At 45.9% G+C, this 57,671-nt stretch carries 49 protein-coding genes (2 of these 49 cut by a window edge); 22 read left to right on the forward strand and 27 right to left on the reverse strand.

Features of this window, described 5'->3' with window-relative positions:
• From BT112_RS09555 to BT112_RS09610, 12 genes are all read right to left on the reverse strand, one after another.
• On the reverse strand, nucleotides 1-996 hold the 5' portion of the coding sequence (locus BT112_RS09555; RefSeq protein WP_072317149.1) for a cytochrome-c peroxidase. 39 nt of this gene lie to the left of the window's left edge; the window shows 996 of its 1,035 coding nt (coding positions 1-996); its start codon is at nucleotides 994-996; the stop codon falls past the left edge of the window.
• The gene (locus BT112_RS09560) at nucleotides 986-1,792 is read right to left on the reverse strand and encodes an MbnP family protein (protein ID WP_072317150.1); all 807 of its coding nucleotides are present in this window, start codon (nucleotides 1,790-1,792) and stop codon (nucleotides 986-988) included. The genes BT112_RS09555 and BT112_RS09560 overlap by 11 nt, the downstream gene beginning before the upstream one ends.
• A 20-nt stretch (nucleotides 1,793-1,812) precedes the next feature.
• Nucleotides 1,813-2,853, reverse strand: coding sequence for a cytochrome-c peroxidase (locus BT112_RS09565; RefSeq protein WP_072317151.1), 1,041 nt, complete (start codon nucleotides 2,851-2,853; stop codon nucleotides 1,813-1,815).
• A 32-nt stretch (nucleotides 2,854-2,885) separates the two neighbouring features.
• Entirely contained in the window at nucleotides 2,886-3,689 is an 804-nt protein-coding gene (locus tag BT112_RS09570) for an MbnP family protein (RefSeq protein WP_072317152.1), read from the reverse strand.
• An 85-nt stretch (nucleotides 3,690-3,774) separates the two neighbouring features.
• Nucleotides 3,775-4,119 carry a hypothetical protein gene (locus tag BT112_RS09575; protein WP_217652357.1) on the reverse strand — a complete coding sequence of 115 codons (345 nt, stop codon included), beginning with the start codon at nucleotides 4,117-4,119 and terminating at the stop codon, nucleotides 3,775-3,777.
• Between the two features lie 222 nt (nucleotides 4,120-4,341).
• Complete coding sequence (locus BT112_RS09580; RefSeq protein ID WP_072317154.1) at nucleotides 4,342-4,776, reverse strand: hypothetical protein; 435 nt, start codon at nucleotides 4,774-4,776, stop codon at nucleotides 4,342-4,344.
• Nucleotides 4,777-4,885: 109 nt separating this feature from the next.
• Nucleotides 4,886-5,095 carry a hypothetical protein gene (locus tag BT112_RS21620; protein ID WP_139276090.1) on the reverse strand — a complete coding sequence of 70 codons (210 nt, stop codon included), beginning with the start codon at nucleotides 5,093-5,095 and terminating at the stop codon, nucleotides 4,886-4,888.
• A 205-nt stretch (nucleotides 5,096-5,300) separates the two neighbouring features.
• Nucleotides 5,301-5,843 carry a TrmH family RNA methyltransferase gene (locus tag BT112_RS09590; protein WP_245777014.1) on the reverse strand — a complete coding sequence of 181 codons (543 nt, stop codon included), beginning with the start codon at nucleotides 5,841-5,843 and terminating at the stop codon, nucleotides 5,301-5,303.
• Nucleotides 5,833-6,474 carry a DUF4159 domain-containing protein gene (locus BT112_RS09595; protein WP_072317249.1) on the reverse strand — a complete coding sequence of 214 codons (642 nt, stop codon included), beginning with the start codon at nucleotides 6,472-6,474 and terminating at the stop codon, nucleotides 5,833-5,835. The genes BT112_RS09590 and BT112_RS09595 overlap by 11 nt, the downstream gene beginning before the upstream one ends.
• A gap of 23 nt (nucleotides 6,475-6,497) precedes the next feature.
• Nucleotides 6,498-7,211: a 16S rRNA (uracil(1498)-N(3))-methyltransferase gene (locus BT112_RS09600; RefSeq protein WP_072317157.1), complete on the reverse strand. Its 714-nt coding sequence runs from the start codon at nucleotides 7,209-7,211 to the stop codon at nucleotides 6,498-6,500.
• Nucleotides 7,212-7,278: 67 nt separating this feature from the next.
• Nucleotides 7,279-7,800 carry a hypothetical protein gene (locus tag BT112_RS09605; RefSeq protein WP_072317158.1) on the reverse strand — a complete coding sequence of 174 codons (522 nt, stop codon included), beginning with the start codon at nucleotides 7,798-7,800 and terminating at the stop codon, nucleotides 7,279-7,281.
• Between the two features lie 10 nt (nucleotides 7,801-7,810).
• The gene (locus tag BT112_RS09610) at nucleotides 7,811-8,191 is read right to left on the reverse strand and encodes a DUF983 domain-containing protein (RefSeq protein ID WP_072317159.1); all 381 of its coding nucleotides are present in this window, start codon (nucleotides 8,189-8,191) and stop codon (nucleotides 7,811-7,813) included.
• A 171-nt stretch (nucleotides 8,192-8,362) separates the two neighbouring features.
• On the opposite strand from BT112_RS09610, the gene BT112_RS09615 reads away from it, so the two are divergent.
• Entirely contained in the window at nucleotides 8,363-9,238 is an 876-nt protein-coding gene (locus BT112_RS09615) for a helix-turn-helix domain-containing protein (RefSeq protein WP_072317160.1), read from the forward strand.
• Nucleotides 9,239-9,318: 80 nt separating this feature from the next.
• Here the strand turns inward: BT112_RS09615 and BT112_RS21625 are convergent, their stop codons facing one another.
• Both BT112_RS21625 and tsaD read right to left on the reverse strand, forming a co-directional pair.
• Nucleotides 9,319-9,507 (reverse strand): hypothetical protein, encoded by a 189-nt coding sequence (locus tag BT112_RS21625; protein WP_139276092.1) that lies wholly within the window; start codon nucleotides 9,505-9,507, stop codon nucleotides 9,319-9,321.
• 215 nt (nucleotides 9,508-9,722) lie between these two features.
• Nucleotides 9,723-10,745 (reverse strand): tRNA (adenosine(37)-N6)-threonylcarbamoyltransferase complex transferase subunit TsaD, encoded by a 1,023-nt coding sequence (gene tsaD, locus BT112_RS09620; protein WP_072317250.1) that lies wholly within the window; start codon nucleotides 10,743-10,745, stop codon nucleotides 9,723-9,725.
• A 143-nt stretch (nucleotides 10,746-10,888) separates the two neighbouring features.
• Here tsaD and BT112_RS09625 point away from each other — a divergent pair, with 143 nt between their 5' ends.
• Complete coding sequence (locus BT112_RS09625; RefSeq protein WP_245777015.1) at nucleotides 10,889-15,361, forward strand: translocation/assembly module TamB domain-containing protein; 4,473 nt, start codon at nucleotides 10,889-10,891, stop codon at nucleotides 15,359-15,361.
• A 163-nt stretch (nucleotides 15,362-15,524) separates the two neighbouring features.
• Here BT112_RS09625 and BT112_RS09630 read toward each other — a convergent pair whose 3' ends face one another.
• Nucleotides 15,525-17,357, reverse strand: a complete 1,833-nt coding sequence (locus BT112_RS09630; protein ID WP_072317161.1) for a sodium:solute symporter family protein — start codon at nucleotides 17,355-17,357, stop codon at nucleotides 15,525-15,527.
• Between the two features lie 62 nt (nucleotides 17,358-17,419).
• Entirely contained in the window at nucleotides 17,420-18,142 is a 723-nt protein-coding gene (locus tag BT112_RS09635) for a LytR/AlgR family response regulator transcription factor (RefSeq protein WP_072317162.1), read from the reverse strand.
• 496 nt (nucleotides 18,143-18,638) lie between these two features.
• Here BT112_RS09635 and nagB point away from each other — a divergent pair, with 496 nt between their 5' ends.
• From nagB to BT112_RS09660, 5 genes are all read left to right on the forward strand, one after another.
• Nucleotides 18,639-20,573, forward strand: coding sequence for a glucosamine-6-phosphate deaminase (gene nagB / locus BT112_RS09640; protein WP_072317163.1), 1,935 nt, complete (start codon nucleotides 18,639-18,641; stop codon nucleotides 20,571-20,573).
• A gap of 70 nt (nucleotides 20,574-20,643) precedes the next feature.
• Nucleotides 20,644-20,871 (forward strand): hypothetical protein, encoded by a 228-nt coding sequence (locus BT112_RS09645; protein WP_217652359.1) that lies wholly within the window; start codon nucleotides 20,644-20,646, stop codon nucleotides 20,869-20,871.
• Nucleotides 20,872-21,019: 148 nt separating this feature from the next.
• The gene (gene pfkA, locus BT112_RS09650; RefSeq protein WP_072317165.1) at nucleotides 21,020-22,006 is read left to right on the forward strand and encodes a 6-phosphofructokinase; all 987 of its coding nucleotides are present in this window, start codon (nucleotides 21,020-21,022) and stop codon (nucleotides 22,004-22,006) included.
• 77 nt (nucleotides 22,007-22,083) lie between these two features.
• Nucleotides 22,084-23,085 (forward strand): type I glyceraldehyde-3-phosphate dehydrogenase, encoded by a 1,002-nt coding sequence (gene gap, locus BT112_RS09655; RefSeq protein WP_072317166.1) that lies wholly within the window; start codon nucleotides 22,084-22,086, stop codon nucleotides 23,083-23,085.
• A gap of 90 nt (nucleotides 23,086-23,175) precedes the next feature.
• Complete coding sequence (locus BT112_RS09660; protein WP_072317167.1) at nucleotides 23,176-24,036, forward strand: N-acetylglucosamine kinase; 861 nt, start codon at nucleotides 23,176-23,178, stop codon at nucleotides 24,034-24,036.
• A gap of 361 nt (nucleotides 24,037-24,397) precedes the next feature.
• Here BT112_RS09660 and BT112_RS09665 read toward each other — a convergent pair whose 3' ends face one another.
• Both BT112_RS09665 and BT112_RS09670 read right to left on the reverse strand, forming a co-directional pair.
• Complete coding sequence (locus BT112_RS09665; RefSeq protein ID WP_072317168.1) at nucleotides 24,398-24,778, reverse strand: RidA family protein; 381 nt, start codon at nucleotides 24,776-24,778, stop codon at nucleotides 24,398-24,400.
• A 59-nt stretch (nucleotides 24,779-24,837) separates the two neighbouring features.
• A complete protein-coding gene (locus BT112_RS09670; RefSeq protein WP_072317169.1) occupies nucleotides 24,838-27,621 on the reverse strand; it encodes a putative LPS assembly protein LptD in 2,784 nt (927 codons plus the stop codon).
• Between the two features lie 278 nt (nucleotides 27,622-27,899).
• Here BT112_RS09670 and BT112_RS09675 point away from each other — a divergent pair, with 278 nt between their 5' ends.
• The 9 genes from BT112_RS09675 (at nucleotide 27,900) to BT112_RS09715 (ending at nucleotide 39,290) form a co-directional block, all read left to right on the forward strand.
• Nucleotides 27,900-29,003, forward strand: a complete 1,104-nt coding sequence (locus tag BT112_RS09675) for an N-acetylmuramoyl-L-alanine amidase (RefSeq protein WP_072317170.1) — start codon at nucleotides 27,900-27,902, stop codon at nucleotides 29,001-29,003.
• Nucleotides 29,004-29,201: 198 nt separating this feature from the next.
• Nucleotides 29,202-30,173 (forward strand): MlaD family protein, encoded by a 972-nt coding sequence (locus BT112_RS09680; protein ID WP_072317171.1) that lies wholly within the window; start codon nucleotides 29,202-29,204, stop codon nucleotides 30,171-30,173.
• A 42-nt stretch (nucleotides 30,174-30,215) separates the two neighbouring features.
• Entirely contained in the window at nucleotides 30,216-31,517 is a 1,302-nt protein-coding gene (locus BT112_RS09685) for a 4Fe-4S dicluster domain-containing protein (RefSeq protein WP_072317172.1), read from the forward strand.
• Between the two features lie 56 nt (nucleotides 31,518-31,573).
• Nucleotides 31,574-32,020, forward strand: coding sequence for an LNS2 domain-containing protein (locus BT112_RS09690; RefSeq protein WP_072317252.1), 447 nt, complete (start codon nucleotides 31,574-31,576; stop codon nucleotides 32,018-32,020).
• Between the two features lie 76 nt (nucleotides 32,021-32,096).
• Nucleotides 32,097-32,879 (forward strand): (Fe-S)-binding protein, encoded by a 783-nt coding sequence (locus BT112_RS09695; RefSeq protein WP_072317173.1) that lies wholly within the window; start codon nucleotides 32,097-32,099, stop codon nucleotides 32,877-32,879.
• A gap of 115 nt (nucleotides 32,880-32,994) precedes the next feature.
• Nucleotides 32,995-33,480: an ABC transporter ATPase gene (locus BT112_RS09700; protein WP_072317174.1), complete on the forward strand. Its 486-nt coding sequence runs from the start codon at nucleotides 32,995-32,997 to the stop codon at nucleotides 33,478-33,480.
• A 261-nt stretch (nucleotides 33,481-33,741) separates the two neighbouring features.
• Nucleotides 33,742-36,657, forward strand: a complete 2,916-nt coding sequence (locus BT112_RS09705; RefSeq protein WP_072317175.1) for a serine hydrolase domain-containing protein — start codon at nucleotides 33,742-33,744, stop codon at nucleotides 36,655-36,657.
• Nucleotides 36,658-36,698: 41 nt separating this feature from the next.
• Nucleotides 36,699-37,826: an N-acetyl-alpha-D-glucosaminyl L-malate synthase BshA gene (bshA, locus tag BT112_RS09710; RefSeq protein WP_072317176.1), complete on the forward strand. Its 1,128-nt coding sequence runs from the start codon at nucleotides 36,699-36,701 to the stop codon at nucleotides 37,824-37,826.
• 57 nt (nucleotides 37,827-37,883) lie between these two features.
• The gene (locus BT112_RS09715; protein WP_072317177.1) at nucleotides 37,884-39,290 is read left to right on the forward strand and encodes a M14 family zinc carboxypeptidase; all 1,407 of its coding nucleotides are present in this window, start codon (nucleotides 37,884-37,886) and stop codon (nucleotides 39,288-39,290) included.
• A 90-nt stretch (nucleotides 39,291-39,380) separates the two neighbouring features.
• Here the strand turns inward: BT112_RS09715 and BT112_RS09720 are convergent, their stop codons facing one another.
• Nucleotides 39,381-41,699, reverse strand: coding sequence for a penicillin-binding protein 1A (locus tag BT112_RS09720; protein ID WP_072317178.1), 2,319 nt, complete (start codon nucleotides 41,697-41,699; stop codon nucleotides 39,381-39,383).
• A 59-nt stretch (nucleotides 41,700-41,758) separates the two neighbouring features.
• Between BT112_RS09720 and moaCB the strand changes: the two genes are divergently transcribed.
• Nucleotides 41,759-42,811, forward strand: a complete 1,053-nt coding sequence (gene moaCB / locus BT112_RS09725) for a bifunctional molybdenum cofactor biosynthesis protein MoaC/MoaB (protein ID WP_083564856.1) — start codon at nucleotides 41,759-41,761, stop codon at nucleotides 42,809-42,811.
• Here moaCB and BT112_RS09730 read toward each other — a convergent pair.
• Nucleotides 42,797-43,393, reverse strand: coding sequence for a DUF4202 domain-containing protein (locus BT112_RS09730; RefSeq protein ID WP_072317179.1), 597 nt, complete (start codon nucleotides 43,391-43,393; stop codon nucleotides 42,797-42,799). The genes moaCB and BT112_RS09730 overlap by 15 nt on opposite strands.
• A 271-nt stretch (nucleotides 43,394-43,664) precedes the next feature.
• Nucleotides 43,665-44,114, reverse strand: coding sequence for a MarR family winged helix-turn-helix transcriptional regulator (locus tag BT112_RS09735; protein WP_072317180.1), 450 nt, complete (start codon nucleotides 44,112-44,114; stop codon nucleotides 43,665-43,667).
• Nucleotides 44,115-44,200: 86 nt separating this feature from the next.
• On the opposite strand from BT112_RS09735, the gene BT112_RS09740 reads away from it, so the two are divergent.
• A complete protein-coding gene (locus tag BT112_RS09740; protein ID WP_072317181.1) occupies nucleotides 44,201-44,656 on the forward strand; it encodes a GNAT family N-acetyltransferase in 456 nt (151 codons plus the stop codon).
• Entirely contained in the window at nucleotides 44,638-45,117 is a 480-nt protein-coding gene (locus BT112_RS09745; protein ID WP_072317182.1) for a GNAT family N-acetyltransferase, read from the forward strand. The genes BT112_RS09740 and BT112_RS09745 overlap by 19 nt, the downstream gene beginning before the upstream one ends.
• Nucleotides 45,118-45,150: 33 nt before the next feature.
• On the opposite strand, the gene BT112_RS09750 is transcribed toward BT112_RS09745, so the two are convergent.
• The 4 genes from BT112_RS09750 to BT112_RS09765 form a co-directional block, all read right to left on the reverse strand.
• Complete coding sequence (locus BT112_RS09750; RefSeq protein WP_072317183.1) at nucleotides 45,151-46,539, reverse strand: exonuclease domain-containing protein; 1,389 nt, start codon at nucleotides 46,537-46,539, stop codon at nucleotides 45,151-45,153.
• Between the two features lie 69 nt (nucleotides 46,540-46,608).
• Nucleotides 46,609-48,246, reverse strand: a complete 1,638-nt coding sequence (locus tag BT112_RS09755) for a sulfatase family protein (protein WP_072317184.1) — start codon at nucleotides 48,244-48,246, stop codon at nucleotides 46,609-46,611.
• A 271-nt stretch (nucleotides 48,247-48,517) separates the two neighbouring features.
• Nucleotides 48,518-49,015 carry a hypothetical protein gene (locus BT112_RS09760; RefSeq protein ID WP_175545770.1) on the reverse strand — a complete coding sequence of 166 codons (498 nt, stop codon included), beginning with the start codon at nucleotides 49,013-49,015 and terminating at the stop codon, nucleotides 48,518-48,520.
• A 111-nt stretch (nucleotides 49,016-49,126) separates the two neighbouring features.
• Complete coding sequence (locus tag BT112_RS09765) at nucleotides 49,127-49,996, reverse strand: LysR family transcriptional regulator (protein WP_072317186.1); 870 nt, start codon at nucleotides 49,994-49,996, stop codon at nucleotides 49,127-49,129.
• 125 nt (nucleotides 49,997-50,121) lie between these two features.
• Between BT112_RS09765 and BT112_RS09770 the strand changes: the two genes are divergently transcribed.
• A complete protein-coding gene (locus tag BT112_RS09770) occupies nucleotides 50,122-51,219 on the forward strand; it encodes an NAD(P)H-dependent flavin oxidoreductase (RefSeq protein WP_072317187.1) in 1,098 nt (365 codons plus the stop codon).
• 56 nt (nucleotides 51,220-51,275) lie between these two features.
• Here the strand turns inward: BT112_RS09770 and rpe are convergent, their stop codons facing one another.
• Nucleotides 51,276-51,938, reverse strand: a complete 663-nt coding sequence (gene rpe, locus BT112_RS09775) for a ribulose-phosphate 3-epimerase (protein WP_072317188.1) — start codon at nucleotides 51,936-51,938, stop codon at nucleotides 51,276-51,278.
• 180 nt (nucleotides 51,939-52,118) lie between these two features.
• Nucleotides 52,119-52,982 carry a sigma-70 family RNA polymerase sigma factor gene (locus tag BT112_RS09780; protein WP_072317189.1) on the reverse strand — a complete coding sequence of 288 codons (864 nt, stop codon included), beginning with the start codon at nucleotides 52,980-52,982 and terminating at the stop codon, nucleotides 52,119-52,121.
• Between the two features lie 210 nt (nucleotides 52,983-53,192).
• Here BT112_RS09780 and BT112_RS09785 point away from each other — a divergent pair, with 210 nt between their 5' ends.
• Together BT112_RS09785 and BT112_RS09790 are read left to right on the forward strand one after the other, a co-directional pair.
• Nucleotides 53,193-55,946, forward strand: coding sequence for a helix-turn-helix and ligand-binding sensor domain-containing protein (locus BT112_RS09785; protein ID WP_072317190.1), 2,754 nt, complete (start codon nucleotides 53,193-53,195; stop codon nucleotides 55,944-55,946).
• A 227-nt stretch (nucleotides 55,947-56,173) separates the two neighbouring features.
• A protein-coding gene (locus tag BT112_RS09790) for a SusC/RagA family TonB-linked outer membrane protein (protein ID WP_072317191.1) crosses the window boundary here: on the forward strand, nucleotides 56,174-57,671 show its beginning. Its footprint extends 1,622 nt past the window's final position; the window shows 1,498 of its 3,120 coding nt (coding positions 1-1,498); it begins with the start codon at nucleotides 56,174-56,176; its stop codon lies beyond the right edge, outside the window.

The raw sequence follows: 57,671 nt of genomic DNA on the forward strand, positions 1-57,671 counted from the left end.
AGCAATGAGGGCACTCTTGTCCTCTTCGCTCAGTGCAATACCCGACCGGTTGTTTTGCTTTAGTGCGGGATCGAGCGTTTCGGAGTCCTGTACGTCCCGGTCATAAAAATCGAGAACAGATCTCAGGTCTGCAAAGCGTCCGTCGTGCATATAAGGTGCGGTCACGGTAATATTTCTCAGTGTAGGGGTCTTGTATTTACCCAGGTCTTCCCGGTTACGGGTTACCCGGTAGCGTCCGAGGTATATTTCGTCATGCGAAGTATCCCCGAAAGTGGCGTCCAGGCCATTATTGTGATAGTCATTATCAGTAAATAATCCTGGCGTATGGCAGGTCGCACAGTGATTTTTAAACAGCTGATGGCCTTGTTTTTCGATAGCGGTTAGTGGTGTGCCGTTTTCGATATGGCTGTCGTATTTGCTGTCTGCAGAGACCAGGGAACGCTGGTATTGTGCCAATGCTTTCATGACCTGGTTTATCCGGATGTCGCTGTCGAATGCCCTCCGGAAATACGAGACGTATTCCGGATCTTCCCGGAGTTCTGTAATGAGCTCGTCCAGATTCTGGAACATTTCGTCTTCGTGGGCGAGTGGTGCGAAGGCCTGCGATTCGAGATTGGTGGAGCCGCCGTCCCAGAAAAGCCCGTTATCTGCCCATGCCATGTTGATGAGTGTCGGCACATGGCGCAGCAATGGTTTCCCGGAAACGCCCTTTACGGAAAGTCTGCTTCCTTCGGAGAAAGCCAGCCGGGGTTGATGGCATGTGCCACAGGACACCGTATTGGTACCGGACAGGCGCGTGTCGAAAAACAGCTTTTCGCCCAGTTCGATTCCTGCGGTTGTCATGGGATTATCCGGGTATTCCGGTGGTACCGGAAAATGGGAAGGGATCCGGAGTGTGTACTCCGGATCTTCCCCGATTCCATCGTCATCGGTAGTACATCCTGTACATGCCAGGAATATATACAGCAGATAATATGGAAATCTTTTATTCTTCATCCGCTGGGACCACGGTAAATGTGTTGCTTTCGAAATTGTCTGCCATAGTGGTCATGGCTTCCGGTGTGGAGGCTCCTATGACCGGGGTTTCCGTAACCTTAATACCGTTCAGGATACCGGCAATGTCGGTTGTTATGGTGAGGTTACGGTCGGTATCGCCACCTATTTCAAGGTCTTTGTCCAGGGTAAGAACAACAGTTCTGTAGCTGCTGTTCAACCCGGTCTCGAGCTGGAGTTGGGTATCGTTACCGGTATCCGTTCCTTTCAGGGAAGCGAATATATAGCTGGTATGCCACATCCAGGAAATATTGGTCATCCCGTTGAGCTGTGAAAGTTCCCCGGCCTGCAGGCTCAGATTGTCGTTATAGGCAGGGTCTATGCCCACGGCAAATTTGATGCTTGTATAACTTCCGGCGGGTATTCCCGTGAGGGTGATGGTCTCCCTCTTGTTGGCCGGATATTCGTAAGCACCGTCCTGTATACTGATGGCTTCGGTCTCTTCCATCAGGTAATAGGAATCTTCGATACTGAATTCTTCTCCGTCCGTATCGGTAAGGATTACATGGCTTATCCAGTATCTGAATTGATTAAAATTCAGTTGCTGTCCTTCGATATCGTAGGTTGTATGCAGCTCAAAATCTTCCTGGCCTACTACGGCATCCAGGGTGAGGTTCAGTGTTCCGGGAAGTGTAGCGGTCAGTTCTTCACCGGTAATCGTATGGTCGTCATCACTGTTGCATGCTGCAAGCGTCAGTACCGTGAGTACATATATAAGGGCCAGTTTATAATTTTTCATTGTTCAGTTTTAAATGTGAATTAATATTCGGCAAAACGTTCGTCGTTGAGATATTCCTCATCGGTCAGGGTATTCAGAAAAGCGATCAATGCCGATTTTTCCTCTGTACTCAGCCGGATGCCGGGAGTATCTCCGTTTTGCAATGCGGGATCGAGGGTTTCCGACTCGCGGACCCCGTCCGTGTAAAAGTTGAGTACGGATTCCAGGCTTCCGAAACGCCCGTCGTGCATATAGGGTTTTGTGATCGCTACATTGCGAAGGCTGGGCACCTTGAATTTATACCGGTCCGATTCGCTGCCGCTGACCTCCATTCTGCCCTGGTCATCCAGAGTAGGGTTGGGAGGAAGTCCGTTGTTACGGAAAGCATTGTCCGTAAACAGATCGGTAGCATGGCATGTCGCACATTTTTGCCGGAACACTTCGAGTCCGTAAACCTCTTCATCGGTAAAGTTGCCTCCTGTTTCTCCGCGTACGTATTTGTCATACCTGGAATTGGATGAAACCATCATTACCATAAACTGGGACAGGGCCTTGAAGAAGTTTTCGTTATTGACCTCGCCGTTCTCGAAAGCCTGGGCGAATAGTTTCCGGTAATCCCCGTCGGCTTTGATTTTGCTGATGACGTTAGAAACGGTTTCTCCCATTTCCACTTCATTGGTGATCGGGATGATGGGGAAAAGATCGAGATGCGATGTAGCGCCATCCCATGCAAATTCGGTCATGAATGCAGCATTTTGTATGGCCGGTGTGTTTCTCGTTCCTTCTTTATCATCGATACCATGGCTGAACTGGTGTCCGTGGTGGGTGAATGCAAACCGTTGTTCGTGGCAAAATCCACAGGAAATAAATCCGTTGGACGATAATTTTCCGTCGTAGAATAGTTTTTTACCCAGTTCGAATCCCTTTTCAGTCGGTGGATTTGCTGTGATATCGTACTGCAAATCCGGAAAATTTTCGGGTATGGTAAACACCAGCGGTTCATTGACCGGTACGTATTCGTCATTATCCGAACTGCAGGACATACAGGCTAAGCCCGATATCAGGATCAGTAACTTTTTCATCCGTATTGTTTTTAGCGCAGGTGCCTTCCCTGTTAATGGTGGCTGCCTGAGCCGTTGTGAACGTGATCTACGGAAAACATTTCCGTAGCATTTTCGGAGATCATCGGAGATTTTTCTTCACTGATCATAATTACGGCCTGCTCGGAGAGTACTATTTTGTTGGTGCCGTTCAGTATTTTATCGGCATCAACAGCCAGGTGAATAAGCGGGCTCATCGTTTCGCTGACAATGGCATTGGTTCCGAGGTCGAGGGTTACTTCGCGGTAGTTATCCAGACTGGAGCCGTGGCTTCCCATGTGAATTTTAAATTCGGTAGCTTCGGTAACACTCCCGGAAGTAAAAGTTCCTTCGAAGTTGAGGAATTTATATCCGGCCTGCCAGGACCACATCATTTCTTCAGTTTCAGCCTCTGCGAGGAAATCCCCTTGTCCTTCGGCTCCCTGGAGGTATTTTTCCTGGTCGACACCTACACCAAATTTGATCCTGGTGTAATTCCCGGCAGGGATTCCGTTAAGGGTGATCTCGGTTTTGTCACTTTCTTCGCTGATAATAAAATAACTGTCGTCTTTCGGATATACATAGGTGTTCCCTTCGTCGTCGGTCAACGTGAAATTACTCACAATATAGGTGAGTCTGTCTATCGTAAGACGCTCCCCATTGGTGTTGGTATATGCGGAGGTGTGCAGAATAAGATCGTCACCCGCTACGCCGTTGTCAAATGCTATGGAAACCTGTCCTTCGCCTGTGAGGGCAGAAGTGTCATCATCCGATGAGCAGGAAGTATAAAGTGCTGTAAGAGTTATGCTTAAAATAAATATAAATGTATTGGATCGCATTATTGATATCGTTTAAGTTGATAAAATGGTGTACCCAACCTTTCTTCCCGGTGGGAAGTGGTATGAGGTATAAATTTTTTGATATTCAGGATAAAACGATCGGTGGTCTCAGCGGGCGGTCTGCCGTGAGGTAAAAGTAAATGTTATTGTAAGAGAAAAAAGCGTTCTTATTGCGATAGAATTCAGGCCCGGTAAGTAAGGATATATTAACATCCTTTTCCAGATAGAGCAGGGATAGTTCGGTGTTTCTGGAGGTGTCGTTCCTTTTTTTATCGTCATTACCCGAAACTTCCCGGGCTATGGCCTTCATCAGGAAGCACTTCCCGTTACATTGCAATTTGGGACGCTCTTTATTGATGCAAAGTACGGTAGTAATGTAATCGTAATTGACCGTATATTCCAGTACGGGGAATAACGGTTTAAAACACATCAGAAATGCTAATATGAAAAGAAAATGTTTCAATTGCTGATGGATAGGGGGAACTTAGTTCTTTAGTTTTTTAGTTCGTAGTTTGGAATTACCGGATGTTTAGTTCGTTATTGACGGTACTTGTTGGTTGTTATGAGTGTATTCCGGTGTACAGGAATGTGTATTTTTCCTGTTAACCCAATAATCTATTAAGTACCAACTACGAACTATAAACCACCAAACTCACCTCAGGTCGAGTTGTTTTTCTGCTTTGGCAATGCTTTCCTGCATGAGATCCCTCATTTCGTAGACTTCGGTTTTCTCTTCTTTCAGGATCTCTATTTTGGCTTGCAGTTCTTCGGGCTCACTGTTTTTCGGGTCGAATTCGCCATAGGGGAATTTCTCACTGAAATCTTTCATCCAGTCCATCATGGCTTTGTGAGACAGCTGCAGGCTATCCAGGATACCCTGATAGTTTCGGGTAGTATCGTTTTGTTTTTTCAGCGCTTCTGCGAGGGTATTGAGTTTTCCCATTTCGGGCATCACTTCGTCGTGTACGGCAATGACCTCATCGAAGAGTTTGTTGTATTCTTTTGTTTCCGGCGAAGGCTTGTCGTTACATGCCGTTAGGGCTATACAGATCGTAAACCATAGGGTGGATAACCTTAAATATCTCATGATGTTAAGTTTTTTGATGGAAGGTTGCGAAATAAAGGCATGGCCGGTTTTCGTAAAATTCCTGGAAATAAAATAATTGTGGTGCTCCCTGATCAGGGCAAAAAAAGACTTAACGTAATGAAATGGGCGGTTTTAACGGACTGCCTCCCTGCGGTGAAGTGTAATATTCGGGAGCGTACAGCGGATTTGTGTATTGAACTGCTGTAAAAGATATGGCTTCCGGAGCTTCTTCTGTTTGTTGATAAAACAGGATCTGGTGCTCAAATTTCAGAGCGGGTTTGTCCTGCCGGTCATCTTCAACCTCTTTTACGGCTTTCATAAGATAGCATTTTCCATAACACTGCAATTGCGGTTTATCTTTATTGATGCAAAGTACCCGGGAAATATAATCGTAATTGGCAGCGTATTCCAGGAACGGAAAAGCTGGCCGCAGACAAATGAACAGTGCTATGAGGAGAAAAGCGTTCTTCACGCCGCAAAAATAATCAAATGTTGCGATGTAACCACGCTGCGATGTGTTAAAATCATAAAGTCTCAGGGGTGGGCAACTTTATTTGCCTGGTGATTTCATAAAGTGCAATTCCGGTAGCCTGTATGACGTTCATACTGCTGTTGTTGCCGAACATTTCGATGTGTATGGCATGGTCGGACGCTTGTATGATTTCAGGGGATACCCCGGAACTTTCATTTCCGATAACCAGGGCGATCTTTTGAAAGGGGGCAAAATCGAACCGGCTTACCGGGATACTTTGATCTGTAATTTCGAGGGAGATGATGGAGTAGCCTTCCGTTTTGAGTAGTTCCAGGGTTTGAAGCGTGTCCCCGGTGTAGGTGTACGATACGTATTTGTCTGCTGCGCGGGCGGTCTTTTTCATTCTCGGCGAAGAAAATACCGGGGGACGGGCACCGCAGAAACGGATCTCCTGTACACCGAAGGCTTCGGCGATACGAAAGAGTGCCCCGATGTTGGCCGGTCCGGTAAGGTTGTCGCAGACCATCGTAAGGGGAAAATGCTTTTGCTGAAAATAATGGTCCTGGTGTGTGAGCTGCATTTTTTTAATTCTCAAAGACGTATTGTATAATATTGGCTCCCATTTGGAGCGCTTTCCGGCGAACTTCTTCCGGGTCGTTGTGTACTTCGGGGTCTTCCCAGCCATCGCCGAGGTCCGACTCGAAGGTGAACAGGAATACAAGCCTTCCTTCGTGGAAATATCCGAAGGCTTCCGGACGTTTGTTGTCGTGTTCGTGTATTTTGGGCAGTCCGTCTGCAAAGGTGAACTTCTGATGAAACAGGGGATGATTTACCGGGATCTCCGACCATTCTTTATCCGGAAAAACTTTTTTCATCTCTTTTTCGAGGTAGGGACGCATACCGTAATTATCGTCCACATGGAGAAATCCGCCCGACAGCAGATAGTTTCTCAGGTTTTCGGCTTCGGCTTCGGAAAAGAAAACATTGCCATGCCCGGTCATGTGCAGAAAGGGATACTGAAACAGGTCTGTACTTCCGACTTCTACCGTCTGGGGTTTCGGGTTCATCCCGGTGCCTATCTGCTTATTGCAGAAATCGATAAGGTTGGGTAGTGAAGTAGGATTGGCATACCAGTCGCCGCCGCCGCCGTATTTGAGTACGGCAATATCCTGTGCGTAATTATGGGCGCACATCAGGAAAAGCAGGAGGTAAACAATTCTTTTCATGGTATTGCTGGTATTTGTCGGGGTCATGTTGTAAGGTTCATGAGGGCCACCGTATGGCAGGCTACTACGGCGGCCGTCTCTGTGCGCAACCGGGTATTGCCCAAAGATACGGGAATATATCCTTTGTCAAGAGCCATGCCGATCTCCCTTACCGAAAAGTCACCTTCCGGACCGATGAGTATGGTAGTTTCCGTTCCGGGAACGATTTTTTCCTTGAGCAGGTACCGTTCTTCACCTTCTTCGCAATGCGCTATACAATGTTGTCCGGGAGTTTGCTGTTGCAGAAAAGATTCGAGCGAAACAGCCGGGTTCAGCCTGGGCATAAAAGCGGATAGCGATTGTTTCATGGCAGATTGCAGGATTTTTTCCAGGCGTTCCGGTTTAACCACGGTTCTTTCGGAATGATCACAGATTACCGGAGTAATCTCATCAACGCCTATTTCCGTAGCTTTTTCGAGGAACCACTCGTACCTGTCGTTCATTTTGGTAGGGGCCACGGCCAGGTGAATGTAGTAATTACGACCTTCCTGCCGGCTTTTTTCCGTGAGCAGAACCGTGCAGTGGCGTATGTCCGCAACCGTTATTTCGGCTTTAAAGATCCATCCTTTTCCGTTAGTCAGATAGATGTGATCTCCTTCGGTTTTTCGCAATACCCGGATAATGTGCCTGCTTTCTTCCTTGTCGAACGTGAAACGTTTCTTTTCTTCATTGAGGTCCGGACTGTAAAATAGGTTCATAAGCGCAAACTATACTGATTCGTGCGAATATATAAATTATTGCCGCAAGTACAGGTCGATAAAGGGCTTATCTGATCTTTTTGATGTAAATGATTTCTTTGACCTCTGCATGATCAATTCCGGATTTTCCCGTTCCGTAACCTTCGAAACCTTGTTCTTCGATGATACGGCGGGTGACGGATGCGTTATCGAAAGCACGTACGATAAGGGCGTCGTGTTTTTTCTGAAATGCGATCTCTTCGGAACGGCGTAGTATTTCGGGGAGACCTCTGCCGGATGCATCGTGAAGCAACCTGTGGATTAGGAGGGGGCGGTCACTGTTTTCGGGCTGTTGTTCGGGAAGGAGCATGGAAACCAGTTCGGCAGATGCCAGGGGCTGAGCGCCTTCAAAAGCCATGAGCATTTGCCTGGAAAAATCATTGTGACGCCTGACCAGGGCTTCCGGAGCATAATTCTCGTCTATGTACTTTTTAATTTCAGGGTAATCGGTATGATCTTCAAAAAGTCGTTCAAAATGTTTTCTGGTATGTGTAATGACCCATTGTGTATGATCTTCGGTAAAAACGGCATATTTTACGGATATGGACATAAAATTTTTTTTAAGGTTCTACTCCGGGCTGTTCCGCAGTGTTCTTTTTCCGGAACATATAGAGCCATATGGTACGCGACAATCGGAAATTGAATGTGCTGGAGACCAGGGCTACGACCATTATAATAAAAAAAATGGAGATGTTTCCCAAATGAAATATAAATTTACCAAGAATGAGAATGGCGATCATTTCTGCGATAGTAAGGGCATAGCTGACATACATTGCCCCGAAAAAATAACCCGGTTCCTGGACAAAATTGTAACCGCAATGACTGCATTTCCTATGCATTTTGGGCATGCGGAAAAGCAGAGGGTTTCCGCTGGATTCGAAAATATCTCCTTTTTCACAATTTGGACATTTCTCTTTAAGGACATTAGGAAGGACGGCCATAGCGATTTTATTTGTAATTGACAGTGCAAATATGGTGAGGATACGTAGATTATAGATTAGACTTTTTACCCTTTAATTTGTACTTTTGGGACATGGGTGGTGATCCGGTCGTCGTTTTTTGTAAAGAAACCCCTGACTTTTGGAAAAGGGTTCGCCGGTAAAAGAAAACAAATGAGAACTATTCAGGTATTGCATATAGGGGAGTTCGGCAAGCAGAAGGATTATCCGTATTTTTACAGTAATACCTTCAAAGCGCATTCCGGGAGTTTCCATGAAGCGATTACCATTCCTCATAAACACGACTTTTTTGTATTGGTATTGTTTACCAAAGGGCATGGTACGCATGAGATCGATTTTCATTCGTACCCGATACGGCCGGGGAGTGTTTTTTTCATGTATCCGGGACAGACACATCACTGGGAGTTTTCGGAAGATACCGACGGATACGTGTTTTTTCACACCCAGGAGTTTTACGAATTTCAATATACCGATCGTTCCATACACAGCTTCCCGTTTTACTACTCGGCGCAAAACCCGCCCTGTCTGTACCCGGAAAAAGCGGAGCTGAAGAGGCTTACGGATCTCTTCAGCGGTATTTACACGGAATACCGGGGTGCGGATTTTATGAAAATGCAACGCATAGGCAGTCTGCTGGATCTTTTGTATATAGAGTTGAGCCGGATGTACCTGGGGAAGAATACTGTAGAAAGTCCTGTGCCGGCCGTATACACTCGAAAGATAAGAATACTGGAGACTTTAATAGAGCGGTATTATGTGTCAGAGAAAGCGCCATCGTTTTATGCGGAGAAAATGCATGTCAGTGCCAAACATCTCAATCGTATGGTAAAAACATCACTCCGGAAAACGACATCCGATCTTATTGCAGAACGTGTTATTCTCGAGGCTAAACGCCTGTTGGTACATTCTCCGCATTCTTTTACGGAAACCGCCAGGGAACTGGGATATGAAGATTATGCCTATTTTTCCCGTATTTTCAAGCAAAAAACAGGGGTTACCCCATCAGAATTCGTAGGCCGGTATCAATAAATACATCCTGAAACTATTAAAAAATCCCCCTGGATTTTATGCAAGGGGATTTCAATGTACTTGATCATGTGATCCGTTGTTTAGAGTGGTAAAAGCTGGCACTCCCGTTCTGCACATTGCAAACCGTATTCGGAGCATGTGGGCGGCGGGCATTCTCCCCATGGGTCGGGACAGGGAACGGGAACGATACATTGTTTTTTTCCGCCTTTGATGTTTTGTTGCTGAGTTTTGCTCAACGGCGTACCAAGATTAAGAATCAGTTTTTTCATGGTGATAAAGTTTGAGTTAAGAAGTATTGCCCCGAACCTTTAGAGACACTCGGGGAATGTGTCCGTAGTATGTTTCGGGACCACTGTGCGTGACAGAATTGAATTTTCGGAATATCATGATGTACCGTAAGTTTTGGGACTTATGGTACGTAAGATACAAAAAAATATGATGTATTTCTTTAAGAGGCTAAAAAAGAGGGGTTAAGACGGAATGGTCAGACTTTAAACCTGGCCTTTGCGGTAACATGATGCCCGGAGAAATCTTTTTCCCGGTATTTGAGGTAGCCCGTAATACCTATCATAGCAGCGTTGTCTGTAGTGTATTCGAACTTGGGGATAAAAGTCTTCCAGCCGTATTTTTTTTCTCCCGCTTTCAGGGCTTCCCGGATTCCTGAATTTGCAGAAACTCCACCGCCTATGGCAATTTGTTTTATTCCGGTTTCCTTTACGGCCTTCCGGAGTTTATCCATCAGGATATTCACGATGGTGTACTGGATGGAAGCACAGATGTCTTTCAGGTTTTCCCCGATAAAGCCGGGGTCTTCCGCGGTGTGTTTCTGTACGAAATACAGTATGGATGTCTTGAGGCCGCTGAAACTGAAATTGAGTCCCTCCACTTTGGGTTTCGGGAAACGAAACGCCCCGGGGTTGCCTTCCCTGGCATTTTTATCTATAAGCGGTCCTCCCGGATAGGGGAGTCCGAGTATTTTGGCGCTTTTGTCGAAAGCCTCACCTACGGCATCGTCTATGGTTTCTCCGATCACTGTCATGTCAAAATAGCTGTCTACCCGGATAATCTGGGTGTGACCACCACTGATGGTCATGGCCAGGAAGGGGAACGAAGGTTTGTCAAAACCATCCTCGTCTATAAAGTGGGCGAGGATATGGGCCTGCATGTGGTTTACTTCGATAAGGGGGATTTGCAGTCCCAGTGCGAGGGATTTGGCAAACGAAGTGCCGACGAGCAACGACCCCAATAAGCCGGGACCGCTGGTAAAAGCTATGGCGGATAACTCTTTTTTCCCGATATTTGCTTTGTCAAGGGCCATGTGTACGACAGGAACAATGTTTTGCTGGTGTGCCCGCGATGCAAGTTCGGGAACCACTCCGCCGTATTCTTCGTGAATTTTCTGGGTAGCAACAACATTACTCAGAACTTTTCCGTTAAGTAAAACGGCGGCAGAAGTGTCGTCGCAGGAAGATTCTATGGCCAGAATGTATGTTTTTTGCTCCTTCATCTGTACTTTTTTCAAAAAAATAAAGTTATCCGGTGCAAAGGTAGGCATTTTGTCCGTTGTTTCGCTAACCGACCCGATCACAGGTGGTCAGCCTGAAGTCCGTATTTCATAACCGGTTAATGTAGTCTGGGCATATCAGAAAGTTGAGGAAAATAATAGTCAGGACCTTCCTGATCATTTTTATATTGCTGGTGGCGATAAGTATCTTTTTTGCACTTCCGCCGGTACAGACCGGTATTGCCAAAAGGGTAATGCGGACGGTCAATGAAGATTTCGGGACCAATATACAGATACGCAGGGTGTACGTATCGTTTTTCGGCAGTGTCAGCCTGAGAGGTGTTTATATCGAAGACCATCACCGTGATACGCTGGTTTCGGTAGAGCGCCTGAACACATCTCTGCTGAGTTTCCGGAACGTAAAGAGCATGATTGACGGAAAGCTCAATTTCGGGGATATCGATATGAAAGGTGTGCTGTTTCACCTGCATACGTATAAAGATGAAGATTATACAAACCTCGATCTTTTCGTGGAACAGCTCGAAGGAGAGGATACGACCAGTACTGCTACCGAACCTTTTTTACTGAAAACATCCCTTGTTCATCTCGAAAATGCACGTTTTCAGCTTACCGACGAAAATACCGAAAGTGTTGATATTCTTCATTTCCGTGATATTCATGCCGATTTACAGGATTTTAAAATAGAAGGGCCGGAGGTAACCGCAAAGATACGTCAGCTCGGATTTGTCGCAGACCGTGGTATGGAGGTGCAGAAGCTCGAAACGGACTTTTCGTATGGCCTGACGGAAATGCATCTGGAGCACCTGGATATCGAAACCCCCGGATCGGATATCAAGGGTAACCTGGTGTTTTTTTACAAGCGCGAAGATTTTGCCGATTTTCTCAATAAGGTGGAAATCAAGGGCGATTTTAATGACGCGACGATCTCGTTTGATGAGGTCAATACATTTTATAACGAATTCGGCCGCGGTAAACGCGTCACGTTCAGTTCGGAGATCGAAGGGGTGCTCAATGACCTGCGCACCAAAGACCTGCGGGTGACTTCCGAAAATACCAGTATAAGCGGAGATATCGATTTCAAAGGACTGTTCTCGTCCGATGTGCCTTTTCGTATGGATGCGGACATCGGCTATCTCTCGTCCAACTATTACCAGTTGAGAAGCCTGCTGCCTAATATTCTCGGTAATTCCCTGCCTTCTTCCCTGTCCAAATTAGGACAATTGCGAATTCGGGGAAAAGCGGTACTGACCGAAACCACGATTAATACCGATATAGAACTCGAGACCGACCTCGGGAGCAGTGTATCCGTTCTGAAACTTACCGATATCAATGATATAGACAATGCTTCCTACGTAGGAACCATAACCCTGACAAATTTTGACCTCGGGACTTTTATCGAAGATAAGAACTTCGGGAAAACGTCACTCCATGTGGAGGTGGACGGTAAGGGATTTACCAAGGAAACCCTGAACACGGAGATCAGGGGAACGGTGAACAATATCGTGTACAACGGTTATAATTACAAGAATGCGGTCGTATCCGGGGTGATCAAGGATCAGTTGTTCGACGGATCACTGGTATCCAATGACGAAAACTTTAAAATGAGCTTTGACGGCCTGGCTGATTTTTCCCTGGTCGAAAACCAGTTCGATTTCAGGGCTTCCATAACCCGTGCAGATCTGTATGCACTTCACTTGGTTTCCCGCGACAGTATTTCGGTTTTTTCCGGAGATATCAGTATGAATATTACGGGTGATGATATTGATAACCTGAAGGGAGAGATCAATTTTACCAATACCAGTTACAGGAACCAGAATGACGATTACTATTTCGAAGATTTCAAGATCATATCCGTGATCAACGAGACCGGCCGTGTGCTCACTGTCGATTCTCCGGAAATCATCAACGGGTTTATGAAAGGAAACTTCTCCTTCCGGGAACTGGGGAAGATCGTACAGAACTCGGTGGGAAGTATCTATGCCAACTACAGCCCGCATGAAATCAGGCCCGATCAGTATGTAGAGTTCAATTTCTTTATCAACAGCAAGATTATCGAGGTGTTCTACCCGGAAGTAAAACTGGGAAAAAACACCTATATCAAAGGAGAGATGATTGCGGATGAGGGCGATTTTAAGTTTACGTTCCGTTCCCCGGATATCGAGGCCTTCGGCAATGCGATTAAAAATATAGATCTGCAGATCGACAATAAGAACCCGCTGTTTAATACATACGTCGAGGTGGGGGAAATCCATACCGGATTTTATGATATTTCCAAATTTAACCTGATCAATACGACGATTAAGGATACCTTGTTTTTCCGGACGGAATTCCGGGGCGGAGACAATGCGGCAGATGAGTATAACCTGAACTTTTATCATACTATTACTCCCGATAACAAGTCGGTTGTAGGGCTAAAGCGTTCGGAAGTAGGGTTCAAGGGGAACCAATGGTTGCTCAACAGGGATAACAATCATCAGAACCGGGTAGTGTTCAGCAAAGCCCTCGATACGATTACCGTGGAGGAGATCGTCATGAATTACGAAGAGGAGCAGATCAACCTGCAGGGAAAAATGGTAGATTCCACATACAAGGATTTTTCTGTTCATTTTAAAAATGTATTTCTCGATAAAGTAACGCCCGATATTGAAAACCTTAGCCTGAAAGGATTGATGAACGGGGAGTTTTATGTGTTACAACAAAAGAAAAACTATTATCCGTCTTCGAATTTACGTATAGACGACTTTACGGTTAACGATATCAACCTAGGTAATTTTGATGTCGGTATCGTAGGGAACCAGGATCTTTCCAGTTACGGAATAGATGCAGTGATACTCAAGGGGAACAAGAAAGTACTGGATGTTGTCGGCGATGTCTCTTTTGAACGTAATAAGGCTTCGCTGGATGTAGGGATGTCGGTCGATGAGCTGGATATAGGCGCTTTCAGTATGTTGGGAGGTGATGTGATATCGGATATCAGGGGACTGGCATCTGGCAGGGCCAGGCTTACCGGGTCGTTTAAAAAACCCGATCTGAACGGGGAGATCACATTGAGAAATGCAGGGATTAGAATACCTTACCTCAATGTAGACCTGAGTATGGATCCGGAGACGAGAATAGAATTATTCGGACAAACTTTTAAGTTTGACAATATCAATCTTACCGATACGCAGTATAAGACCAGGGCTTTGTTTGACGGGACGATAACTCATGACGCCTTTTCGGACTGGTACCTGGATTTTACGCTGGATACGAGGGGGCAGCGCTTCCTGGCCCTGAATACCCCGGAAACGGAAGAGGAACTTTTTTACGGTACCGGTTTTATCAATGGAGAGGCCCAGATATACGGACTTACAGATGAACTTACGATCAAAGTCTTTGCTACCACGGGGAAAGGGACCTCCCTGAAAATTCCGCTGGATAATGAGGTGACGGTAGGAGATACGTCTTTTATTAACTTTATCGATAAAAACGGAGATGCCGACCGGATAGCCCGGGAGAGGGAACTGGCAGATTACAAAGGACTGGAACTGGAATTCGACCTGGATATCAACCCGGATGCAGAGGTAGAGATCGTCATCGACAAGGAGCTGGGAAGTTCGTTGCGCGGAAGAGGGGCGGGAAACATACTTCTGGAGATCAATACCAACGGAAAATTCCGGATGTGGGGGGATTTTACTACGTATAGCGGAGATTATAACTTTAAGTACGGGGGCATCATAGAAAAGAAATTCAAGGTAAAACCCGGAGGGTTTATGAGCTGGAACGGAGATCCGTTACGGGCAAATGTAGACCTGGAAGCCGTGTACAACCTTAATGCAAACCCGGCAGTACTGCTGGATAACAACTCCGTGACACGGAAAATAGAAACAGACCTTATTATAAAGCTGAACGGGGAGCTCCTTCAGCCGGATATCGATTTTGATATTCAGTTTCCGGGAACAAATGCAGTGATCAATTCGGAGTTGCAGTACAAGCTCGACGATAAGAGCAAGCGGGAATTGCAGGCACTTTCCTTACTGTCTCAGGGGGCCTTTATCAATAATGAGATCAACATCAGCGGCGGCGGTGTTGCGGGGAATTTTATAGAGTCCGGTTTTAGTATGCTCAACGATATTCTCAATTCGGGGGATGGTAAGTTCGACATCGGGCTTTCCTACGAATTGGGTACAAGAGATCCTAATCTCGATTTTGAGACCCAGGACAGGTTTGGGGTGACAGTTTCTACGCAGATTAACGAACGTATACTCATTAACGGAAAAATAGGGGTGCCTATAGGCGGTGTGGCAGAAACTGCGGTAGCAGGAGATGTGGAGGTGCAGGTCCTGCTCAATGAAGACGGGACGCTCCGGGCCAGGATATTCAACAGGGAGAACGAAATACAACAGTGGCTTGCAGATCGTATCGGATATACCCAGGGGGCCGGTCTTTCTTACCAGGTGGATTTTAATACGTTCCGGGAACTGCTGAAAAAGATATTTACCAAAAAAGAGGAAAATAATACCGGTAAAGCAACGGAAGCCGATAAAGAAGCTGCCGCAAGGCAGGAAAGTATGGGAGGGGGATTGATACAGTTCGGGCAGAAAGGAAAAGGCAAATAGAGCGCCGGTTTTTTGTACGATCATTCCATCCAGCACCGGATCCGGCCGGATGCGCTGTAAAAGCTACCATTGGCCCTGTGTTCGGATTATCGCATAAAAAAGGTGCGATCGTGCCTGTTGTTTACCGATCGCACCGTTTATGTCTTTTTATAATACGTATTGTTTAGAGTATATCGCTTTTCATTTTCCTCCATACCACAGCGAGCAAAACACCCGAAATGATAATGGCTATGGTAAGTCCTATGGCCAGCGGGTAGTTGCCGTAAATCCAGTTTCCTGTAGCAAACATGCAGCAGTACACCAGTATACAGCCAAGGACCATGGCGAGGATACCTGAAGGGACCGTCCATTTTTCTCTTTGGTCTACGATATTGACGTCTTCTGCCCGGGCCTGGTCTATGATCTTTTTCCATCCCGGTCCCCCGGGTTGTGTTTTCTGGTAAAAGCTATACAGTACTTCTTTCTTTTCCGGCTTCGTTACGAAAGTTACGATAAGCCATATTACGGTGGTGATCAGTACTATGGAGGGCAGGGTGGCCCATGAAGGGAATACTCCTTCTACTACGGTGCCATCCAGCTCTTTGTAGCCGAATAAAGCATTGCCAAGCGGTGAAAGGGTGAGTACAAGACTGGTTATGGCTGCAGCAAACATTACGGAAATTTCACTCCACGCATTGATACGCCACCAGAACCAGCGAAGGATATATACGAGCCCCGTGCCCGCACCGAACATGAGGAGGATATCAAAAAGCTGTTTGGCATTGGTCAGCAGGAGTGCCATGACCGCACTGGCTACCATAAGCAAGACCGTAGAAATACGTCCTACGTTGACCAGCTCTTTCTCCGATGCGTCTTTTTTAACCGTTTGTTTATAGAAGTCGTTTACAATGTATGACGATCCCCAGTTGAGCTGGGTAGATATGGTACTCATATATGCAGCTCCGAGAGAGGCGAGCACCAGTCCAAGGAGTCCGCTGGGTAGTTTGGTGAGCATGGCGGAATAAGCCAGGTCATGCCCGAGTTTGCTTTCCTCGATCCCGGGGAATGCGGCATGTATACTCGCTACGTCCGGGAATACAACCAGTGATGCCAGGGCAACCATGATCCAGGGCCAGGGTCTTACACCGTAATGCATGATGTTAAAGAAAAAAGTAGAGGCAATGGCGTGATTTTCGTTTTTGGCGGCCAGCATACGTTGGGCGATATATCCGCCCCCTCCCGGCTCAGAACCCGGATACCAGGAACTCCACCACTGCACGGCGAGCGGAATGATAAGTATGGAGATCAGCGCTTCCGTGTCGGAGAAATCGGGCAGGATGGAGAGTTTACCGACTACATTCTCATTGGTGATCAATTTCGTAATACCGCCGACTTCCGGGATATTCACCAGGTAGTATGCAGCGCCTACGGCACCTGCCATAGCCACGAAAAACAAGATGAAGTCCGTATAGACAACCCCTTTAAAACCGCCGATAGCACTGAATATGACAGTGATGACACCACCGATAAGCACCGTTTGTATCGGTGATAGCCCGAGCATGATACCACCGATCTTTATAGCGGCGAGGTTTACGGCAGCCAGGGTAATGATGTTAAAGAACAGCCCGAGATAGATGGAGCGGAACCCGCGCAGGAACTTGGCCGGTTTGCCACCGTAACGGAGTTCGTAAAACTCCATGTCGGTCAGTACATTCGATTTGCGCCAGAGTTTGGCGTAGATGAATACGGTAGAGAGTCCGGTCAGCAAAAAAGCCCACCAGGCCCAGTTTCCCGAAACACCGTTGGTTCGGACAATATCCGTTACCAGGTTCGGAGTGTCTGTGGAAAAGGTAGTTGCTACCATCGAAAAGCCCAGAAGCCACCAGGGCATGCTGCGGCCGGAAAGGAAGTATTCTGTGGTGTTCTTGCCCGAACTCCTGGATACGACTATACCTATGGTCAGGGTAACGGCAAAGAAACCGAAGATAAGGGAGTAATCTAAAAATGATAGTTCCATGAAAGTTGTAGTTAGTAATTTAGTTTAATGGTTTTATAAGTTCTTCTCATCGTTTTTTATCGTTAAAGGATATCCTGGTTGTCCTTAAAAATGCTCTCTTTGGCTTCTTTGATATAATTACGTCCTATAGGGATCCTCTTGTTGTTTATTTCTATGATATTGCCTTCTACCGCCTTCACCTTGTCTATGGCTATCGTGTACGAACGGTGTACCCGTATAAAATTGGAGGATGGTAACTCCTCGGTAATGTTCGTCAGCGATTTATGAACAATATATTCGTCTATGGTGGTTACCACTTTGATGTAATCCTTGAGACTCTCTATAAATAAGATGTCGTGGAGATGTACTTTTACCATTTTTTTGTCGACTTTCAGAAACATGTGCGGTTCCTGTTGCGTCTTGATGTTGACCGGACCGTTGCGCTTTAGGGTTATTTCCTTGGTGAGTTTGTTCATCGTTTTTGCAAAACGGTGAAAGGGGATGGGTTTGACGAGGTAGTCAAAGACATCGAGCTCATAACTTTCTACGGCATACTCCCGGTATGCGGTAGTTATGACGATGAAAGCATCGTAATCGATGTTGCGGATAAAATCGAGCCCGCTCATCTTGGGCATATTGATGTCGAGAAAAATAACGTCGATATCGGGGTCATCCAGGGCAGTCATGGCCTCGATAGGGTTGTTATGACAAGCGACTATTTCCAGATTCTGAAACTCTGCGGCATGAGATAGCAATACACTTGTTGCAAGAGGTTCGTCATCGATGATAATACATTTAATCTTCATGAATACCCTGGTTTAAAAACGCGGCATATTTCCGGTGTCATTTTGCACCCTGGTTTTTGTGACCAGAATTATGAAAAATTGACAAAAACTTCTCAAAAAGAGCCAAAAAATAGATGTATTTTTACTAAAAACAAAATATTTTAAAATAATTTTTCACCCGCCCGAAAGCTTGTTTTTTCTGGTGTGCCAAATGGTGTAATTGATGAGTTTTTTGATGCTGTTCAGCTAAAAAATTTTTTGTTCTCCAATATGGGTTTTCGTTTTTCACACCTCATAAAGTAGCTTTTTGTGCGTTCTGTCGCCCATTTATACGTAGGTAGAGGACCATGTACGGGCCAGTGGGCAAACGGTTGCATTTTGTCCTGTTGTAAAATCTTTAAGTCCGGAAAATAACGCTATTCGTGACAAAGTTGGGTGCACTGGTCGAAAAAGTTTTAGCATATAAAGCCTATTGAATAGTTTAGTTTCGAAAATTAATCACATCATACCGTTCGTTATGCATCGATATTTGGTACAAGCTAATGATATTAGCTATAAGGAAGTGGGGAAATTCGAAGAGACCCGCTATGAGAAAGTTCACAACGAGATCTTCGAGAACTCGCTTCAGGCATCAGCACTTGTAGCTTCGGAAATCGCAGATCTCATAAAAAGCAGGCAGGAGAAAGGAGAGAAATGCGTGTTGGGGCTTGCCACCGGATCTTCCCCCATAAAGGTCTATGAAGAACTGGTGCGTATGCACCGGGAAGAAGGATTGAGCTTTGCCAACGTGGTTACCTTCAACCTGGATGAGTATTATCCCATGAATAAGGATAATCACCAGAGTTATCACTATTTCATGCATCAGCACCTGTTCGATCACGTGGATATAAAACCCGAGAATGTACACATTCCGGACGGAAGAGTATCTCTCGATGAAATTCACCAGTACTGTATCGACTATGAAATGAAGATCAAAGAGTACGGCGGACTCGATTTCCAGTTACTCGGTATAGGGCGTACGGGACACGTAGGGTTTAACGAACCCGGGTCGCACTACAATTCCGGAACGAGGATTATCACCCTCGATTACCTGACGCGTAGCGATGCGGCTTCCGATTTTAACGGTATGGAAAATGTGCCTAAGCGTGCCATTACCATGGGGATCGGTACCATATTGAAAGCCAGGCGTATCGTGTTGCTGGGCTGGGGACATAAAAAAGCAGATATCATTAAAAGGACTATAGAAGGTGAGGTAACGGGGAATGTTCCGGCAACATATCTGCAACAGCATCAGAACACCACCTTTATCCTCGATTATGAGGCGGCTTCGGAACTTACAAGATTTAAAACACCCTGGCTGGTAGGGCAGTGTGTCTGGACCGAGGAACTCAAGAGAAAAGCTATGGTATGGCTGAGCCTCAAGGCTAAAAAGCCCATACTGAAACTCACGGACAGGGATTATAACGATAACGGAATGTCCGGACTGCTGGCCCAGGAAGGATCTGCATACGAACTGAATATTCAGATGTTTAACGTGTTGCAGCATACCATTACCGGGTGGCCTGGCGGAAAACCCAATGCGAACGATACAAAACGCCCGGAGCGTGCCGAACCGGCAAAGAAAAGAGTGATCATATTCAGTCCGCATCCCGATGATGATGTGATCTCTATGGGAGGAACTTTTTGTCGACTGGTAGACCAGGGGCACGAAGTACATGTGGTGTACCAGACTTCAGGTAATATAGCCGTAACCGATGCGGAGGCCCTGAAGTTTGCCGAAGTGGCCAGTGATATTACGGGGACGAACGGACCTGCAATCTTTAAAGATGCGGTGGCATACCTCAATAACAAACGGGAAGACCAGATCGATTCGCTGGATGTGCGAAAACTCAAAGGGCTTATTCGTCGCAGGGAATCGTACGGGGCAACACGCTACGTAGGGCTCGATGATAAAAATGTACATTTTCTCGATCTTCCTTTCTACGAGACGGGAGAGGTTAAGAAAAATCCGCTCGGAGAAGAAGATATTGAGATTATCATGAATATTATCGAAGAGGTGAAACCACATCAGATCTATGCTGCGGGAGACCTTGCAGATCCGCACGGTACTCACAAAGTATGTCTGGATGGTATTTTTGAAGCGTTAAAACGACTGAAATCCCAATCGTATATGGATGATTGCTGGGTGTGGTTGTACCGCGGAGCATGGCACGAATGGGGATTGGATGAGATAGAAATGGCAGTTCCGATGAGCCCGGACCAGGTGATCCGTAAGCGAAACGCCATCCTCTTCCACCAGTCTCAGAAAGACCGCGTCATGTTTCAGGGAGACGATTCCAGGGAATTCTGGGTAAGGGCAGAAGACAGGAACAAAACCACGGCCAAACTGTATGACGAATTAGGGCTTGCCGAGTACGAGGCTATAGAAGCCTTCAAACGATATCATTTTTAGTGTTTTTCAATTATTAATCATTACGTTCGGATCCGCCTGCTTTTTTATAAACAGGCGGATTTTGAATTATATGAAAACAATGAAAGTGGGGAAAAAGAGGATTTGGAATATGAAGTTTCCTGCTTTTTCGAAACTGAAAAAGAAGCGTGTTGTTCCTCGTTGCGGAACGGTGGCAAAATATAAAAATTACAGCCTGTTTTCTTTGTTGTTGTATTTTCGGTTAGAAAAAGCACAACATAAAAAAACTCTGGATTTGGCAGAATACCCCTGTTCCCGGATTGAAGAAATGATATTTTGAACGATAAAAACAGCTTCTGGTGTTAAATATCAGGGGGGTAAAGTTAAAAGTTTTTAACGAAAACGTTAGAAATATTTAAACATCGCCAATAGGGTTTTTCAGTAGGGAATTATTAAATATCTTTGATAGCTTATAAAAATAAAAGTTCATGTCAGACAATATAAAAAAGATTGCTGTTTTGACTTCGGGAGGAGATTCTCCGGGGATGAATGCGGCGATTCGTTCTGTAGTCCGTACCTGTGCCTATCATAATGTGGAGTGTGTTGCGGTCTACAGGGGGTACCAGGGAATGATCGAGGGAGATTTCAAACCGATGAATGCCCGTAGTGTAAATAACATTATCAACCGTGGCGGAACGATATTGAAATCTGCACGCTCCAATGATTTTCGAACTCCCGAAGGGCGTAAAAAAGCTTATGAACATCTGAAAGAACAGGGAATAGATGCTTTTGTGGTTATCGGAGGTGACGGTTCTTTTACCGGGGCGATGATCTTCAGTGAAGAATTCGGATTTCCGGTGATGGGAATTCCCGGAACTATAGACAACGATATATACGGCACGAGTTTTACGCTCGGATACGATACGGCGCTCAACACGGTTGTCGAGGCCATAGATAAGATACGGGATACGGCCATTTCGCATAACCGTCTGTTTTTTGTAGAGGTTATGGGGCGCGATGCCGGGCATATTGCCTTAAATACAGGGGTAGGAGCCGGAGCCGAAGAAATCCTGATCCCCGAAGAAAATCTCGGGCTGGAACGATTACTCGAATCGCTCGAAAGAAGCCGGTTGTCCGGAAAGTCTTCGAGCATTGTCGTTGTGGCCGAAGGCGACAAGATCGGAAAAAGTGTTTTCGAACTCAAGGAATATGTAGAGCAAAACCATCCCGATTATGATGTGAGGGTTACCGTACTCGGACATATTCAGCGCGGTGGCAGACCGACCTGTTTCGATCGTGTGCTGGCCAGCCGTATGGGGGTGAAAGCCGTAGAAAGCCTGATCGAAGGGAAATCTAACTATATGGTCGGGTTTACAGAAGATAAGATCATGCTGACCCCGCTGGAGAAAGCGGTAAAAGGCAAGTCGGAAATCGATCGTGAACTTCTTCGCGTATCGGATATCATGACGACTTAATCCCCTTGTTTTTTCGTAACTTTAAGGGATTATTCAATAAACGCAAATCAAAATAAATCACAATAAATAATAAGATCATGTCAAACTTAAAAATTGGTATTAACGGTTTTGGTAGAATAGGACGGTTAGTATTCAGAGAGACTGTAAAAAGAGATAATGTAGATGTAGTAGCGATTAACGACCTGTTAGACGTAGATCACCTGGCATACCTTCTTAAATACGATTCTGTACACGGCACTTTTCAGGGAACCGTAGAAGTAAAAGACGGTAACCTCGTGGTAAACGGAAAAACAGTAAGGATTACTGCGGAGCGGGATCCTAAGAGCCTTAAGTGGGATGAAGCCGGTGTAGATGTCGTAGCGGAATGTACGGGTATCTTTACTACCCTGGATACGGCTCAGCAACACCTTGATGCCGGAGCTAAAAAAGTAGTGATCTCTGCGCCTTCCAAAGATGCTCCTATGTTTGTTATGGGGGTTAACCACAAAGAAGCCAAGGCTACGGATAATATAGTTTCCAATGCTTCATGTACGACCAACTGTCTTGCACCGATATCCAAAGTGTTGAACGATGCTTTTGGTATCGAAGAAGGACTGATGACAACCGTACACGCTACAACAGCTACCCAGCTTACTGTAGACGGTCCGTCCAGGAAAGATTTCAGGGGAGGTAGAAGTGCGCTTGCCAACGTTATTCCTGCTGCTACGGGAGCCGCCAAGGCTGTGACCAAAGTAATCCCGGCGCTGGAAGGAAAACTTACAGGTATGGCATTCCGGGTTCCTACTACCGATGTATCTGTAGTGGACCTTACCGTAAGACTGCAAAAAGAAACTTCTTATGAAGAAATTAAAAAAGCGGTAAAAGCCGCTTCGGAAGGTGAACTTAAAGGAATTCTCGGATATACCGAAGAACTGGTAGTATCTCAGGATTTCGTTGGTGATACCCGTACCAGTATCTTTGATGCGGATGCAGGAATAGAGTTGAACTCCAAGTTCTTCAAAGTAGTAGCATGGTACGATAACGAAGCAGGGTATTCCAGCAAACTGGTAGATCTGGCACTTCACGTATCTTCATTATAAAAGATAGTAAGCCAGGGGCAAACAGGCAAAGGAATCTTAAAGGAAGGAATGGTTTGTCTGTTTGTTCTTTATTAATAAATTATTGAGCGTATGATATTAATTGTTGATAGTGGAGCCACGAAATCAGATTGGATAGCATTAGACGAAGAGGGGAATAAGTTGTTTCTGACGAAAACCCTGGGGCTTAGCCCGGAAGTACTTACCCGGGAGATTATAGACGAGCGTCTGGCTAACAATTTTGAGCTTAGCAATAATAAGGAAAAAGTAACTCAACTCTACTTTTACGGGGCAGGTTGTGGTACCGACAGGATGAAGGTCTATCTCACGAAGATCTTTAAGAATTTTTTTGTAAATGCCAAGACGTTTATCAAAGAAGATACCTATGCGGCCATACACGCCACGGCAGAACCCGGAGAGCACGCCATAGTGTGTATACTGGGTACCGGGTCCAATTGCAGTTATTACGATGGCAGCGAAGTGTTCCAGAAGGTTATTTCGCTGGGATATATTCTTATGGATGATTGCAGCGGTAATTATTTCGGGCGTCAGTTGCTTCGTGATTATTATTACCACAGGATGCCAAAAAGCCTTGCGCATAAGTTTTCCGAAGCTTATGATCTGGAAGCGGATGTTATCAAGAATAACCTGTATAAGCAGCCCAACCCGAATACCTACCTGGCTACCTTTGCGAGGTTTGTTATTGAAAACCGGGAACACGAATACAGTCAGAAGCTTATCCGTAAAGGAATGCAGTTGTTTATAGACAATGCGATCCGTCAGTATGAGCAGGCAGAATCCGTTCCTGTGCATTTTATAGGTAGTATTGCGTATTATCTCCAGGAGGAACTCCATGAGGTGATGGCTCAGAACAATCTGAAAGTCGGCAAAATATTACGCCGCCCTATCGATAACCTGGTGGAATATCACCGGAATATCGTTTTCAATAAATAGCAATAAAAACAACTTGTTGTGCATTATTCAACAAAAGATACGTGAGTGTCACTCTGAGCTTGTCGAAGAGCAACATGTCTATCCTCCGACAGGCTCAGGATGACACAGAAGCTTGATAATGCACAACGGGTAAAAATATACAAATGTTATAGAAAAACAGGTTGTCCGAAAAGACAGCCTGTTTTTTTATGTGTCGGGCCTTCATGTATATAGATGGTGATGCACCGAAGCAAAACAGGGCCACAGACGGGAGGGATAGAGTGTGCCGGGATTACGGATTAAAGCTCCTATAGGGCAAAACAAAAAAACTGTCCGGATTTTCCGGACAGCTTTTTTGTTTATGATGTCGTTTCACAGGGTACTACCTGCCTGCGATCATGGAGATCTCTACATTGACAAATTTGGGCAGATTGGCCACTTCTACGGTTTCCCGGGCCGGCGCATTATCTTCTGCAAAATATCTTCCGTATACTTCATTGATCTTCCCGAAGTTGTTCATGTCGCTGATAAAGATCGAAGATTTTATAACGTGGTCAAAACTCATCCCTGCGGCTTTGAGAATAGCTTCGAGATTTTGCATGACCTGCGTAGTCTCTTCTTCGATAGAGTTGAGGTTGAGTTCTCCGGTGACGGGATCCAGGGCGATCTGTCCGGAAATATAAAGAGTGTCTCCGGCGAGTACAGCCTGGTTGTAAGGGCCTATGGGGGCCGGTGCTTCTTTGGTGTGGATTATTTTTTTCATGTCGCTAAAGTTTTTATAAGTTCTGCGGGCCGACGGACCTTCCGGTAACGGGCGATGCGTTACAGGTTTCTGTCCGGAGCACGTCTTTTCTCCCATTTCAAGTCACTGAGCATGGAGCTTTTGATCCCGATAAAGAAATACCAGGAGTTTCGTGTACCAAATGGTGTCCAGCTAAAATTCATACGCCAGCTTTCCAGGTCGCGTTCAAAGCGTAACTGGGTGAAGGAGAATCCTTTGTTCTTAAAGTCATAGCCCGATGAAACCCCCACTTTCCATTTCGGGGATAACTCGACATTCCCGGAAAACATCAGGGAGTTGTTGCTTATTTCGTTTTGCCTGTTGGCGTTGGAATAGGTCATGGAATACGCCAGACGTAGATCCCAGGGCAGGCTTGCCCCGTAAAATTTGGTTTCTTCTTCTTCCTCATCCTCGTCTTCGTCATCGGGGAACATTCTGCCGTCGCTGAAATCCTGGTTGGTACCGAAAAGATCATCATCCCTTCCTCCGCTGGAGGTATTGTCTGTTTTCCGGTCTATTCCGCTTCCTTTAAAGCTTTTACTGGACAGCGTATAGCTGGTGGTGAGGTTGGCATTGGTAAGCCGGAAGAGACTTCCGCCGTTGTCTATATTGTATTTCTCTATCCGTCTTCCGCTGTTATCTATGGCGTAAGGGTCTAAGGTAGCCCCGAAATTAACGGTCATTTTATTGTCAAACAATGGTATACCACCGGTAACCCGCAGCGGGCTCCAGGGCAGGGAATCGGCAGCTATGTTGTAGCTGGTGGAGAAGTTGAGGTTGTTGAGTAGTGTTATTTTTTTAGGCTCCGTAGCGGTCGTATCCTTATCGACGACCTTGGCTTCGAGGGTATTGCTTATCGATATTCCGATGTTGTTGGAATTACCCCTTCCGGGCGTTCCGTATACCCCGCCTTCGAACCTCGTGTAGTCTCTGACGTCCCCTTCTTCATTGGCGATATACTGGTCGTAATACTGGTCGAAGCCCGGGGTGTAACCATAGCTGACAGAGGGGCGTATCACGTGTCGTATGGCCTGTATCTTTTTGCCTTCTTTAAAAAGGAAAGTACCATAGAGTGTTGTTCCGAGACTTGCGCTGAAATTGTACTGCCCGAAACGGTCAAAACCGTTGATAGTATCGATGGGAGCTTCGCCGAGTTCTTCGTCGTAATCGTTTCTTTTAATGGTTTTCAGTTGCCATACCTCATCATAGTTAACGCTGGTGGATACGCTGAGGTATTTCATGATCTTAAAGTTGGTACTGACCGGTATGCTGTGCCTGAAGCCGGTTTTTGCCGTTTCGAACATCTCTTTTTTGAAGAAGAGGGAGTCGGTGGTCTGGAACCGGTTTTCTGCCCTGAGGTTGTACTGGAAGTTGATATTCTGGAAAAATCCTTTCTTGATCCCCGATTTGGGAGCAAAAGGATAGATCCTTTCCACACTGGCCTGTAATGTCGGAAGGGTCATATTGATAACTTCCGTATTGGTGTTCTGCGAGTGGGTGGCCGTTACACTCAGGTTTACTGCCGGGTATCCGGGAAACGATTTGGAATAGGAAACCGATGACGACAGGGTGTTGTTCATAAAGTTCCCTGTGTTGATCTGGTTGTACGAGTCCTTGTAATAACGGCTGCTTCCCAGGTTTACACTTGCGGAAAATCTGGAATTGGGATTGGACTTGGTGTCCTGCGAATGCGACCACTGAATGTTGTAGGTGGTTCCCCGGCTGTAATCGGGAAAGCCTTTTTGTCCCTGTACGAGGTTTTCGAAACGGAAATTGAAATTCCCTCTGAAACGGTATCGCACGGCATAGTTGGTTTCGGTACGGAATCCGTAACTTCCGTTGGTATAGTAATCTCCGAGTACGGCAAGATCGAAATAATCACTGACGGCAAAGTAATATCCCCCGTTCTGAAGAAAATACCCCCGGTCGTTGATCTCCCCGAACGTAGGGAAGATAAGTCCGGATTCGCTGCTCTTTTCCGACATGGGGAAATAGGCGAACGGAACCGCTATGGGAGTGGGCACGTCAGCAATGTACATGTTGCTGAACCCGGCAATAACTTTTTTCTTGGGAACAAATTTTGCCTTTCGGACCCGGATATAATATTCCGGATCGTCCAGGTTTTTGGAGGTGGTCAGTTTTCCTTCGTAGAGGAAATATACCGAATCATTTTCTTTTTTGGTCATCTCCGCAAATACGTTCATTTCACCACCCACGGTCTGTTCCGATCTGGAATTCCAGATCAGGGCCTTCTGGGTGTCGAAATTATACCGTATGGAATCCGGTTCGACGATATTGCTTCCCTGTTTGAAATAAGGTGCCTGGGTGAGAGTTCCTGTGGAATCCTTGATCCGCCCGGCATAGACCTCTTTTTTTTCGTAGTCTATAACAATAATCCCGGCCTTCAGTTCGGTGTCCTGGTAATAGACTTCCGCTTCGTTATAAAGATAGATCTTATTTTCGCTTCGTACGGTTTTCTGATAATCTTTGGCTTTATATTTGATCTGGTCGTCGAGAAAGCCTTTTTTCTTTTTCGGGACGGTATCACGTACGATACTGTCGGTTTGCTGTATGCTGTCGGTGAGGATGTTGTTCGCAATAATAGAATCCCGGATCTGAACTTCGGGGAGTAGTTCACTCACAGGAACTTGGGTGGAATCTCTTTGTGCTGCTATATTTAAAGGCTGTTTTACCGGGGTTTCCTGGGCTAAAAGAAACAACGGGCTCAACAGTAAAATGAGCATTAAAAGTATGTAAGGGTTGTTTGCTTGCAAAGCTTTAAATCCTATTTTTGTAAAAATATAGCTTGGTATTCCTTTGGTCATACAAGGCTTTGGTGTATACCCCGTATTTCACAGAGGCAAAGATGTAAAAAAAATACGCTAATTCCTTGCAACAAGTTTTGATTTTATATTTTTTTTGGGAGCCTGCCTGTAAATACTTCGAAGGGAATTACACCGGTTATATTTTTCGGGCGGGAAGAGGAGCAGGAAAAGGACAGTGAAATATATTCGTTGATTTTCTGTGTTTTATCTGGTCACCGTGGTCCGAAGTGCAGGAAGTATAGGTTAACTGCGGTTTTTTTACCGTAAAACAAAAGCAGATGATAAGAAAGATTTGGTTGATCCCGGTATTGGTAGCCGGATTGGTATGGTTGAGTGCTTTCCGGGGAGGGAATGAGGAAAAAGAAGTGAAAAAAAAGGTTTTTACCGTAGTGCTCGATGCGGGCCATGGCGGCCATGATCCCGGAAAAGTGGCCAACGGTGTCAATGAAAAGGACATTGCACTCGATATTGTGCTCCGCATTGGTAAGGAACTCGAAAAATACGACGACATCAAAGTGGTATATACCCGGAAGACCGACAAATTCGTGAACCTGTACGTCCGGGGTAAGATCGCCAATGAGGCCAATGCCGATCTTTTTGTTTCCGTACACTGTAATGCACATCATTCCAATGCTTCGGGAAGCGAGACTTACGTACTCGGTCTGCATGCCAACCGGCAGAATTTTGAGGTGGCCAAAGCGGAAAACGAGGTGATTTACCTCGAAGAGAATCATGAAGCCAACTACGCCGGGTATGATATCAATTCCCCGGAGTCGGTTATCGGGCTCACCATTATGCAGGAAGAGTTTCTCGGGCAAAGTATACAACTGGCCAAAAAACTTCAGGACAATTTTTCGGTAAAGCTCAAAAGAAAAAACCGGGGTGTTAAGCAGGCCGGGTTTATCGTGCTGCACCAGACCTTTATGCCAAGTGTGCTTATAGAAACAGGATTTATTACCAATAAAACGGAAAAGAGCTATCTGGCTTCTACCAAAGGAAAGTCGGAAGTGGCTGCCAATATCGCCGGTGCCATTATCGAATACAAGAAAGAGCTGACCAGTAATATTGCGGTAGATGACCTGCCCCTGATCCCGGACCCCGATACCGGGGTTGTACCAGCTTCGGGAGTGGTGTTTAAAGTCCAGGTCGCTGCAGGAGCCAATAGAATAGAGCCAAAGCGTTATAATTTCAGAGGGCTGGACCCGATCTCACTGGAGCAGGCCGGAAGTGTGTACCGGTATTTCTACGGAAACACCACCAATTACGAAGAAGCCAGAAAACTCCAGAGAGAGGCCAAAGAAAAGGGATATAAAGAAGCCTATATCGTAGCGTACCGCAATGGCGAACGCATATCGGTAGATGAAGCACGCAAAGGCAGATAACGGCATTGTCAGTGGACAGAGAACGTTTTACGATGTATTCCTCTTGTTTTAAGGAGTCCGGACCGAAGTGTCAGAGCCCGGATAAAAGAAGTCTGTACGTGACATTTTGCGAAAAGTACGTTTTTTATTATATGTAATCTAAAGAGCGTCTTAATAAAATTATTTCTAAATTTGTTCACAACGTAAAAGTGAAAACATTTGAAAATATCAAGAGAATTAAAGACAGCGATCATCGTTTTAGGGGGCATATTGTTGTTCATCCTCGGATTTAGCTTTTTAAAATCCAACCCCATTTTCAAGTCATACCGTACTTATTATGCTGTGTATGACCATGTGGGAGGGCTGGCTACAGGAACCTCGGTGAGTATCAACGGTTTCCCGGTAGGGAAGATTCTGGATATTCGTTTTGTGGATGAACGAGGGAAATTGCTGGTGACCTTTTCCGTGGAAAACGATTTCGAATTTTCCAAAAGCAGTAAAGCCGTGCTTTTCGATACGGGGATTATCGGGGGTAAAGGTATCCAGATCGTACCGGTATTTGACGGTAGTTCCAATTCTGTTTCCGGCGATACGCTTCCTTCATTTATAAAACCCGGTCTTACGGAACTCGTTACTCAGAAACTGACACCTTTACAAGCGCAGCTCGGCAGTATGCTGGAACATGCCGATTCGGTACTTTCCGGAGTAAACAAGACGCTGGATGAGGAAATGACGGGGGATTTGAAATCAACCGTGGCCAATATCAGGGAAATAACGGAGAATTTCAAGCAAAGTTCCGTAACCCTGAATAAGATTTTACAGGACAATAAGAAAAAGCTCGATAATTCTCTGGATAATATCGAAGGATTAAGTGGTAATCTCAAGGAAGTTTCGGGTACATTGGCCGATGCCGATCTGGGCCGTACCATGGAAGAACTTCAGCAAACCATTAATGGTTTTCACCAGGTGGTTGCCCGGTTGGAAAACGGGGAAGGTTCTGTTGGAAAGTTGCTGAAAGACGAGGAACTCTACGATAACCTTACGGGAGCCTCCTTGCAACTGGAACAGCTTTTACAGGACATGAAACTCAATCCCAAGCGGTATGTCCATTTTTCCCTTTTCGGGAAACGACCTAAGCCCTACGAGGTCCCGGATGAAGATGAAACAGAGACGGAGACCGGCGAGCAATAGGCCGGCGACCGAAGTTGGTTAGCGTTTTAATTCAGATATATAATGGCTGTCATACCTAATATAATTTTTGCCGTAATCCTTTTTGCAGGGATATTCTTTTTTGTCAGGAATGTCAGAAAGCTGATTCGTAATATTCGAATGGGAAAAGCGACGGATAGGTCGGATAACAAACCGGAGCGTTTCAGAAATATGGCCCGGATTGCATTGGGACAGCAGAAAATGGTGGTAAGGCCCGTAGCGGGAATCCTGCATATTATAGTTTATCTGGGGTTTATTATTATCAATATCGAAGTTTTGGAGATCATTATAGACGGTCTTTTCGGAACACACCGGATTTTTGAATTTCTCGGAGGGTTTTATGGTTTTCTTATCGGTTCCTTTGAGGTACTGGCCTTGTTGGTGCTGGTGTCTGTGATCGTATTCTGGATACGGCGTAATATGATTCGCTTACAGCGTTTCTGGAAGCCGGAAATGAAAGGATGGCCGAAGCATGACGGGAATTTTATCCTCTACTTCGAAATGGTACTTATGATACTGTTCCTGGTGATGAACGCCACGGATGTGCCTTTTCAGCAAATGCAGTCCGGAAATGTGGTGAGCGGTATTATTGCACCATTATTTGAAGGCTTACCACAGTCTGTACTTTACACGATAGAGCGAAGTGCCTGGTGGCTTCACATCACCGGGATACTCATCTTTCTGAACTATCTCTATTACTCCAAGCATTTACATATATTACTCGCTTTTCCGAATACCTATTTTGCCAGTCTGAAACCCAAAGGGGAAATGGATAACCTGGAATCGGTTACCAATGAGGTGAAGCTGATGATGGATCCTAATGCCGATCCCTTTGCCGCCCCGGCGGAAGGAGATACTGCCGCCCCGGAAAAGTTCGGGGCATCCGATGTGGCCGATCTCAGTTGGGTGCAATTGCTCGGTGCCTATACCTGTACCGAATGTGGAAGATGTACCAGTGAGTGTCCGGCAAACCAGACAGGTAAAAAATTGTCTCCCAGGAAAATCATGATGGATACCCGGGATAGACTTGAGGAAGTTGGTAAAAATATAGATAATAATGGTACTTTTGTAGCAGACAATAAGTCGTTGCTGGATGATTATATCACCAGGGAAGAACTGTGGGCATGTACATCGTGTAATGCCTGTGTGGAGGCCTGCCCGGTGAGTATCAATCCGCTGTCTATTATATTGGATATGAGACGTTATCTGGTGATGGAGCAATCTGCAGCTCCGGCAGAACTGAATAACATGATGACCAATATAGAAAACAATGGCGCCCCCTGGCCTTATAACCAGATGGACAGGTTGAACTGGAAAAATGAATAATAACAAGTAAACAAAGTATAACCAATCCAAATGAGTCCGTGAAGGACACAGAAACTATGAAAAAGGAAGACGTAGAAAGGCTGTTGCACGACAAAGTAGAAGCAGGTGAGCATGTGAGTCCGGTATTGCCCGAGGGAATTAAAAATTACCTCATTGATATCGACGGAACAGTAACCGAAGATGTGCCTAATGAAGAACCGGAAAGAATGGCGACCTGCGAACCGTTTCCGGATGCCCTTGCAACGCTGAACAAATGGTATGAAGAGGGACACGTGATAACCTTTTTCACTTCCCGTACGGAAGATCACAGAAAGGTGACCGAAGAATGGCTGGATAAACACGGGTTTAAATATCATGGCTTGTTGATGGGAAAACCCAGAGGAGGAAATTATCATTGGATCGATAATCATCTGGTACGGGCCACGCGATATAACGGTAAATTTACCGATCTTATAGAAAAAGAAGTGACCATCGAAGTATTCGATGACGGAGAACACGACTAAACAGTACAGTAAGTGCGGTTTATGATCGTACGGAGAATTTCTGCAATCATAAACCGCAGTTCTAAAACCGTAATCTATGATAAAAGTACCTACCATGGCCGAAATGATGGCGGAAGGAAAACAGCCCGAAGTTTTGTTTTGGGTCGGATGTGCCGGAAGTTTCGATGACAGGGCGAAGAAGATTACCAAAGCACTGGTAAAATTACTCGACAAAGCCGGGGTGGAATTTGCGGTGCTCGGAACGGAAGAAAGCTGCACGGGAGACCCTGCCAAAAGAGCGGGTAACGAATTTCTCTTCCAGATGCAGGCCGTGACCAATATAGAGGTGCTCAATGCATACGAAATCAAGAAGATAGTGACGGCTTGTCCGCATTGTTTCAATACGTTGAAGAACGAATATCCATCTCTCGGAGGAAACTATGAGGTGATGCACCATACCCAGTTTTTAAAATCCCTATTGGAAGAAGGAAGACTGGCCATCGAAGGCGGGAAGTTCAAAGGGAAAAAGATCACCTATCACGATCCCTGTTATCTCGGTCGTGCCAACGGAGTATATGAGGCTCCGCGTGACCTTATCCGCAAACTGGATGTGGAACTGGTGGAAATGCGTAAATGCAAAAAAGCAGGCCTTTGCTGTGGCGCGGGAGGAGCCCAGATGTTCAAGGAGCCTGAAAAAGGAGATAAGGACGTCAATATCGAAAGAACTGAACAGGCCCTGGAGACACAGCCTGATATCATCGCAGCAGGTTGCCCCTTTTGTAATACCATGCTGACCGATGGTGTGAAAGGAAAAGAAAAAGAAGCTGAAGTCGGGGTGATGGATGTTGCGGAACTCATCGCCAATGCAGAAGACCTTTAAAGTCTCATTTTGTTAGCCCTACCGGTATGGCCATTCGTAGTTTTTTATCATGATAAACTTACGGGGCACGTAGCGGATGGCTCAGTCATAACTCAAACCGAAAATTCCATTATTTATGTATATTCCCTTTAGTGACCTTCCGGAGACATCTCGGATATGGATATATCAGGCGAACCGTAGTTTTACGGAAGAAGAACTGGCAGAACTCAATACCAGGGTAGAAACTTTTCTGAAAGCATGGACGGCGCATGGAACTGCCCTTCAGGCCGGATTTGAAATACGCTACAACCGTTTTATCGTTATCGGCCTGAACCAGGAAGTACATGCTGCTTCCGGATGTTCTATCGATGCCTCGGTGCATTTTATTCAGGAATTGGAGAAAGCGTATGATGTAGATCTGCTGGATAAAATGAATGTGTCCTACAAGCAGGGCGAATACATCGCCTATAAACCATTGATAGAATTCAGGAAAATGGCCAAGGACCGCGCCGTGTCCGGAAAGACCATCGTATTTAACAACCTGGTAGCTACCAAGCAGGAGTATGAGGAACACTGGGAGGTGCCTGCCGAAGAAAGCTGGCATTCCCGTTTTGTAAAATAATACTTTTCAGGTCCCGCTTTGGCGGGACTTTTTCTTTCCCCTTTACACCGGTGAAGCCTTCCGGAAGCTGCTTTCGGTAACGGTGTGGGTCGTGTTTAAGTTTTTTATTTACAGTGTTTTAATGCTTTTAGTTTTGCCTGTTTCATAAAAGTGTTTGAACACACCTGTAGGTATTGTTAATAATCCTGTCAGTAATTTTGTCTTTTTAATTTAGCGATATAACCGTATCTTGCCTGTGTTTTCCAGAAAACAAGGTGATTTATGAAGAAAATTTTGGTGTTGCTGCTTCTCCTTCCGGTTTGGTGTCTTGCACAGGAAACAGATCCTTTATCGGTAGGTAATGAATATCTGCAGCAAAAATGGGTGGATAGTATCTATAAAAAAATGACGCTGAAAGAAAAAGTCGGACAGTTGTTTATGATAGATATTTTTCCGGAAAAAGGAGAGAAACAAATTGAAAAAGCAGAAAAGCTCATCCGTGAATATCATGTCGGAGGTGTAATTTTCTTTAAAGGCAATCCGTATCAGCAGGCACTGCTTACCAACAAACTTCAAGCGACCTCAAAAGTTCCGCTTATGGTCGGTATGGATGCCGAATGGGGGCTGGCCATGCGGCTCGATTCCACATTTGCTTATCCCTGGAATATGACGCTTGGGGCGGTAAAAGATAACAAACTCATCGAGCAGGTGGGATACCAGATCGGAAAACATGCCCGAAGGCTTGGCGTACATATCAATTTTGCCCCCGATATCGATATCAATACCAATCCGGAAAATCCTATTATAGGAAACAGGTCTTTCGGAGAAGACAAGTTTAACGTAGCCGAAAAAGGGGCTGCTTTTGCCCGTGGAATGCGCAATGCCGGTGTTTTGGCCTGTGGCAAGCACTTCCCGGGACATGGCGATACCCAGACTGATTCTCACAAAACACTACCTGTTATTTCCTTCAGTAAAACGAGGATATCCAATGTCGAACTGTACCCCTACAATCGTCTGATCTCCGAAAACCTCGAAAGTGTGATGGTGGCACATCTCGACGTTCCCGCACTGGAATCGCGATCGGGATACCCGTCTTCCATATCGCGGAATATTATTACGGGGCTGCTCAGGGAGGAACTGGGCTTTAAAGGCCTGATCTTTACTGATGCACTCAACATGAAAGGGGCATCCAACTTTACAACACCCGGAGATATAGACCTCGCAGCCTTTATGGCCGGAAATGATATGTTGGTGATGTCTCTCGATGTTCCCAAAGCGAGCCTGAAACTTACCGAGGCGTATGAGAAAGGAGAAATCACCGAAGAGCGGCTGGCCTATTCCGTGAAGAAGATATTAAAGGCAAAGTACAAAGCAGGCTTACATAAGTATGCCCCGATAAAGACCGAAAATCTCTATGAAGATCTGAACACCCGCAGAGACAGTATGCTGGAAGCCGAAGTGTATGCTATGGCCATTACGGTGGCAAAAAATCAGGACAGCATACTTCCGCTGAAGGAACTGGAAAATAAGAAAATTGCATATGTGCATTTCGGTGATGACCGGGGAGGTGATTTTTTAAATACGTTAAATCTTTACACCCGGGTAGATTATATTACGGGGAATACACCCGAGGAACTTCTTAAAAACCTGGAGCCCTATAATACCGTTATCATAGGGCACCACAGATCCAATGCCTCTCCGTGGAAGTCTCATGATTTTACAGTAAAAGAACTTAGCTGGCTTTTGGAGATTGCCAAAAAGAAGCGCGTCGTCCTCACCACATTTGTAAAACCATACAGCTTACTGAAGTTGAGTACGCTGGAGCCTATAGAAAGCATTGTAGTGGCTTATCAGAACAGCCCTGTCGCACAGCAGAAAGCCGCTGAAGTGATCTTCGGTGCCATAGGAGCACGGGGAACCCTTCCCGTTACAGCCAATAAGGAGCTTCTGGTCAATACAGGGATAGAAACCGTACCGCTCGGAAGATTGCAATATGGCATTCCGGAAAGCGTCGGAATGGACTCGGATATCCTGAAAAAGATCGATTCCATTACCAAAGATGCCATTAAGGTACTGGCTATGCCGGGAGCCCAGGTCCTCGTTGCCCGGAAGGGCACCGTGGTGTATCATAAGAGCTTCGGAAGACATACGTACACCGGGAATACACCGGTACGGAATGATGATCTCTACGATGTGGCATCACTGACCAAGATACTGGCTACGCTCCCCGTGGTCATGAAAATGCAGGATGAAGGTAAAATTGCCATAGACTCGACATTGGGCAGTATCCTGCCCGAACTCAAGGGGACCAACAAACAGGATCTAACGGTTAAAGACCTGTTGCTCCATTACGCCAGGGTAAAACCGTGGATTCCCTTTTACCGGTATACACTGGATAAGGATACCCACATGCCACTGGAGAAATACTACAGCAAAACCCCGCAGGGGAAGTTTAACGTCAAAGTAACGGAACACCTGTATATGCGGGAAGATTATAAAGACTCGATATTTCAGAATATCGTAGATAGTGATCTCCTGTCCAAAAAAGAATACCGTTACAGCGATCTCGGCTATTTTATGTTGCAGAAATCCGCAGAGAAAACCTATTCGGCTACCCTGGATTCGCTGGCAGATGCATTGGTCTACAGCCCGCTGGGAGCCAATCGTACGATGTTTAATCCTCTGGAGCGAGGAGTGAGAAAGGAGCAGATCGTGCCCTCGGAAGCCGATGATTATTTCCGGCATGAGGTAGTGCAGGGATATGTGCACGATATGGCTGCGGCTATGAAAGGCGGAGTGTCCGGACATGCCGGGCTGTTTTCGGATGCGAATGATATTGCCAAGATCATGCAGATGTTTCTGCAGAAGGGATATTACGGAGGGAAAAATTATTTTGCCGAAGGAACGGTAGACGAATTTAATACCTGTTACTATTGCAACAAAGGCGTAGAACGGGGGCTTGGGTTTGATAAACCCCGGCCGGAAAGCCTCGGTAAAAAGATGTACGACAGGGTGCCTAAAAGCTGTTTTTCCCATTCCGGTTTTACGGGAACTTACGCATGGGCAGACCCGGAAAACGAACTGGTATATGTTTTCCTGTCCAATCGTACCTACCCCACGGCGAGCAACAGAAAACTCATAACTATGGGGACGAGGACCGAAATCCTCGGGGTGATTTACGATGCTCTGAAGAACTAAGAGAACAGCGGACCCCGTACAGAATCAAAAAGAAGACACACATGAAAATAGCTATAGTATGTTACCCTACGTTCGGGGGAAGCGGCGTAGTGGCGACCGAGTTGGGAATAGCCCTGGCCAACAGGGGGCACGAAGTACACTTTATAACCTACAGGCAACCCGTACGCCTGGCTTTACTGAACAGTAACATCCACTTCCATGAAGTTCATGTACCCAAATACCCGCTGTTCCACTATCAGCCTTACGAACTGGCCTTGTCCAGTAAGCTGGTGGATATGGTAAAGCTTCACAAGATCGAAGTTCTACACGTACATTATGCCATCCCTCATGCGTATGCCGGATATATGGCAAAGCAGATGCTGGCAGAAGAGGGAATCAGTATCCCCATGGTGACTACCTTGCACGGTACGGATATCACTCTGGTAGGAAGCCATCCTTTCTACAAACCTGCAGTGACGTTCAGCATCAATAAATCCGACGTGGTTACTTCTGTTTCGGAGAGCCTTCGCGAAGATACCCTGCGTCTTTTTGATGTAAAAAAAGATATTCATGTTGTGCCCAATTTTATAGATATGAGCAAGTACAGCAAAACGTTCGAAGATTGCCGCAGGAGCATGATGGCGGGAGAAGGGGAACGGATCATAACCCACATCAGTAATTTCCGGAAAGTGAAACGCATCCGGGATGTGATCCGGGTGTTTTATGAGGTACAGAAGGAAATACCGGCAAAACTACTGATGATCGGTGAGGGCCCCGAAAAAGAAGGAGCGGAACTGCTGTGTGAAGAGCTGGGCATACCGGAGAAAGTGCTGTACCTGGGTAACAGTAATGAAATAGATCGCATACTCTGTTTCTCCGACCTCTTTTTATTGCCTTCCGAAACCGAAAGTTTCGGGCTCGTGGCGTTGGAAGCCATGGCGAACGGTGTTCCTGTGATATCCAGTAATACCGGTGGAATACCGGAAGTAAACAGGCAAGGAGTAACCGGTTTTTTAAGCGATGTTGGCGACGTGCAGAGCATGGCCGAGAATGCCATAGGACTGCTGAAGGACGAAAACAGGCTTAATATATTCAAGAAAAATGCCCGGGAAGAAGCCACCAAATTCGATATCGGGCAGATCGTTCCGCTGTATGAAGCTATCTATCAGAAAGCCTTTACGGTAGCCTGACCGTTTTTTGTTCGGGAGCGGAGCGGGTATCCTGTATAACTCAAAATTAACGACCTGATGAAAAGATCTTTTGTACTGCTGCCGTTATTGGTATTGTGGGGCTGGAGCCTGAGCGGCCAGCAGGAGCGCCGGACAGCCCGGGAAGAGCTGGATAAGGCTTTCGATACGTACCGGGAGAAAAGTATTACACAAAGACAATTTACCCACGCCGATATAGAACCGCTCATCCGGAAACGTGAAGGAAACGGTCTGTTTGAAGTCAGCAAACTCGGAGCGTCGGTAGAAGGCAGAGCTATTTACCAATTGCAGAGCGGTGGCGGTAAGACCAAGGTAATGTTGTGGTCACAGATGCACGGCAACGAGAGCACGGCCACCATGGCCCTCTTCGATATCTTTAATTTTCTGGAAGGACGTAATGACGGTTTTGACGATCTTCGTAATGCTTTGAACGAACACCTTACCCTTTATTTTATACCGATGCTCAATCCGGACGGAGCCGAACGTTTCCGGAGAAGGAACAGTTATGATTTTGACCTGAACCGTGACGCTGTTCGCGCCGCTGCCCCGGAATCCGTGATCCTGGGAGAGGCGAGAAGCCGGGTACTTCCGGAATTTGGCTTTAACCTTCACGACCAGAACATTTATTACAACGTTTCGGGCACGGCTACACCGGCCACGATCTCGGTACTGGCCCCCGCGTATAACCGCGAACGTGAGATCAATGCCGTACGCAAAAAGGCTATGCAGGTCATTGTGGCTATGGACGAACTGCTTCAGTTGTATATACCAGGCGGCGTAGGTAAGTACGACGACACGTTCGAACCCCGCGCTTTTGGCGATAACTTTCAGAAATGGGGCACCAGTACCATCCTCATCGAGTCGGGAGGTTACCCGGATGATCCCGAGAAACAATACATACGGAAGCTGAATTTTGCCGTGATCCTCCATGCCCTCGAAAGCATTGCTTCCGGAGCGTATGAAAAATACGATACGGACGATTATTTCCGTATACCGGACAACGATTCTAAACTGACCGATCTGCTGATACGCAATGTAGACGTTATCGGCAGGAACGGGGAGCATTTCAAAACCGATATCAATATCCGTAGCGGAGAGGAACGTCCGCGTATTACAGATCTTGGAGATCTTTCCGTATTTTACGGTTACAAAGAACTCGACGCATCCGGGTACACCTGGATGCCAGGTAAGGTGTATGAGAAAACTTTTCAGTCTGTACGCGACATCAATCCGGAAGAAGCGATGTCCCTGCTCAAAAAAGGATATGCTGCGATCCGGGTGAAGAACACGGAAGGCCGGGAAAAAACGAATCTCCCCTTACTGGTGCTGGAGGAAAAAGGGAACCTGTCCGAGGGGTTGTATATTGGCAGGCCCGGGTATTTCTTTCTGGCGAGGGAAGGTAAACCCGTCTATGCGATTACGGACGGAGAGATTGTAAAACTATAATTACATGTGTTCTGCCTGTCTTCCTCCGGGGGATAAGGCCAAAAAAAGGAAAAGCGGATATCATACTGGTCTGCGATATCCGCTTTTGAGCTATTCTTTGTCCTTTTTCTTCCGTTTGAAAAGTCGTTTGAAGAAACCTTCTTTTTTCTTCTTTTTCTCTTTCTTTTCTTCCCGGATCTCCTTTTTCCGGACGACATCGGAATTCCCGAATATTTTCTCCAGGAAGGTATCTTCCCTGATATTGTCACAGTTGAGTTCTTCCATCACGGTAGCATACGTCGGAGGGAAGCTTGCGGCCGTGTAGCGGGTGTATGTACTATCCTGGTTCATCTTCCGGAGAAAGCGTGCAAAAACAGGTAGAGCAGAATTGGCTCCCTGGCCCATACTGGTACTCCGGAACCCGATACGGTGATCATCCGATCCTACCCAGGTTACGGTGACGAGGTTCGGGGTGATCCCTACAAACCAGCCATCCTTATTGGACTGTGTAGTCCCGGTCTTCCCTGCAATGGCATTTTGCAGTTTATAGGAATACCGTAATCTCGAGGCAGTTCCTTCATTTACGGTTGCTTTCATGATTTCGAGCATCACCTGGCGGGTATGCTCCGAAAATGCGGGTTTGGCAGTGTTCTCAGGCTCAAATTCCACCAGCACATTACCATCGTTATCTTCGATACGGGTAATGAAATAGGGCTTTACAGGCTTCCCTTTATTGACATAAGAGGTGTAAGCACCTGCCATTTCCTCCACGCTGATGCCTGCTGTTCCCAAAGCAAGTGATGGCACTTCCGGTAATGGGGAGACGATTCCCATTTTTTTAGCCATGGCTATGGCATTGGGGATACCGGCATAATCGAGTACTTTAACGGCTACCGTATTGATGGATCGGCTCAGTGCGTATTTGATGGAGTAACTGACGTGCTCCTCCTCTTCCTTATCGTTGGCATTCGAAGGGCTCCAGCCATCATATTCTTCATAGACCACTTTTTTCGGAGAAAAGTAAGCACAGGGCGGAAGCCCCTTTTCGAGGGCGGCGGTATATACGATAGGTTTAAAAGTAGAACCCACCTGCCGCTTGCTCTGTCTCACGTGGTCGTATTTGAAATACTTGTAGTTGATACCGCCTATCCACGTGCGTATGGCACCGGTATGAGGGTCCACACTGATCATCCCCGTATTGAGGAATTTCAGGTAATGTTTTATACTGTCTATTGTACTGCCGTCTGAGATCGTATTTTCTTTCCAGTCAAAAAGTTCTATTTTCCGGGGTTTGCTCAGGGAGTCCATGATCTTTTTTTCGTCCCAGCCCTTTTGTTGCAGCGAGAGGTATTGTGGTGATTTTTTTACGGCCTCACCGGCAACCTTTGAGTCGGTATTCCACGGAGCTCTTTGGCCATAGCTTTTTTCGAACTGCTCCTGCAATGCGGAAAGGTGTTCCTGCATGGCTGCTTCGGCGTAAGCCTGCATTCCGGTATCCATTGTGGTGTATATGCGGAGTCCGTCGCGATAAATGTCGTATGTATTTCCTTCCGCGTCCGGGTTTGCCTTGCACCAGGCTTCTACCTCTTTCTTTACCTGTTCGCGGAAATATGGGGCAATACCCTCGTCATGCGTATATGCCGTATATTTCAGTTCGGTAGAGACGGATTTCAGACTGTCGTACACATCTTTGTCGAGATACTCATACTTTACCATCTGGTGTAGTACCGTATTCCGGCGTATCTGGCTTTTATCCGGGAATAGCCTGGGATTGTAATAATAGTTGGCCTTGAGCATCCCCACCAGGGTTGCGGCCTCATCTATCGTGAGCAGTCGCGCCCTTTTTCCGAAGAATTTGTATGAAGCACTTTCTATGCCGTATGTATTATCACTAAACGGGACCGTATTGAGATAAAGTGTCAGGATTTCATCCTTGTCATAGACTTTTTCTATGCGTCTTGCAATAATCATTTCGCGTATTTTGTTTACCGCGATCCCCAGGCGCCCGTAATTTTTACGTTTATACAGGTTTTTGGCAAGTTGTTGGGTAATGGTGCTTCCTCCGCCGGAGGAGTCGTCGCGGAGCAATATACTTTTGAAGAATACCCGGAAGAAACTTCGAAAGTCAATACCGCTGTGATCGTAAAAACGAAAGTCTTCCGTAGCGATCAGTGCATTGATGAGGTTTTCGGGAATATCATCGAAGGGTATGGACTGCCTGTCGTACAGGTAGTATTTTCCAATGAGTTCATCGTCCTGTCCGTAAACTTCCGATGCTTCGGTCTGTACGATCTCTCCCAGTTCTTCCCTGCCGGGAATGTGCCCCCAAAGACCGAAGTATATACTCCAGTAAAACAGTAAAAAAGCCAGAGTCAGCCCGGCAATTCCCCATAAGGACCAACGTAACCATTTGGATTTGATCTTTCGCATATGCTAATATATACGCAAAATGGCGAATATTAGTATACGTTGTGGTGATTTTTGTTAAAATGTCATTGAAAAGCAGTGTCAGAACGTCTTTATTCGGGGGTGTGAATTCTAAATACCGAAAAGCGGGGAAAACCTTTTTATTTTTGTATTTTGATCCTTGCCAAAAAAAGAAAACAGCAATCATGGTAGATATCACACATAAGGTTATGACCCTGCGTACGGCGACGGCCCAGGCAGAAGTAAAAGCAGGTAAAAAAGAAACTATCGCGGCTATACGCGATCAACTCGTGCCCAAAGGCAATGTCCTGGAAATGGCCAGGGCCGCGGGACTGTTTGCTGTGAAGAATACGAGCCTTGTTATCCCGGACTGCCATCCGCTGCCTATCGAGTATACGGCGGTAGATTACGAAATAGGAGAAATGTCCGTACGTATAGTATTTACCGTGAAAACAGTCTATAAGACAGGGGTAGAGGTCGAAGCGATGCACGGCGCTTCGGTGGTCGCCCTGACCATGTACGATATGCTGAAGCCCATAGATAAACAGATTGAGATAGGACACATAAAGCTCCTGGAGAAAAAGGGCGGAAAATCTTCGTTTTCGGGACTACCTTCGCGCCCGTTACGGGCAGTAGTGGTGGTCTGCTCCGATACGATATCAGCGGGAGAGAAAGCAGATAATGCCGGAAAAATTATTATTGGTAAACTGGGAGAATTCGGTGTGGAAGTCCCCGTCTATGATATTGTTCCGGATGAAATGGATGTTATTCGCAAAAAGGCAGAACAGTATACGAAAGATTATGATCTGCTCATTTTTACCGGGGGTACGGGGCTGTCGTCAAGAGATGTGACACCAGAGGCCTTATTGCCGGTCATTGAGCGCAGGATTCCCGGGGTAGAAGAGGCTATCCGGAATTACGGACAGCAGCGAATGCCTTATGCCATGCTCTCCAGAAGTGTAGCCGGAATGGCAGGGGACTGCCTGGTATTGGCCTTACCCGGATCGTCCAAAGGAGCTGCGGAGTCCGTGGATGCCGTATTTCCTCATATTCTTCATCTTTTTAAAGTGACGGGAGGCCAAAGGCATGATGAAGAAGGGTCAGTCTCCTCCTAATGCCTTTTCTATCAGAGCCGATGCTTCCGGGGATAACCGAAGCCTGAGTGCGGCACGATGTCCGGATTCCGACATTTTTGCCCAGGTCTTGCGTACGATATCAATAACTTTTTCTTCCGGATGGCCGGCGGCAAAATCCTTAAAATAGTACTGTAGAAAAACGAGACAGACAACATCTTCGAGGATCTGGCTCTCCGGGTCTTTTTTGAGCTGTTTTTTGCGTATAAGTACCGTTACCCGTGCTGTAAAGGTTTCGTCATATCCGAGATCTTTTAAGATTTCCGATATTTTATCAGCGTGAAACTTTTTAAGAGCTTCCCGCCATTTCAGGTACCCGGTCCTGTCCATGGGATAGGTATTCCTGTCTATTTTCCAACGGCAGATGTGCTGGGCACGGGCCGCGATCTGAAGCTCGGCGGAAGCATCCGGACAAAAATCGAGAAGCTTTTCCGTCATTCTTCTGGAATACAAGAGTTCTTTAGGAAATTCTGCATTTCCTATGATCTCCTTGTTCGGGTCTTCTGCATTTTCCGCATCTATCTGTGCGATAGCCATTTCGAATTTAGATACCTGTTCCTCCATCTTTTTCGTTTAGCAAATGGTATATGAAGTGGTTTACCCGATGAACGGGATGTATAGCTGACTGTGATCAGACAAGTCTTCCCCGGACTTTCCGGAGACTATTTATGCAAACAATATACGCAAATTTTCAAAGGAGGAAAATAGTTTTGGGGAGTGATGTTTATAGTGGTTGCCCTAACAGGACAGAGTCAGAAAGTCGCTCTTCTTTCGGTAGCTTCATAAGTGCAGACAGAACCTTTCTGGTCTTTTATGACGCGGATTAGACGGTAGATTAAGAAGTCTTGTGCCTGTTTTCTTTGTATAACAATGCCATGATGCGTTGAAATGAGCCCGCCAGTTCCTGTTGTTCGGTTTCGGATAAATGAGAAATAATAGCCCGGACGGATTCCGATGATAATTTATCCATTTTCCGCTGTTCTTCGATACCCTTTGGGCTCAGCATGATTTCGAAACATCTTTTATCGGTCTGAGACTGTTCTTTGATAAGCAGGGAGTCCGATATAAGTTTTTTTATGATACGGCTCAAATACCCTTCATCCAGTTGCAGAACCTTATTAATGGCCGTAGCGGTGGTTTTACCCTGTTCTTTTACCAGGAAAATAACCTGAGACTCGGTGAGCGAGTAGTTTGTGTCCAGAAAAGTTTTTTGTAACAGACCTATACTCCGGACATAGCTGCGGTTGAATTTTCTTATTTCGCTGATAACTTCGATTTCCTTCATGCTGTTTACTTGCTTTAATCAAGTATTTTTAATTATATTTGCTTTTGTCAAGTAATATACAAAATACAGTACATATAGCGTTAAAAATGACCGAAATAAAAAATATAACTACCGATGAGCCCCAGTATCAGGCGATGAGGGAGTTGCGCAACAGGGTATTGTTACGTCCTTTGGGGATCCCTGATCATTCCTGGGAAATGCACGATCACAGATCCTGGCATTTTGTGGCTCTTGAAGGAGATGAAGTTGTCGGGTGTGCCGTATTGGTGCCTTCGGATAATGACGAAGGGATGGCTCAATTGATCCAGATGGCCGTAGATCCGGATATCCAGGGAAAGGGAACAGGGAAATTATTGCTCCGTGAGGTGATAAGGTTTGCAGCTGCCCGCGAGCTGAAGGAGATTAGATGCCATTCGAGGCAATATGCGGTCCGGTTTTATGAAAAATCCGGATTTGTAACATACGGATCAACTTTTACGGAAGTCGGTATTCCGCATCGCTATATGAAACTGAAATTGGACAGATGGACATCAGAAAAGTAAAAAATACGGATAACCGGGTCTTAGCCGATCTTATCAAAACCGTTTTTGAGGAGCACCATGCACCAAAGGAAGGGACTGTATATTCCGATCCGGTGACGAACAGGCTTTATGAATTTTTCCGTCGGGAGAAATCCGTACTGTGGGTAGCGGAAGAAGAAGGGAAAGTTACAGGTTGCTGTGGTATCTATCCCACCGAAGGCTTACCCGAAGGCTGTGCGGAACTGGTGAAATTTTACATTTCGGATGAAGCCAGGGGAAAAGGGCTGGGGAAGAAGTTTATGGAACTGAATATTCAGTCGGCCCTGCAATTCGGTTACGGTAAACTCTATCTCGAAAGTTTGCCCGAATTTGCGAATGCCGTGAGCTGGTATGAGAAATCGGGTTTTCATAGACTGGACCATCCTCTGGGGAATTCCGGACATCCTTCCTGTACCATATGGATGATAAAAGACCTCTCCTGACACTCCGTGGTATTTTATGACCGAAGCGCCATATCAGTCGTCTGTTCCGGGATCATCGCCGGCATAAATGACATTGTTTTTTGAGTTTTTGGCGATATAGGTATTGATGATTTGCTGAATGTCCCTGTTGTACTTCTGGGGGATAATAAAATTCCGGAAAGCATCGTAGCGGGTTACGGATTCTTCTTCGGTTATAAATCCGTATCCCGCATAATTCCCGTCTCTTACTTCAATGAGTACTTTCTCGTCCGGTGTCCGGCCTTTTTCCAGGATGAAAAAGTTTTCGCGGAGGGACAGTATATCTTCGATAGCCTGGCGAACCCTTAGGTTGTATGTTTCCGGCTGTTCCTCACCCCGGCATATCCCCCGGCAATTATTCAGTTTGTAATGGGAACACTGCGATACGTTGTGTTGCAGGTGTGTAAAGCGCGGGCAGAGGTCGTATTGTGCACAGCATTGCTCCAGGAAGGCGATACACTCGGTAACACTGTAAAAAACACCGATAGGGTCGGTAACCAGCCGAAGCTGGTTATACCCCAGGTGTAGGATACCTTTCCTGTCGGTATATGCCGTAATGCCATATCCTTTCGAAGGTTTTTTCTGTGCCTTATTGAACTTGGGAAAATGCTGTTTGATCTTTGTGGATTCGCGGATAAGAGCCAGCAGTTCGTTTCCGGTTTCTTCGCAGTGGATATCGGCAGTTTCCCTGGCCATGGCTATTTCCCTGGCTGTTTTATCATAGAAATGTCCGAGTACTCTTTTTTTGATATTAATGGCCTTCCCTACATATATAATTTGTCCTTTTTCATCCAGGAAATAATAAACCCCGGGGCTTTCCGGAAGTTTGTTCACCACATGTCCCGGAAGCAGGGGAGGAAGCGCCATCTCCCCGGAGCGCGGATGGAGTTGCCTGCCGAAGATACCCTTCGTATCGTTTTCCAGAAGCTTGCCAAACAAAATGGCAGTGGCGTCCGTATCGCCTTTTGCCCTGTGCCTGTCATAAACAGGAATATTAAGACTGCTGCAAAGTTGCCCGAGGCTATACGATTTCAGTCCGGGAAATATTTGCCTGGACAGGCGTACCGTACACAGTTTTTTTCTGCGAAAATCTTTTCCGGCCCGCTGAAATTCCCTGCGGATCACATTGTAATCGAACCCAACGTTATGTGCTACGAATATTTTATCCTCGGTATATTCGAGTACCGTTTCGGCTATAGCTGCAAATACGGGAGCATCTCTTACCATGTCGTTGTCAATACCCGTCAGCCCGGTAACATAGGGAGATATGGGAACTTCCGGGTTGACCAGTGAGTGGAATTCATCGACCACTTTTTTTCCGTCGTGTATGGCAATAGCAATTTCCGTGATCCGGTTGGCATCGCCACCGAGACCGGTGGTTTCGACATCGACAATAGCATACATGTAATTGGGTTTTGGAAACTATAAAGATACCAAAAATAATACGTATCCGGAATGTGCTACACCGTGTCTTTATTTCATAGGAGTACCGCGGATACCTTGGAAAAAGTCGTAAGCTTTTTGAACTTGTTTTTCGGTCGAGTGTTCGTATTCCTTGTCGGTAATGCCGTAAATTCCCTGTAGCGAGTCCATGGTTACCATGAGCTGTTCCCGGATGCTGTCGTATTTCGGATTTCCGTAAATGTTGTTGTTTTCCCCGGGATCGGTTTCGAGATCATACATTTCCCAGGTGTCGATATCATCATAGAAATGCATGAGTTTGTATCTACGCGTTCGTACGCCGTAATGTTTTTTTACCATATGGAAGTCAGGATATCCGTAGTAATGGTAATAAACGGCATCCCGGAAATTTTCATCGTGTGTTCCTTCTGCCAGGGACCGGAATGATTTGCCCTGCATGTCTTCCGGGATGGCAACTCCTGCAAAATCGAGAAAAGTTGCGGCAAAATCCAGGTTTTGGGTAAGTGCCGCGACATTCGTCCTTTCCGGGATATGCCCCGGGTATTGTATGAGCAATGGCATCCGTAGTGATTCCTCATACATAAAACGCTTGTCGAACCAGCCGTGTTCCCCGAGGTAAAAACCCTGATCGGAAGTATAGATCACTATGGTGTTTTTGTCGAGATCGTTAGCTTCGAGATAATCGAGGACACGGCCGACGCTTTCGTCTACCGAGGCAATCGTAGCCATATAATCCTGTAAATAGCGTTGTGCTTTCCATTCGGCCATGGCTTTGCCTTTTAGCCCGGCACGGTGCATGGCATTGTTTTTAGGGAGGTAAATACTGTCCCATGTTTGTCGTTGTTCGGGCGACATCCTGTCGAAATCATTGGTCCACGGATTACTGGCGAGCTCCGTACTTCCTTCGGCAACACTCATTTTAAGGTCATGCCCTTCGTACATATCCTCATACACTGTCATCAATTGTTGCTGTGCCGCTAACTGGTTTTGATGTTCGGAAAAATAATTGTCCGGGAGCGGGAATTTTACCGAATCGTACATCGCGGCATGACGCAGCGCCGGCATCCAGTTACGGTGCGGGGCTTTGTGATGCATCATGACAAAGAAAGGCTTATCCTGTTTTGCCGTTTCTTTGAGCCACGAAAGTGCTTTATCGGTAATGAGGTCTGTGGCATAACCGGGAGTAACCACAGTGTCCCTCCCCCTGATAAACTCCGGGTTGTAGTAGTTGCCCTGGTCGTTGAGAATATCCCAGTAATCGAAGCCTGTAGGAGCACCGTAAAGATGCCATTTGCCGATCATGGCAGTCCGGTATCCTTCTGCTTTCAGGTATTTGGGAAGGGTGGGCTGGCTGCCGTCAAACCTGTCACCGTTTTTACGAAAACCGTTTTCATGGCTGTGCTTGCCGGTGAGTATAACGGCCCGGCTTGGTCCGCATATAGAATTGGTACAGAAATTATTGCGAAATATGGCTCCGTTCCGTGCAATACGATCGATGTTAGGGGTGGGAGCGATCTGTGCTATAGGATGTCCGTAAGCACTTATGGCCTGTTGGGCATGATCGTCGGCCATGATAAAGATAATGTTCGGTCTTTCGCCCGGGGAGGCCTGCGTTTCGGCTTTTTTATCCTTGCAGGACATAAGACAGCATAAGGCAGGTAAGAGTAAAAATAAGATTTTGGTATGCATGGCAGTTGTTTTCCGGTTAATCCGGTATAAAATTAAAAATCCGGGAACGAATATGGGGTGCGAGAAACAGGATTACTCTTGAATGTAGCGTCTTTTGAGTTTTATTCCATTGTTTCTAAGTATTTTAATTAGTTCTTGAAGGCTTGTTTATCTGAAGGGTTTTAACAAAGTGATGTGGTAATGATGAGTGTGGTTTGGCTGAATGAGGTGAAAAAAGCGAAGCCTGCTTCGGATAAAACAGGCCTCGGATAGCATATCGGGAGCAAGGAGATCAGTCACAATCGAGACATGTCCATTCTACAATCCCGGAACCGGAGCCGAAACGTTGCATGGTATATTTTTCAATATCGATCAGGAACCCGATATCGTTCTGGTTGGCATTGGCCGTGCAGCAACCATCGCAATCACTGTCTGCACAAAAATCATAGACAACAGCATCAATCTGTTTGTCACCCTGCCGTATCCGTAGTGTTTTCAATTTGTACTGGTAGGCATCTTTGGAGTGCAGCGCAATAATATTGTTGGCCTGTACCCAGCTTTCGGGCATCACCCCGGATACGAAAGCAAATTGTCCGGCCCACTGGCACCCGTTATAGACAATACATTCTTCACTATTCGGATCGGGATAGGATTCGAAATTCGTCAGGTTAGCCTGATGCCAAACGGTCGCAGTAGACGATTCGGGAGTTAATAATACGTGTTCTGTTTCACCTGGACTACAGGCAAAAAACAACAGGACAATTCCTGTAAGCATAGATTTTGTTTTCATGATATCAAAGATTTGGTATTATAATATAGTGATTAGTTTTGAGATGCGCTATGGCCCGGTGTACAAAAAAGTCCAGGTCGGTGCTTCGTTGCACTACCATCGTATCGGCAATTAACCATAGCCGTTTATAACAGAATCAAAAAACAAGGAATAAGCATGGCTCATGGGAAAATCTTTACGTTTGATGAAAACCGTAGGTATTTTGGCATGACTTTCGGGTAACGGGATTGTCCGAAGCTTTCTGAAGGGGTAATGCCTTGTAATAAGTTCTTTGGGGAGCAGGGTAATGGCCGTTCCGTTTTCTACAACATTAAGAATGTTTTCCAGGGTATCTGTTTCGATGTATTTTATACCTGCCGGTGTGGTATTCAGAAAATGAGTGAGAAGGTCCCGATAGGAGCAACCTCTGTTGAATACCGCCAGTTTTACAGGTTTGTCCCCTCTGATTAAAGTTTCCGGATCGGGAGTTCCGGAAGCAAGGACAATGTGAAGTTCTTCGAAAACAATAGTCTGTGTATCAAGATCCGGATGACGGACCGGGCCGGTTATAAAAGCTCCGTCGAGTTTATATTCGGTAACCTGTGCGATAAGATCGGATGTCGTTCCTGTTTTTAAAGTAAAATCAACATCCGGATAATCCCGGATAAATTTTTCCAATACGGAAGAGGCTCTAAGGGTAGCTGCGGAGTGTATACAACCGAGTCTGACCTGTCCGTTCAGGCCTTCTTGTTTATGGATGGAAAATTTAAAGTTGTCGATAGCCATCGTGATTTCCCTGGCAATCTTCAGAAAGTCGATCCCCTGCGGTGTCAGGGTTACGGAACGTGTAGTTCGATACAGTAGTTTGGTGTTCAGAGATTTTTCAAGCGCTTTTATCCTTGCCGAAACATTGGATTGTACAGTATTGGTGGCCGTAGCGGCCCTGGTGAAATTTTCGTATTCTGCAAGAGCGATAAAAATTCTCAGATCGTTGATATTCATTGTTTTATTTTTTGAAGTTGCTATATTAATCATTTTTAATCATTAATATGTGTGATTATTTATTGTTTTTAAAGCTCTGAAATTGGCTGTAATTTTGTAGTTGAAAAAACTGAAATCCGAATGTTATGGCGACAACGTGCAGTATATGGGAAAATGATCTGACAAGGATGTTAGGGGTGACGTATCCGGTAGTACAGGCTCCGATGATGGGGGTAACCACCCCGGAAATGGTTGCGGGGGCAGGAATGGCGGGTTGCCTGGGGTCGATTTCGCTGGGAGATCTTCCTCCGGAGGATTGTATCGGACTGATCCGTAAGGTGCATAAACTTACAGATCAGCCCTTTGCCGCGAATATTTTTGTTCATGAAATCCCTGAACTGGACAGTCGTCTGGAGCAGGAATATAAAGCGGCCAAAGCTTTTATAGAAAACCTGGCAAGGCAGCATGAGCTGTATGTGCAGTTACCGGAGGTCGGGGAGATCAGGCCCGTGGATTACCACGAGCAGATAGACGCCCTTGTTGCGGAGGGCATAAGGATATTGAGTTTTACTTTCGGCAACCTCGATGCACAAAGTATTGACCGGTTGAAGGAGAAGGGGGTACTGCTTATCGGTACCTGTACCACGCCGGATGAAGCGGTTACCCTGGAAAAATCGGGGATTGATATTATTTGTGTACAAGGGATCGAAGCAGGAGGGCATCGCGGAAGTTTCGGGACGGAGATGTCCGGGACCGAAGGGTTTTCTCTTTTGCCGCGGGTCCGGGATGGTGTAAATACTCCGCTTATTTATGCCGGAGGTATATGTGACGGTAGCACATTAAATATGGCCCGGGACCTCGGTGCACAAGGAGTACAGGTGGGTAGCCTGTTGCTGGGATCCGAAGAAAGTGCGTTGGAACCATTCGAAAAAGATCGGTTGCTTGCGGCGGATAAAACAGATGTGGTGTTGACCAGGAGTTTTTCGGGACGTTATGCCCGTGGTATTCGGAATCTGTTTACGGATACGCTTGAAAAATCGCCGTATATTCTGCCTTATCCTTACCAGAACAAGTTGACTTCCGCGTTGCGGAAACTGGCGAAATCGGTTAACCATACGGAGTTTGTAAGTATCTGGACCGGACAGGCCGATTACGGGTACTCCGGGGGAACCGTAAAGGATATTATGGAAGCATTGCTAAGTGATGCGGAGGGAGTACGTGCCGGTGGGAGATCTGAATGTTGAAATAAAAAGGGATACAGCCGTATGAGGTATATCCCGTTTTTTTTTGAGACCGGTTTTTAGCTGTTTGCTATCGCCCTCAGTTCTTTTATGGTTTGCAGAGGTGTTTTGCTTTTAAAGACAAAGCTACCGGCTACGAGGATATCTGCCCCCGCTTCGGTAAGTTGCTTTGCATTTTTTGAGGTTACACCACCGTCGATTTCTATTTTTGTTTTTGCGTTGTTCTTCAGGATCATCTCCTTCAGTTCGGAAACTTTTTTATATGTGTTTTCTATAAAAGACTGTCCGCCGAATCCGGGGTTAACACTCATGATACATACCTGGTCCAGATCATTGATAATGTCTTGGAGGAGGGATACCGGGGTATGAGGGTTAAGGGCCACACCGGCTTTCATGCCTTCCGCTTTAATGGCCTGGAGGGTACGGTGCAGGTGGGTGCATGCCTCATAGTGTACCGTAAGGTTATTGGCACCAAGATCCGCAAAGGTTTTGATATAGCGATCGGGATCCACGATCATCAGGTGCACATCTATGGTTTTCTTTGCGTGTTTTGCTATGGCTTCGAGTACGGGCATTCCGAAAGAGATATTCGGAACGAATACGCCATCCATAATATCGATATGAAACCAGTCGGCTTCACTCGCGTTGACCATTTCGATGTCGCGTTGAAGATTGGCAAAGTCTGCCGCCAGCACCGAAGGAGCTATAAGTTTCTGATCCATGGTATAGTGTTGTATTTACAGCGGTAAAAATAGGGTAAATCTTTGACTTGAAGGCTGAGCAGGGACAAAGAAAAACTCCGGCACGAGGCCGGAGTTCATCCATCAATCAAAAAACGAACAGTTATGATAAACTGTTGTCATCGTACCATATACCGATGCATTGACCGGCATGTGTGGGAATTAACCCAAATACGTTTTTAATATTTTACTTCTGGAGGTATGCTTCAGCCTGCGGATGGCTTTTTCCTTGATCTGACGAACGCGCTCGCGGGTAAGGTCGAAAGTTTCGCCTATTTCCTCGAGTGTCATCGGGTGCTGGTCTCCGAGTCCGAAATACAGGCGGATTACATCAGCTTCTCTCGGGGTAAGCGTTTCCAGAGCTCTTTCGATCTCCGTACGCAGCGATTCGTGAAGCAGGTCTTTGTCCGGATTGGGCGACTCTCCGCTTCGCAATACGTCATAGAGGTTAGAATCTTCTCCCTCTACAAGGGGGGCATCCATAGAAACGTGGCGCCCGGAGTTCTTCATGGATTCCTTAACATCATTGACGGTCATGTCCAGTTCCTTGGCAATCTCTTCCGCAGAAGGAACACGTTCGTGTGCCTGCTCCAGGAAGGCATAGGTCTTATTGATTTTGTTTATAGAACCGATCTTGTTCAGCGGTAGACGTACGATACGCGACTGTTCTGCCAAAGCCTGTAGTATAGACTGGCGAATCCACCATACCGCATAGGAAATAAATTTAAAACCACGGGTTTCATCGAAACGCTGTGCGGCTTTTATCAATCCCAGGTTACCTTCGTTGATAAGATCGGGAAGGGTAAGCCCCTGGTTCTGGTACTGCTTTGCTACGGAAACCACGAAACGCAGGTTGGCTTTGGTAAGCTTTTCAAGAGCGCGTTGATCTCCCGCTTTGATCCGCTGTGCCAATTCTACCTCTTCATCTGCAGTAATTAAGTCTACTTTCCCTATCTCCTGAAGATACTTATCCAGGGAAGCAGTTTCCCTGTTGGTTACCTGCTTCGTAATCTTAAGCTGTCTCATTTAATCTTCTCCTTGATTTTTTTATGTGTATAATTGCTTATGCAGTAGGTTATACGTAATATTGACGTTAAATGTTACAAAAGGTTTAATTAAAATTCCATTATTTTCCGGATTTCATGGTTTTTCAGGTTCGTGCCTCCGGTGTAAGAACGTTTTTACAACCTGTGTCATTGTGCTTAAAAAAAACTTTATTTATGATATAGACTTCTTATGAAGCAACTTGTTACATTTTTCTTCTTCCTTTTTTTAGTGACGTGCGGTCACTTTTTTTACGCACAGCAGGCGGTGTTGCCCGTAAGTAATTTTTCGGTAAACGATTATCACGCGGCCAATCAGAACTGGGGAATTACGACCGATGAAGACGGTCTTACCTTTGTAGCCAATCATCAGGGACTGCTGGTGTTTAACGGCCAGGACTGGCATCTGTATACCCTGCCCAACAAGACCATCATCCGGTCGGTATACAGGGACGGGGAGCGCATTTATACCGGTTCGTACGAGGAGTTCGGATACTGGAAGAAAAATGGTTTCGGGATTTTCGAATATACGTCCCTGACTTCACAGGTAGATCCGACCCATGAATTCCACAACGAAGAATTCTGGGAAATCACCCGTTGGGGCAAAAAGATCGTTTTTCGCTCATTTACGACCATATATATGTACGACGGTGAAAAGATCGTAGTGCTCAGCCCGGATTTTATCGTTACCAAGGTTACGGTGTACAAAGACGCCCTCATTATCGGCGAGAATAACGGCAGGATACACCGGTACACCGAAGAGGATGGTTTGCTGCCCTTCCCGGAAACAGAACATATCGATAATCCCGTTGCGGATATCGTTGTAGACGGCGATAAGCTCATCATAGGGACAAAGTCCGAAGGTTGCTTTACCTATACACCCGAAGACTACCGGCTGGAAAAATGGGATCCCGGGATCAACAGAATGCTTTCGGCATACGAACTCAACAAGATCTGTCTTGCGGGAAACAACCGTGTGGTTTTCGGAACGATAAAGAACGGGGTCGTAATTTATGACAGGAATACCCGTAAGATCAGGTTTATCAACCGTCATCTCGGATTACAGAATAATACGGTCCTCGGGCTGGATATGCGTAGAGATAACCTCTGGATTGCACTGGACAAAGGCATCGATGTAGTAAAGATCAATTCTGAGTTTACTTTTTTTAAGGACGACACCGGCGAACTGGGTACCGTATACGATATTGCTTTTTACAACAACACGGTCTATATGGGAAGCAATACGGGTGTTTATTATTTCCGGGACGGGAACATGGTCTTTCTCGAAAATTCCCAGGGGCATGTCTGGGATCTTTCCGTAGTTCACGGAAGGTTGCTGTGCGGGCACAATTCGGGTACCTATGACATTAGCGACAATACCTTCGAACGTATTTCCGGGATTTCCGGGGGGTATGCCATACGATCCGTGCCGGGCAGGGAAAATCTCTTTTTGCAATGTACCTATGTCGGACTGGTTCTGTATACGTATAAAGGCGACGACTGGGAGGTAACACTTGTCGACGGGATACAGTCGCCCCTGGACAATATCGTTTTTGAGAACCGGCATACCGCATGGGCCTCACATCCGTACAAAGGTTTTTTTCGGATCGGTCTGAGCGACGATTACAAAAAAGTAACCTCGGTAAAGACGTTCGGACAGGGGCAGATGAAAGGATTGAGAACCCAGGTTTTTCGGGTGGGAAACGATATTGCATTGTACAATTCGGGTGACTGGTACACCTTTAATCCCGACAGGGATCGGCTGGAAACGTTTATTCCTTTCAGAAAATATAAAGACAAGAAACTGCTTTACCAGGATAACGGACATTTCTGGTTTACCGATACGGGCAAAAACGGCATCATTTATACCGATCTCAAAAAGGATACGGTTATCGTACAGCGTGAACTGGGCAAAAGGCTGACCCCGCTTTTTGAAAAAGTGGTGAAAAGAAATGATTCGCTCTACTACTTTACCCTGAACGATGGTTTTGCAACGTTTAATTTTTACAAATACCGCCAGGAACACCAAAAAAGATATACCGATAAGGTGCGGATAGACCGGGCAGAGACCGCAGATACGCTCTACGATTTTTCGCAAAACCCGGGAATCCCCTTCGCCGATGCATCGCATATCCGGTTTTTTGTGTACTACCCCAATCATTTTGCACAGGATTTTCAATATCGTTTACTCGGTCCTATTACTCAGGAAGGCTATGTGAGCAACGGGGTTATCGATCTGCAAAATCTGGATTACGGAGTGTACCAACTGGAGGTAGCACCTTTTTCTCACGGTATGGACACCCCGGTCCGGCTCCGTTATAATTTTCGCATTTATCCTCCCTGGTACTTGTCCGATACGATGAAAGGCGTGTATCTTTTATTGTTTTTACTGACGATATACCTGCTCTTCCATTGGAACAGGAAACTTATTCGGGATCATCAGCGCAAACTCACCCGGAGGATGTACCGGGACAGCCAGCAAAAAATGGAGGCTCTCGAACGGCAGAACCTGGAACGCGAAGTGAAGATGAAAAGGAAAGAATTGATGAATTCCACCCTGATGATCAGTAAGAAAAACGAATTGTTACTGGAAATACAAAACGAATTAAAACGCATTCGCAAAGATAATGTCAATGAATACCGGGTAAAAAGCCTTATCGGCAAAACTACGGAAGCCATACATAACCAGGAAGACTGGCAGGTTTTCGAAACCAATTTTAACGACCTGCATGATGACTTTTTTAAGAGACTTGTAAAACGTTATCCCAAATTGACTTCCAAAGACATTAAGCTATGTGGTTACCTGAAGATGAATCTTACCTCAAAGGAAATAGCCCCGCTTATGGGGATAACGTCAAGAGGTGTTGAAATCCACAGATACCGACTCCGGAAAAAGCTCGTACTGGAAAAGGATCAGGATTTGGTAAAATTCCTGCTGCTTATTTAGGATATTTGCAATTAACTACCTTTGTTTTTGCTATAAAACAACTCATCATCCCTACATCAATATGTTAAATTTTAAGATAATGATATGATTTATTAATTATTTAATGTGTTGTTTTTTAGTTGTTTGTGTTTGTTTTGCTTCTTTGCTATGAGGATGTAGTGCTACTACTACAACGAAATAGTACTGCAGTGTCTAATTTTATCTTCGACTAAATCAAATCTTTTATTATGAAGGTAAAATTGTGTTGGCTTATATGTTATATAGCCTTAATTCCTGCAGGAGTTTTTGCGCAGGACGCCATAACGGGTACCGTAATGGATGCGGATAATCAACCGTTGCCGGGAGCTAATATCTTAGTAGAAGGCACCAACAGGTATGCTGTGACCGATTTTGACGGGAACTTCAGTATTGAAGCTTCGTCCGGGGAGGTTTTACAGATTTCTTATGTGGGGTTCCGTACCAGGAACGTCACTATAGGAAACGAACAAACGCTCACTGTTATGCTGGAGGAAGATACTTCCGAACTGGATGAAGTCGTGGTTGTGGGGTACGGGGTTCAGAAAAAAAGTGATATTACCGGTGCTGTAGCTTCCGTAAAAGCCGAAGATATTGTCAAACAACCGGCATTGACCGCAGTACAATCCATACAGGGAAAAGTGGCCGGTGTAAATATAGTGTCCAGTGATGCCCCGGGTTCTACACCTACGGTAATGGTACGGGGAATAGGAACGGCAGAAGGCGGAAGAGAACCGTTTTATGTAGTGGACGGACAGCCGACCCAGGATATCCGAAGTATTAACCCTTCGGATATCGAGTCGATCGACTTTCTTAAGGGCGCTTCGTATGCCAATATTTATGGTATCCGGGCGGCCAATGGTGTGATCCTTATTACGACAAAGAAAGGAAAAAAGGGAAAAGCCAAGATCAATGTGGATTCTTTTTATGGCGTTCGCAGCACGCTGAACCGGGTAGATATGGCCAATGCCAGCCAGTATATCACTTACTTTAACGAAGAGAGCGCTTCCCTGGGCGGCTTTATGCTCAGTGAAGACCAACAGTTCAATACCGACTGGTATGACGAGTTGCTACAATTGGGAAGCATCAGTAGTAACAGCCTGTCTATTTCCGGTGCGGGTGAGGCCATAGATTACTTTTTTAGTTATAACTTCTATGAAGAAGAAGGGATCTTAAAAGATAACAAATACAGCAGGGGTACGATCAGGAACAATAATACCTATCACCTTTTTGACGATAAGTTCCGCATTACACAGAATATCAATATCACCTACACCAATGAAGCTCCGAAACCTTTTTCGGCCTTCAACAATGCCTATCGGCAGTCGCCGCTGGTGCCGGTGTACTACGATAACGGAAGGTTCGGCCAGTCGTTCGTAAACCAGACTACCGGTGTTGTAGGTTATCGTTCGCAGGCAGGTGAGTCCGTGGGGCGCCTGTATCCGCATGGAAACCCGGTTGCCGATGTGTATTACCAGGACCAGGATATCAATACGACAACCCTGCAGGGGCAGATTACCGCAGAACTCGATATCACCGATAAAATTACGGCCACGGGGCGTTTCGGTGCAACCAAGTTTTATTCCAAAAACAATAATTACAATCCTATTCGGGAGCGATGGCTCAATGCAGACCCGAGAAGGACCCTGGAGCAATTCGAAGCCGGCAGGGTGCCGGACGAAGAAGACGGTACCATATCTACGGAATTTG

The organism is Sinomicrobium oceani, assembly GCF_900119185.1.
In the GTDB taxonomy this organism is placed as follows: domain Bacteria; phylum Bacteroidota; class Bacteroidia; order Flavobacteriales; family Flavobacteriaceae; genus Sinomicrobium; species Sinomicrobium oceani.

Excerpts from the sequence above, each read along its gene's own strand:
- BT112_RS09700 (WP_072317174.1), top strand. The coding sequence starts at position 32,995 with ATGTATATTCCCTTTAGTGACCTTCCGGAGACATCTCGGATATGGATA.
- moaCB (WP_083564856.1), top strand. The coding sequence starts at position 41,759 with ATGTCATTGAAAAGCAGTGTCAGAACGTCTTTATTCGGGGGTGTGAAT.
- BT112_RS09580 (WP_072317154.1), bottom strand. The coding sequence starts at position 4,776 with ATGAGATATTTAAGGTTATCCACCCTATGGTTTACGATCTGTATAGCC.
- BT112_RS09735 (WP_072317180.1), bottom strand. The coding sequence starts at position 44,114 with ATGAAGGAAATCGAAGTTATCAGCGAAATAAGAAAATTCAACCGCAGC.
- BT112_RS09645 (WP_217652359.1), top strand. The coding sequence starts at position 20,644 with ATGAAAACAATGAAAGTGGGGAAAAAGAGGATTTGGAATATGAAGTTT.
- BT112_RS09575 (WP_217652357.1), bottom strand. The coding sequence starts at position 4,119 with ATGTGTTTTAAACCGTTATTCCCCGTACTGGAATATACGGTCAATTAC.
- BT112_RS09730 (WP_072317179.1), bottom strand. The coding sequence starts at position 43,393 with ATGGAGGAACAGGTATCTAAATTCGAAATGGCTATCGCACAGATAGAT.
- BT112_RS09785 (WP_072317190.1), top strand. The coding sequence starts at position 53,193 with ATGAAGCAACTTGTTACATTTTTCTTCTTCCTTTTTTTAGTGACGTGC.
- BT112_RS21625 (WP_139276092.1), bottom strand. The coding sequence starts at position 9,507 with ATGAAAAAACTGATTCTTAATCTTGGTACGCCGTTGAGCAAAACTCAG.
- pfkA (WP_072317165.1), top strand. The coding sequence starts at position 21,020 with ATGTCAGACAATATAAAAAAGATTGCTGTTTTGACTTCGGGAGGAGAT.
- BT112_RS09660 (WP_072317167.1), top strand. The coding sequence starts at position 23,176 with ATGATATTAATTGTTGATAGTGGAGCCACGAAATCAGATTGGATAGCA.
- BT112_RS09705 (WP_072317175.1), top strand. The coding sequence starts at position 33,742 with ATGAAGAAAATTTTGGTGTTGCTGCTTCTCCTTCCGGTTTGGTGTCTT.
- BT112_RS09570 (WP_072317152.1), bottom strand. The coding sequence starts at position 3,689 with ATGCGATCCAATACATTTATATTTATTTTAAGCATAACTCTTACAGCA.
- BT112_RS09695 (WP_072317173.1), top strand. The coding sequence starts at position 32,097 with ATGATAAAAGTACCTACCATGGCCGAAATGATGGCGGAAGGAAAACAG.
- BT112_RS09560 (WP_072317150.1), bottom strand. The coding sequence starts at position 1,792 with ATGAAAAATTATAAACTGGCCCTTATATATGTACTCACGGTACTGACG.
- BT112_RS21620 (WP_139276090.1), bottom strand. The coding sequence starts at position 5,095 with ATGAAAGCCGTAAAAGAGGTTGAAGATGACCGGCAGGACAAACCCGCT.
- BT112_RS09635 (WP_072317162.1), bottom strand. The coding sequence starts at position 18,142 with ATGAAGATTAAATGTATTATCATCGATGACGAACCTCTTGCAACAAGT.
- tsaD (WP_072317250.1), bottom strand. The coding sequence starts at position 10,745 with ATGAAGGAGCAAAAAACATACATTCTGGCCATAGAATCTTCCTGCGAC.
- BT112_RS09750 (WP_072317183.1), bottom strand. The coding sequence starts at position 46,539 with ATGTATGCTATTGTCGATGTCGAAACCACCGGTCTCGGTGGCGATGCC.
- gap (WP_072317166.1), top strand. The coding sequence starts at position 22,084 with ATGTCAAACTTAAAAATTGGTATTAACGGTTTTGGTAGAATAGGACGG.
- BT112_RS09765 (WP_072317186.1), bottom strand. The coding sequence starts at position 49,996 with ATGAATATCAACGATCTGAGAATTTTTATCGCTCTTGCAGAATACGAA.
- BT112_RS09745 (WP_072317182.1), top strand. The coding sequence starts at position 44,638 with ATGGACATCAGAAAAGTAAAAAATACGGATAACCGGGTCTTAGCCGAT.
- BT112_RS09755 (WP_072317184.1), bottom strand. The coding sequence starts at position 48,246 with ATGCATACCAAAATCTTATTTTTACTCTTACCTGCCTTATGCTGTCTT.
- nagB (WP_072317163.1), top strand. The coding sequence starts at position 18,639 with ATGCATCGATATTTGGTACAAGCTAATGATATTAGCTATAAGGAAGTG.
- BT112_RS09780 (WP_072317189.1), bottom strand. The coding sequence starts at position 52,982 with ATGAGACAGCTTAAGATTACGAAGCAGGTAACCAACAGGGAAACTGCT.
- BT112_RS09685 (WP_072317172.1), top strand. The coding sequence starts at position 30,216 with ATGGCTGTCATACCTAATATAATTTTTGCCGTAATCCTTTTTGCAGGG.
- BT112_RS09610 (WP_072317159.1), bottom strand. The coding sequence starts at position 8,191 with ATGGCCGTCCTTCCTAATGTCCTTAAAGAGAAATGTCCAAATTGTGAA.
- BT112_RS09675 (WP_072317170.1), top strand. The coding sequence starts at position 27,900 with ATGATAAGAAAGATTTGGTTGATCCCGGTATTGGTAGCCGGATTGGTA.
- BT112_RS09670 (WP_072317169.1), bottom strand. The coding sequence starts at position 27,621 with ATGACCAAAGGAATACCAAGCTATATTTTTACAAAAATAGGATTTAAA.
- BT112_RS09665 (WP_072317168.1), bottom strand. The coding sequence starts at position 24,778 with ATGAAAAAAATAATCCACACCAAAGAAGCACCGGCCCCCATAGGCCCT.
- rpe (WP_072317188.1), bottom strand. The coding sequence starts at position 51,938 with ATGGATCAGAAACTTATAGCTCCTTCGGTGCTGGCGGCAGACTTTGCC.
- BT112_RS09770 (WP_072317187.1), top strand. The coding sequence starts at position 50,122 with ATGGCGACAACGTGCAGTATATGGGAAAATGATCTGACAAGGATGTTA.
- BT112_RS09740 (WP_072317181.1), top strand. The coding sequence starts at position 44,201 with ATGACCGAAATAAAAAATATAACTACCGATGAGCCCCAGTATCAGGCG.
- BT112_RS09605 (WP_072317158.1), bottom strand. The coding sequence starts at position 7,800 with ATGTCCATATCCGTAAAATATGCCGTTTTTACCGAAGATCATACACAA.
- BT112_RS09595 (WP_072317249.1), bottom strand. The coding sequence starts at position 6,474 with ATGAAAAGAATTGTTTACCTCCTGCTTTTCCTGATGTGCGCCCATAAT.
- BT112_RS09715 (WP_072317177.1), top strand. The coding sequence starts at position 37,884 with ATGAAAAGATCTTTTGTACTGCTGCCGTTATTGGTATTGTGGGGCTGG.
- BT112_RS09760 (WP_175545770.1), bottom strand. The coding sequence starts at position 49,015 with ATGAAAACAAAATCTATGCTTACAGGAATTGTCCTGTTGTTTTTTGCC.
- BT112_RS09615 (WP_072317160.1), top strand. The coding sequence starts at position 8,363 with ATGAGAACTATTCAGGTATTGCATATAGGGGAGTTCGGCAAGCAGAAG.
- BT112_RS09720 (WP_072317178.1), bottom strand. The coding sequence starts at position 41,699 with ATGCGAAAGATCAAATCCAAATGGTTACGTTGGTCCTTATGGGGAATT.
- BT112_RS09690 (WP_072317252.1), top strand. The coding sequence starts at position 31,574 with ATGAAAAAGGAAGACGTAGAAAGGCTGTTGCACGACAAAGTAGAAGCA.
- BT112_RS09600 (WP_072317157.1), bottom strand. The coding sequence starts at position 7,211 with ATGAACCTATTTTACAGTCCGGACCTCAATGAAGAAAAGAAACGTTTC.
- BT112_RS09630 (WP_072317161.1), bottom strand. The coding sequence starts at position 17,357 with ATGGAACTATCATTTTTAGATTACTCCCTTATCTTCGGTTTCTTTGCC.
- bshA (WP_072317176.1), top strand. The coding sequence starts at position 36,699 with ATGAAAATAGCTATAGTATGTTACCCTACGTTCGGGGGAAGCGGCGTA.
- BT112_RS09565 (WP_072317151.1), bottom strand. The coding sequence starts at position 2,853 with ATGAAAAAGTTACTGATCCTGATATCGGGCTTAGCCTGTATGTCCTGC.